This window comes from Streptomyces bluensis (genome assembly GCF_014650715.1).
GTDB classification, from domain to species: Bacteria; Actinomycetota; Actinomycetes; order Streptomycetales; family Streptomycetaceae; genus Streptomyces; species Streptomyces bluensis.
Genome location: NZ_BMVM01000012.1, coordinates 1 through 57671, shown reverse-complemented (window position 1 = coordinate 57671; position 57671 = coordinate 1). Strand labels below are relative to the sequence as shown.

Here is a 57671-nt window from a genome sequence, read left to right as displayed (position 1 = left end):
CTGTCGGTCCTGGTGGCCGCCTTCGTGGTGTTCGCCACGGTCATGGCCCAGCAGATCGCCACCAACACCACCGTCGACCGCTTCCGTGGCACCCCCGAGGCCGTCAGCCTGATCGCGACCGCCGACGACGAGTCCTCGACCACCATCAGCGACGCCACACTGGAGCGGATCCGCGCGTTGCCCGGTGTGGCCGAGGCCGTGGGCCGCGTGGACGCCGGCGCGCCGATCGCCGGGCCGTTCGAGCGCTATCTGCAGCTCTACGCCGACCCCGGCACCGGACCGCTGTCCCAGGTCGAGCTCGTCAAGGGAAGCTATCCCGACGGCGCAGGCCAGATCGCGGTCAACCGTCAGGCCGCCGAGGAACTCCAGCTCGCTCCCGGCACCCGCACGACCCTGCTCTTCCCCGACCCCGAGGACGAGGACGGGGTGAAGACCGTCAAGGTCACCGTCACCGTCACCGGCGTGGTGCGGAGCACCGCGACCGCCGTACAGCTGACCAGCGGTTACACCACCGACACGCACCTCGCTCGTCTCGCCGAGGTGCCGGGTTATCCGCGCGTGGACATCCGCGCCAGGAGCGGTGTCCCTCAGGACGAGCTGTCCCGGCAGGTGCGCGCCGTGCTCGACAAGGCGTCCTCCGGCGCGTCGCTCACCGCCGGCAGCGCCGTACGGGCCGAGGAAGCACGCGCGGCCGTGAACGGGGACCTCCGTGAGGTCTTCCAGCTCATCGCGGTGTTCCTGGCGGTGGCGGTGGGGGCCGCCGCCCTGGTCGCCACCTCGACGTTCCGTATCGTCTTCGCGCAACGGCTACGGCAGTTGGCACTCCTGCGCGCCATCGGAGCCCCGCAGCCCCGGCTGGTGACCGCACTCGCCGTCGAGGGCGCCCTGGTGGGCGTGGTCGCGGGTGTGACCGGGGTGCTGACGGCACTGGGCGCCGGGCACCTCGCCCCGCCGGCCGCCCGTCTTCTCGCGGGACAGGAGCTGTCCGCACCGGGCCTTCCCGTGCTCCAGGCCGTGCTGGTGGTCGTGGGAACCGTGCTGGTGACGGTCTGCGCGGTCCTCGCCCCCGCCCTGTCGGCGGCCGGCGTGTCCCCGCTCCAGGCACTGCGCACCGCCGGCACCGTCACGGGCGAACGCCGTGTCCGTCCCGCCCGCCTCGCCACCGGAATCCTCCTCGCCGCCGCGGCCACGGGACTTGCCGCTCTGATCCTCGGCGATCTTCCCGAGCCCGGCCAGGAGGACTACGACCGCGACTTCGCCATGATGGTCACGGTCGCCTCGGCGGGCTTCGCCTTCCTGGCGCTCATCACCCTGGGCCCGCTCCTGGTCCGCCCCGTGCTGGCCGTGGCCGGATGGCCGCTGCGCCGGCTGGGCACCACCGGCAGACTGGCCGTCAGCGGTGTCGGAGGCACCCCGCACCGTGCCGCGGCCGTCTCCGTCGTCGTCGCCCTCGGCGTCGCCCTGGTCTCCGGCGCCCTCGTCAGCGTCGCCTGTCTGAGCGGCTACATGGAACGCACCGCAGCCGTCGAAGCCCCCGCCGACTTCCGGGTCGCGGCCGGCGGCAAGGGCCTGGACGCCAGCCTGGTACGGCAGTTCGCCGCGTCACCCCAGCTCACCCATGTCACCGGCTACCGCACCCTCGTGACGACCGTCGGCAACAGGGAGATCGAGGTGTCGGACCTGGAACCGGACGCGCTGCCCACCGGCAAGTACGTCGACACCGCCACCGGTTCCCTCGACGACCTCGGCCCCGGCCACGCGGTCGTCGCCTCCGACACGGCGGACCTCCTCGGCGTGCGGGCGGGCGACACCTTCACCCTCCCGTCCGGCCGCGGCGGCATCCGGCTGACCGTCGCCGCCACGCTGCCCGGTCAGGGCCCGCTCCAGGCAGGCGTGCTCGTCGCACCCGCCGACCTCGACCGGATGGGCGCCTCCCGGAAGGTGAGCGGCATCCTCGCCGACGCCGCCGCCGAGGGCCTCGCCGCCCGTGGCGAAGCGCACCGGGCGCTGGAGACCACGATCCGCGCACACGTCCCGGACCCCGACGACATCAGCGTGAGTGTTCTGGCGGCCGGCCGTGACAGCAGTCAGGACACGCTCCGGACCATGGGCACCACCGCGCTCGGGCTCGTCGCCCTGACCGTCCTCATCGCGGTCGTCGGCGTCACCGCCACCACCAGCCTGACCGCGATCGAACGCACCCGTGAGTTCGGACTGCTGCGTGCCCTGGGACTGGGCGGCGGCGCACTGCGCCGGACCATCGCCACGGAAGCCGGTCTGTACGGCGTCCTCGGCGGCGTCCTCGGCCTGGCCCTCGGCGTCCCCTACGCCTGGCTGCTCATGCGCGTCGTCGTCACCAGCGCGCCTCTGCGTCTGCCCGCAGGTCACCTGCTGGTGGTCTTCACCGGCCTGGCAGCCCTCACCGCGCTCGCCGGCCTCCTGCCCGCCCGCCGCGCGACCCGCGTCACACCTATGACCGCTCTGGGTGGCACCGAATGAAACCGGATGAAACCGGGGCCGACCGGCCCTCGGGGTGAAGGAACCGAAACAGGACTCGACAGGGGATCAGCGCACCACCACGGTCAGCGTCTTCGTCACGGAGAACTTCTCGCTCTCGGGCGACGTGGGCTCGCTGTCGTGTCCGCAGCGGTAGCAGCCGAAGAGTTCGACCGTGGTCGTGCCCTTCTCCCGGGCGGTGAAGCCGTACCAGTCCTGCCGTTCCGCGGCCGGGTCGCCGGTGGTGTGCGGAGGGCCGGGCTCCAGCCCCGCCACCGCGCCGTCCGGCTCCCCGGTGACCTTCCAGGTGTAGCCCGGCTGGTTGGAGTAGCGGTTGGCGACGAGGAACCGCTCGCCGGGGCGCACGGTGACCGTGCCCGTGAAGTCCCCGTCGAGCCTGCGGAACTCGGACGACCCGTACGCCTCGCTGTACTGCCCTTCGGGGTCCTTGGTCACGACGGTGCCCTGGATGGTGTCCTTGACCTCGACCGGGTACGTCATGGTGCGCTCGCCGTCGCTCTCCTTCAGCACGATGCGCGCCGTGCCGGGCTTGAGCGCACGGAACGTGAAGTAGTGCGTGCCCTTGACGGTCTTCTCGCCCCGGGCGCGCACGACCTCATCCGACTCACCCGACTCGCCCACTTCGGCGACCTCCCAGTCCGCTGCGTCGCCACCCGGGCGGACGTGCAGCGAGAAGTCGTGCCCGGTCAGCACCGTGGTCCGGACGGACTGGGAGGCGACGTCGATCTCCCCGTCCGGGCCGCGCGGCACGCCGTGCAGCGGCTTCGGGACCCCGCAGCACGCCGTGTCGTCGGCGGACACGGCCTCGTATCCGACGAACCCGAGCCCGCCCAGGGCCAGCGCCGCGACACCACTGATGACGCCCCAGAAGGTCTTTCCTCCGCGCATCACCGGCTCACCTCGGCAGGTGGACGCCCGTGGCGTCCGGGAATCGTTCGTCCGACGCCCGGCTCATGTTGCCGTTGACGAAGTCGTCCTCACTGACCCAGGTGGTCTCGCCCCACGGGTTGTGCACCTGGAGCATGCCGTTCTCGGCGCCGATGACGACCAGGGCGTGGCCGCCGTCGCCGGTCGTCTTGATCGGGACGGGCTTGCCCTCCGCGACGGCCTGCTCGAGCTCGGGCAGGACGCCCCGGCGGTCGTCGGCGCTGTTCAGGTCCTGGCGTTCGTAGTCGGCGCCCGTGGGCGAGTTGAGCTCGTTGTCGGCGACCTCCGACCAGCCCTCGTCGTCCATGCCGGTGGGCGGGCCGTTGTTGAAGAAGCCGCTCCTGTCACCGTCGCCGTCGTCGTGGACGCGGTGCTGCTCGTCCACGAGCCGCTCGCGGAACGCCTCCGGATCGTCCTCGTCGCCGTCGGGACCGCCGGTCAGCTCCAGCGCGTAGACCGGGTCGACCATGGCGCGGGCGTTGACGGTGGAGGAGGCCACGCAACTGGCCTCCTGACCGTCGCCGCCCTGGATCCACTGCTGGCCGTTGAAGCTGTTCTGCGTGGTGTCGTGGACGGGGTTGCCGTTCGCGTCCACCTCGGTGACCACCGGGGTGAGATGCCGGGCCAGCCATGCCTCGTCCCTGCCCGCGATCTTCTGGCTGAAGTCGCCGAGGCTCTCCATGTCGTGCCCGGCGGCGAGCGCCTTCATCAGGTACGCCCGCTCCTCCGGTGAGGCGGACGCGTCCAGCATCCGCTGGAACTCGGCGCGGTCCTCCGGGCTCATGCTGTTGAGTCGCTCGCCGGCGCGCTCCAGGTCGTTCGTGGAGAGGATCTCGTTGTACTCGCGGGCCGCGCTCTCCTCGTCGACCATCGCCGTGTCGGCCAGCATCAGCTTGTCGACGGGGCTCACGCACGCGTCGAGATGACCCGAGCGGGCCTCGGAAGCCAGCTTGTTGAGGTCGCGGGCCGCCGCACGGGCCGCGTCGTCGGCGCACACCGCCGCCGCGTGCCGGGCCCTGGCACCCGCGAGGGCTGTCTCGCGGGCCCGCTCCTTCTCCTCTGTCTCGTCGCCCGTCTCCACCCAGTCGAAGACCCCGTCCGGGTCGCCGAGCATGGTCCGCGCCCGGCGCAGGTCGACCAGGCCCGGACCGTCCTCGCGCTGGGCGGCACGCACGCCGTCGGCCAGGCACTCCAGGGCCTTCTTGCCCTGCCGGAACGCCTCGGTCATCTGCTCGGCGGCACGCCCGGCCGCCGCGACGACCTGCTGGGCGGTCACACTCGCCATGCCCTCCCACGCCTGCGGGAGGTCCCTGCTCGCGACCTGCTCGACCGGCTCCTCGACCTCGAACTGGCATTGGTCGGCGGCCTTCTTGTAGGAGTCGGCCGCCGCCTCGATGGCGTCCGGGTGCCCCTTGGGCCCGGCGACGGCGAGCGCCTTCTCGATGGCCGCGATGAGATCGTTCTTCGAGCCCGCGTCCTCGATCGCGTTCACCGCGTCGGCGAGTTCGGCCCGCCGGGTGGTGGTGTCCTCGCCCGCCATCAGCCCCGTCCCCCCGTCGTGCCCGACACCATCCCGCGTACGGCCATGATCTCCGCGACGGCGGACAGCCAGCGCGCCAGCGTCTCGTCGTCCTCGACCGTGCGCCGCACGCTCGCCCCGGCCTCCAGCCACGCGCGGACCGTGCCGCCCGCGTCATCGCCAGGAACGGGCTCATCGAGGCCGGCCGCGTACGCGGCGCCGCCCGCGCGCACGATCTTCGCCAGGAAGGCCACGGCGCGCGGATACACCCCCGCCCGCCCCAGCACCACGGCCGCGCCCACGGCTCCGTCCCCGAAGAGAGCCGTGCGCAGACGGCCCCCCTCGCCCAGCCCGAACCGCAGCAGCGTCGCGATGTCGAGTTCCGCCAGCTCGTCGTCCGATTTCACGGCGTGCGCAGCACTCATGCTCTGTCCCCGTTGTCCCCGTTGTTCCCGGCAAGTCCCGGACGTTCTTGTGCCGTCCGTCAGTTGAAGTCGGACAGGCCCGCGTGGGAGGGCGCCGCGCGGCGCAGACTCTCCTCGGCGCCCTGCTCGGCGGCGCCGTAGGCGCGGTTCGTGGTGTTCAGCTTGCGGGAGATCTCCCGCAGCGCGTCCCGCAGCACCGTCGCCTCCCGCTGCCAGGCTCCTGCGAAGGCGTCGTAGGCGGGGGCGGCCTCCTCGCCGCCGAACGCGTCGGGGGACGAGCACTGTTCCTGCGGGATGGTCGACTTGATCGAGTCCAGCTCGTCCGCCGCCTTGTCCAGCTTGCCCGCGGAACCGCCGACCTCCTCGGTACGGACTCCGTACCCCGTCGGGCTGCTCATGCTGCCCATGTGTGTCTCCCCCGTGATGCGTACACCGAACGGCCCGTAAGGCTAGTTGATGGCCACGGCATCGGGAACACCCGCCTCCACGGCGCGCGGCACCTGCCCGTCGGCGACAGGTTTCAGCCGCTCCCGTCGTTTCCGCGCGGTCCCGGCAACGGTTGCGGTCACGAAAGAATTCCGTCTCGTCGCATCTGTCGAATCCGTCGAATTACCTGTTCCGGTCGGGTCGCTGACCGTGATGTTCCGACCGAAGGCGCAGCCCACCGCAGGGAGATCGGGCGTGGCGGCGGTCGGCCCTTTCCGTCCTCCGAACAGGCATTTCCCATTCCTGTGGCCGAATCCGTTCAGTAGCCAGTGCAAAGGGCAGGGAAAATAAATTCTAGATACATCCAACTGGCGGGAATGAGATCCACCCGGCGGGCCCGGCAGGAGCATTCTGGCCCTCGTTCGTCGACAGGTGCGTGCCCGAGGTGACCGCTCGGGCGCGCCGACCCGCGAGGGGAGTCCGAGGGCGTGGGACGTGGCAGGGCAAGGATGGAACGGGTCGCTTCGGACGCGGCCGAACGGCTGCTCGCGGCCGGACAGTTACTCCAGCGGGCGCCGACCACACCGGAGGGGCGGGCCGTCTTCCGGTCCGACCAGCAGGTCAACGACCAGCCGTACCGGGAGCGTTGGGCGCACGACAAGGTGGTGCGCTCCACCCACGGGGTGAACTGCACGGGGTCGTGTTCGTGGCAGGTGTACGTCAAGGACGGGCTGATCACCTGGGAGACGCAGGCGACGGACTACCCGTCGACCGGCCCTGACCGCCCCGACTACGAACCGCGGGGCTGCCCGCGCGGTGCGTCGTTCTCCTGGTACACGTACTCGCCGACGCGGGTGCGCTATCCCCATGCGCGGGGCGTGCTGGTGGAGATGTTCCGCGACGCGAAGCGGCGTGCGGGCGGTGATCCCGTCGCCGCGTGGGCCGAGATCACCGGAGATCCGGACCAGCGGCGCCGCTACCAGTCGGCCCGCGGCAAGGGCGGCCTGGTGCGGATCGACTGGGACGAGGCGCTGGAGATCGCGGCCGCCGCGCACGTACACACGCTGCGGGAGTACGGGCCCGACCGGATCGCCGGATTCTCGCCGATCCCGGCGATGTCGATGGCCTCGCACGCGGTCGGCGCCCGCTTCCACGCTCTGATCGGTGCGCCGATGCTGTCGTTCTACGACTGGTACGCGGACCTGCCGGTCGCCTCGCCGCAGGTGTTCGGCGACCAGACCGACGTTCCCGAGTCGGGCGACTGGTGGGACGCGGCGTATCTGATGCTGTGGGGCTCCAACGTCCCGGTCACCCGGACCCCGGACGCGCACTGGATGGCCGAGGCCCGCTACCGCGGCCAGAAGGTGGTGGTGGTCTCACCGGACTACGCGGACGCGACGAAGTTCGCCGACGAGTGGCTGCACCCCCATCCGGGCACCGACGGGGCGCTCGCCATGGCGATGGGGCACGTGATCCTGCGCGAGTGCTTCGTCGAGCGGCAGGTGCCGTACTTCACCGACTACGTCAGGCGGTTCACCGATCTGCCGTTCCTCGTCGGCCTGGACGAGCGGGACACGGACACGGGCACGGATACCGGCGCAGGCACCGGCACGAACACGGTCACGTACACGCCCGGGGCGTTCGTGACGGCCCGTGACCTGGATCTGGCCAGGGACGCCGAGGCGGCGGCGCGACGCTGGATGCCGGTGCTCTACGACACGGTGTCCGGCGGGCCGATGGTGCCGAGCGGCACCCTGGGCGACCGCTGGGGCAAGGCCAGCGAGGGCCGCTGGAACCTGGACCTCGGCGATGCCGAACCGCTGCTCAGCTTCCACGGCCGCCCCGGCGCGACGCGGGCGGAGGTGTCGCTGCCCCGCTTCGACGAGCAGGGAGCCTCGGTGCGGCGCACGGTGCCCGCGCTGCGGATCGGCGGGCGCCTGGTGACGACCGTCTTCGACCTGATGCTGGCCCAGTACGGCGTGGGCCGCGAGGGGCTCGACGGCTCGCTGCCGGTGTCGTACGAGGACGCGTCCACGCCCTGCACCCCCGCTTGGCAGGAGGCGATCACGTCGGTGCCCGCGCAGGCGGTGGTGCGTGCGGCACGGGAGTTCGCGCGGACCGCGGAACAGACCCGCGGCCGCTGCATGATCGTGATGGGCGCGGGCACCAACCACTGGTTCCACTCCGACACCATCTACCGCTCGTTCCTGTCGCTGCTGCTGCTCACGGGCTGTCAGGGCGTCAACGGCGGAGGCTGGGCGCACTACGTGGGGCAGGAGAAGGTGCGCCCGTACACCGGCTGGCAGCAGCTGGCCACGGCCTCCGACTGGGCCCGCCCGTCACGGCAGATGGCGGGCACACCGTACTGGTATCTGCACACGGACCAGTGGCGCTACGAGAAGTTCACCGCGGACGCCCTGACCGCGCCGACCGCGCCCGGTGCGCTCACCGGCCTGCACACGGCCGACCTCGTGGCCCGCTCCGCCCGGCAGGGATGGATGCCGTCGTATCCCACCTTCGGCGCCAACCCCCTGGAACTCGGGCGGCGCGTACGCGAGGAAGGCGCCGACCCGGCGCGGTGGGTGGCCCGCGAGCGGGACGCGGGCCGTCTCCCCTACGCCTGCGAGGACCCCGACGACCCGGCCAACTGGCCGCGCGTGCTCACCGTGTGGCGGGCCAACCTGATCGGCTCCTCGGCCAAGGGCAACGAGTTCTTCCTGCGGCACCTGCTGGGAGCGTCCGACAACGCGAGCGCCGAGCAGGCCCCGCCCGAGGCCCGGCCGAAGGACGTGGCCTGGCGGGACCAGGCGCCGCGCGGCAAGCTCGACCTGCTGCTCGCCCTGGACTTCCGGATGACGTCCACGACCCTGTTCGCCGATCTGGTGCTGCCCGCGGCCACCTGGTACGAGAAGCACGACCTGTCCAGCACGGACATGCACCCCTACGTGCACGCCTTCTCCCCGGCGATCAGCCCTCCCTGGCAGGCGCGCACGGACTTCGAGATCTTCCACGGACTCGCCGCCGAGGTCGCCAGGCTGGCCGAGGGGCGCCTGGACGTCGCCCACGACCTGGTGGCCACCGCGCTCCAGCACGACACCCCCGGCGAGGCGCCGCCCGACGGGCCCACCGGCCCGCAGTTCACCCTCGTCGAACGGGACTACACCGCGATCGGCGCTCAGATCGCCGCCCTGGGCCCGCTGGCCGAGGAGCAGGGGATGACCGTGAAGGGCGTGACCGTCCGGCCCGGACCGGAGGCCGGCTGGCTCGCCGCACGGTGCGGCACGGCGGCCCGCGGACCGGCGCGGGGACGGCCCCTGCTCGACACGGACGTCAAGCTGTGCGAGGCGATCCTGGCCCTGTCGGGCACGACCAACGGACGTCTCGCCGCCGAGGGCTTCGAGCGGCTCGCCGAGCGCTGCGGCACCGACACCGGCCTCGCGGAACTGGCGGCGTCGGTGGCCGAGCGGCGCGTGGAGTTCTCCGACACCCAGGCCCGTCCGGTGCAGGTCTCGGCGAGCTTCGAGTGGTCGGGCAAGGAGGCCCCGGACCGCCGCTACGCCCCGTTCACGATCAACACCGAGCACTTCAAGCCCTGGCACACCCTCACCGGACGGCAGCACTTCTACCTCGACCATCCCTGGATCGCCGAGTTCGGCGAACAACTCCCCGTCTACCGGCCTCCACTGGACCTGGACGTCCTCGGCGAGCAGCCCCAGCCCACCGCCGACAAGGACGGGCGTTCGGTGACCGTGCGGTATCTGACCCCGCACTCCAAATGGTCGATCCACTCCGAGTACCAGGAGAACCTGCTGATGCAGACCCTGGCCCGGGGCGGCCCCGTCATCTGGATCAGCGTGGACGACGCCGCCGCGATCGGCGTCGCGGACAACGACTGGATCGAGGCGGTCAACCGCAACGGCGTGGTCGTCGCCCGCGCGATCGTCTCCCACCGCATGCCGCCCGGCACCGTGTTCATGTACCACGTCCAGGAACGCCTGGTGAACGTCCCCAAGTCCGAGACCACCGGGCGGCGCGGCGGCGTCCACAACGCCCTCACCCGGCTCCTGATCAAGCCGACCCACCTGATCGGCGGCCACGCCCAGCTGTCCTTCGCCCCCAACTACTACGGCCCCACCGGCAACCAGCGCGACGCGGTCACCGTCATCCGCCGCCGCTCCCAGGAGGTTGAGTACTGATGAGGGTCATGGCCCAAGTGGCGATGGTGATGAATCTCGACAAGTGCATCGGCTGCCACACCTGTTCGGTCACCTGCAAACAGACCTGGACCAACCGGTCCGGCACCGAGTACGTGTGGTTCAACAACGTCGAGACCCGCCCCGGCCAGGGCTACCCCCGCACCTACGAGGACCAGGACAGGTGGCAGGGCGGCTGGAAGCTGAAGCACGGCCGCCTGGTGCCGCGCAGCGGCGGCCGGGCCCGCCGCCTGGCCCGCCTGTTCGCCAACCCCGAGCTGCCCTCGCTCGACGACTACTACGAGCCGTGGACGTACGACTACGAGAACCTGATCAGCGCTCCTCTCGGTGACGACGTCCCCACGGCCCCGCCCCGCTCCCTGATCGACGGCCGGCCCACGCAGGTGACCTGGGGCCCCAACTGGGACGACGACCTGGGCGGCGGGCCCGAACACCTCGCGGGCGACCCGGTGCTGAAGAAGATGAACGAGCAGGTGCGGCTGGAGTACGAGCAGGCGTTCATGTTCTACCTGCCGCGCATCTGCGAGCACTGCCTCAACCCGTCGTGCGTCGCGGTGTGCCCCTCCGGCGCGCTCTACAAGCGGATCGAGGACGGCATCGTCCTCGTCGACCAGGACCGCTGCCGCGGCTGGCGCATGTGCGTGACCGGATGCCCGTACAAGAAGGTGTACTTCAACCACGCCACCGGCAAGGCGGAGAAGTGCACGCTCTGCTACCCGCGCATCGAGGCCGGTCAGCCCACCGTGTGTTCCGAGACCTGCGTGGGGCGCCTGCGCTATCTCGGCGTCATCCTCTACGACGCCGACAAGGTGGGGGAGGCCGCCGCGACCACCGACGAAAAGGACCTGTACGAGGCGCAGTTGGGCTGCTTCCTCGATCCCGACGACCCCGAGGTGCGGCGCGCCGCCGAGGCCTCCGGCATCCCGCACGACTGGATCACCGCCGCCCGGCGCTCACCCGTGCACGCGCTCATCAGCCGCTACAAGGTGGCGCTGCCCCTGCATCCCGAGTACCGCACGATGCCGATGGTCTGGTACGTGCCGCCCCTGTCGCCGGTCGTGGAGTCCCTGACCGCCACCGGCCACGACGGGGAGGACCCCGCGAAACTGTTCGCGGCGATCGACTCCCTGCGCATCCCGCTGGAGTACCTCGCCGGGCTGTTCACCGCGGGCGACGTGGCCCCCGTGGAGGCGGCGCTGTGCCGTCTGGCGGCGATGCGCTCCCACATGCGGCGCGTCAACCTCGGCGAGGAGCAGGACCCGGCCATCGCCGACGCGGTCGGCATGGACGCGGACGGCATCGAGGCCATGTACCGGCTGCTCGCCCTCGCCAAGTACGACGAGCGCTATGTCATCCCCACCAGCTACACCGGCACCGTCCCCGAGGACCTCCCCGACTCCGGATGCAGTCTCGACGGCCACGGTGGACCGGGCATGTACGCGGCGGACACCTTCCACGCCCCGCCCGCTCCCGGCCCCGAGCCGGAGCACGCCGGGGTGTCGCTGCGCGGCCGCGTCAACCTCCTGAACTGGGACGGGCGCGGACGCCCCGACGGCCTCTTCCCGCGCGGTGAGGGGAACCAGGCATGACCACCGCACTGATCCACCAGGCGGCGTCGCTGCTCCTGCTCCACCCCGGCCGGGACTGGCCGCAGCGCCTGCACCTGGTCACCGACACCCTGGACGGCGTGAGCGGGGCGGGAGCGGAAACCGAGCCGCTGTCCCGGTTCTGCGCCGCCGTCGCCGGTGTCCCCGCCCTGGAACTGTCGGCCCGCTACATCACCACCTTCGACCGCAGCCGGCGCCGCACCCTCCACCTGACCTACTACACGGACGGGGACACCCGCCGCCGCGGCCAGTCCCTGCTGAACTGGCGGGAGCTGTACCGCACACACGGCTGGCAGCCACCCTCCGACGAGCTGCCCGACTTCCTGCCGCTGGCCCTGGAGTTCGCCGCCCGCTGCCCCGAACCCGGCCGCAGGGCCCTCCAGGACCACCGCGCGGCACTGGAACTCCTCCGCCTCGCGCTGCGCGAGCACCGCAGCCCCTACGCCGACGTCCTGGAAGCGGTCTGCCGCACCCTGCCCGGTGCCTCACCCGCCGACCGCGCCGCCGCCCTGCGCCTGGCCCGCTCCGGCCCGCCCACCGAGACCGTCGGCCTGCTGCCCTTCCCCGCGCGTCCGACCAGCCCGTACGTCGAGGAGGCCTCCCGGTGAACCATCTGCACATCGCCCTGTGGGGCGTACTGCCCTACCTCGTCCTCACCGTCCTGGTCGCGGGCACCGCCTGGCGCTACCGCTACGACCGGTTCGGCTTCACCACTCGCTCCAGCCAACTGCACGAACACCGCCTGCTGAGCGTCGGCGGCCCGCTGTTCCACTACGGGCTCCTCTTCGTGGTGGCCGGGCACGCCGTCGGCCTGCTCGTCCCGGAGTCGTTCACCGAACGCCTCCACGTGCAGGAGTGGCTGTACCGCGCCAACGCGCTGCTCGTCGGCGGCACCGCGGGCCTCGCCACCCTCACCGGCCTGGCGATCCTGCTCTACCGGCGGCTGCGCGTGCCCGCCGTCCGGGCCGCGACCAGCCGCAGCGACCGCGCCGTCTACCCGGTTCTCGTCTGCGTCCTCCTGGCGGGACTCACCGCCACCGCCACCACCCTGCAATCGGACCCCTACGACTACCGCCTCGGTGTCTCGGTGTGGTTCCGCTCCCTGTTCACCCTGGACCCGAACGTACCCGCCATGGCCCACGCGCCCCTCGTCTACCAGGTCCACGCCCTGCTCGGCATGGCCCTGTTCGCGCTGTGGCCCTTCAGCCGCCTCGTCCACGCCTTCACCGCACCGCTCGGCTACCTCGTCCGCCCCTATGTCGTCTACCGCTCCCGCGGCGCGCGACACAACCCCGCGCGGGCGCACACCGCCGCGCACGGGCCGGACCGGCGGCCGGCGCCGCACCCCGCCGTACGCCGGTGACCTGGCCCACGCTCCTGGACCGGTGCCGGCGGCTGCCACCGGCGTGCTTCGCGCCCGTGATGGCCACCGGCATCGTCTCCCGCGCCCTGGCGCAGACCGGGGCCCGGGCCGCCTCCGCCCTGCTGTTCGGCATCGCGGTGGCCGCCTACCTCACGCTTCTGACCGCCACCGTGCTCAAGGCCGTCCACCACCCGGGCGTCCTCAGGGCGGAACTCCGCGACCCTGCCCGCCTGTTCGGCCACTTCACGCTCGTCGCCGCCAGCGGTGTCCTCGCCACCCGCCTCGCCCACGGCCTCGGGCGGGTCGCGGCCTACGCCCTGCTCGTCGTCGCGGCGGCCGTGTGGGCGGTACTGGCCGTCGCGGCCGTCGGACTCGGGCGGTCGGGGGGACGCACCCTGCTGCGGCAGGCCGACGGCACCTGGTTCCTGGCCACCGTCGGCCTGCAAGCACTCGCCCTCACCCTCACCAGCCTGCACACCGGTCGCACCGTCCTCACCGTCGCCCTGGTGCTCTGGGCCACCGGCGTCCTCATGTACACCGCCACCCTCACCTCGGTTGTCCTGCGGCTGCTGCGCGACCCGCCCCGGGCCGCGCAACTGGCCCCCACCTACTGGGTCACCATGGGCGCCGCCGCCATCAGCACCCTCGCCGGCGCCCAGCTCGTCGCCCACGAACGGTCGCTGCCGCGCCCCAGCCAGGGCCCCCTCGACGGCACGGTCCTCGTCCTGTGGGCCTGGGCCACCGTCCTGATCCCCCCGCTGCTGGCCGCGGGCGTCTGGCGCCATCTGCACCACCGCGTGCCCCTCAGCTACGAGCTCGCCCTGTGGTGCATCGTCTTCCCCGTGGGCATGTACGCCACCGCCACCGCCCAGCTCGCCACCGCCGGGAGCATCAGCGCCCTGACGGTCACGGAGCGCCCGCTCGTGGGCGCCGCCGCGGTGGCGTGGCTGGCGGTCGGCGCCCGGTACGCCGCCGCCCGCCTGGGGTGAGCCTGCCACGCGTTGACGGCACGGGCTGGCATCGTGGTGCGTGCTGAGTGCTGAGCGATGCGTGGTGAGTGCTGCGTCGTGAGTGATGCGTAGTGATACGTGGGGGGAGCCGAACGAGACGAGGTGGGACTGGTGGAGTTGGTGGAGCCCCGGATTGCCGTCGCCGTCGTGACCATGGGGAACCGGCCCGCCGAGGTCGACGCCCTGCTCATGTCCGTGGCCAAACAGGACCTCGCGCCCGAGCGGATCGTCATCGTCGGCAACGGCTGCCCGCTGCCCGACTTCGCCGAGCGCCTCGGCCTGCCGGGTGAGGTCACCCTCATCGAGACGGAGGAGAACCTCGGCTGTCCGGGCGGCCGCAACGTCGCCCTGAGGCGGCTCGCCGAGTTCGGGGATGTCGACGTCGTCGTCGAACTGGACGACGACGGCCTGCTCGTCGACGCGGACGTGCTGCGCGGCGTACGGACCCTGTACGCCCGTGATCCGCGGCTCGGCATCGTCGGGTTCCGGATCGCCGACGAGACCGGCAAGACTCAGCGCCGCCACGTCCCGAGGGTCGGGGCGAAGGACCCGCTGCGGGGCGGCCCCGTCACCGGGTTCCTCGGCGGCGGGCACGCCCTCTCCCTGGCCATGCTCGCCGAAGTCGGGGACTGGCCCGCCGAGTTCTTCTTCGCGCACGAGGAGACCGACTTGGCCTGGCGGGCCGTCGACGCCGGATGGACCGTGCTGTACGCACCCGAACTGCTGCTCCAGCACCCCAGGACCTCGCCCGCCCGGCACGCCATCTACTACCGCGTGAACGCCCGCAACCGCGTCTGGCTCACCCGCCGCAGACTGCCGCTGCCCCTCATCCCCGTCCACCTCGGCGTGTGGGTGCTGCTCACACTCGTACGCGTCCGGTCGTGGGGCGCCCTGCGCGCGTGGTTCGGCGGTTTCGCGGAGGGCTGGCGGGAGTCCGGCGGTGAACGGCGGCCCATGCGGTGGCGCACGGTGTGGCGGCTCACCCGGCTGGGACGGCCACCGGTCATCTAGACGGCCACCGGTATCTGGACTTATTCGGCCACGGACCTGCACGAAGGCCCCGGTCGCTCCCCCTCGGCGACCGGGCCCCGCGTGATTCCGGTTCCGGCCGCTGCGGCGACACTCCCCCGAGTTACGCGTCGTACGCGTGCACCGTCGGGGCCAGAACCGATGTAGTGATCACATCAGGCGGCGCCAACGGATCGCTAACATGTGGCCAACGGGCGGCGCGAAGCCGCCGTGAGGCGCGGCGCGACCAGACCGTGCGGGAAGGCAGCGGGCGGTGCTATGCGGGACGGGCTGCGGTTCGGACCGCAGGCGAGGCCACGGTTCGGGCTGCTGGGGCCGCCGGTCCTGTATGACGCGGACGGCGGCGTACGGCCCGTCGGCAGCGGCAAGATGCGCGCCCTGTTCGTCGCCCTGCTGCTGGAACCCGGCCGGGTCGTGTCGGTCGAGGCGCTCAAGGACGCGCTGTGGGGCGGGGCGCCGCCGCCCTCCGCGCAGGCATCCCTGCAGAACCATGTGACCCGGCTGCGGCGGCTGCTGGACGACCCGGACCGGCTGCGGGCCGTTCCGCCGGGGTATCTGCTGAGGGTCGGCGAGGGCGAGCTGGACGTCCGAGTCTTCGAGCGGCACGTGGCGGCCGCCCGCTCCGCGCACGCCGAGCGGGACTGGGAGCGGACCCTGCGCGAGACCACGGCAGCGCTCGCCCTGTGGCGGGGTACCCCGCTCGGCGGCCCGGCGGAGGACTTCGGCGGACAGGCCCTCGTCCAGCGGCTGGAGGAGGCGCGGCTGCTGGTCCTTCAGTGGCGGTACGAGGCGGAGCTGGGCCGCGCGGGCCCGGGGCACGCCCGGCTCGCCGCGCTCGCCCCCGAGTTGGCCGCGCTCGTCGCCGAACATCCGCTGCGGGAGGCGTTCCACCGGCTGCTCATGCTCGTCCTGCACCGCACCGGCCGCCAGGCCGAGGCCCTGGCCGTCCACCGCGATCTGCGCCTGCGCCTGATCGAGGAACTCGGCGTGGAACCGGGCCCGGCGGTGCGCGACGCCCACCTGGAGATCCTCCAGGAGGAGATAGCCGAACCGCCGCCCCGCGGAACCCCCGGAAGCCCCGGCACCACCGCCGGAACCCCCGGACTGGCCGGCACATCGGGCACATCGGGCACATCGGGTGCCCCCGACGCCCCCGACGCACCCCGTCCCGCCCCGGCCGGCCCACCGCGCCCTGCCCAACTCCCGCCCGCACCGGCCCACTTCACCGGCCGCGCCGAGACACTCACGTCCCTGAGCCGCCTCCTGGACCCGGGCACGGCCCCCGAAGGACACCTGCCCACGGTCGCCGTCATCAGCGGCATGGCGGGCGTCGGCAAGAGCGCCGTCGCCCTGCACGTGGCCCATGAACTGGCGGAACGCTTCCCCGACGGCCAGCTCTACGTCCACCTGCACGGCGCCACGCCCGGCATGACCCCGCTCACCCCCGGCCAGGCCCTCGCCTCACTCCTGCGCGACCTCGGCACCGAGCCGCGCCGTATCCCCGACCACCCCGACGCGGCCGCCGCGCTCCTGCGCTCCACCCTCGCACCGACCCGCACCCTGATGGTCCTCGACGACGCCGCGCACGCCGCGCAGGTAAGGCCGCTGCTGCCCGCGGGCCCCGGCTGCGCGGTGATCGTGACGAGCCGTTCGCCGCTCACCGCCCTCGACGGCGCCCACCGCTTCCCGCTCGGGCCGCTGTCGGGCGAGGACAGCGCGGCACTGCTGCGCGTGGTCTCCGGCCGGGACGGCCTCGACGGCACCCACCCGCTCGTCGAACTCACCGGCCGCCTCCCGCTCGCCCTGCGCGTCGTCGCCGCCCGCCTCGCCGCGCGCCGCGCACTCACCCCGGACGCGCTCGCCGGCCAACTCACCGCCACGGCCGGGAGGTTGCGCCACCTGGAGTACGACGACCTCAGCGTCCGCCGTTCCCTCGCCGTCGCCCACGACGCCCTGCGCGCCTCCCACCGCGAGGTCGACCGCGACGCCGCGCTCGCCCTGCACCGCATCGGCGCGCTCGACCTCCCCTCGTACGGCGCACCCCTCCTCGCCCGCCTCACGGACACCGACGAATACCGGGCCGAGGCCGCCCTCGACCGTCTCGTGGACGTCGCCCTGCTGGAGGAGACGTCGTACGGCCGGTACGTCCCGCACGACCTGGTACGGGACTTCGCCCGCGAGCTGGCCCACGCGGACGGCGAGACCGCGGCCGCACGCCTCGTCGAAGCCGCCCTCCGCTGGTACGCCGACCGCGCCCGGCAGAGTCTCGTCGCACTGTTGCCGCCCGGCTACGAACGTCAGGAGCGGCTGCGGCCGACGGGCGGGGAGACGGACCCGGTGGACACCCGCCCCTTCCCCTCCGCCGAAGCGGCCTTCGCCTGGGGCGAGAGCGAACTGCCGGGCATCGTCGCGCTCGTGAAACGCCGCGCCCGCCCGGACGCGACGCGCACGACACCCTCGCCGCTCGTCCCCGCCCTCGTACGCCACCTCTTCCCCTACCTGCAACGCAGCGGCCACCTCGCCGAACTGGACACGCTGGGCCGGATCGCGCTGGACGTGGCGCGGTCGGTCGGGGACGACGCGGCGGAGGCGTTCGCGCTCACCGACCGGGCCGGGCTGCACTACCTGTCGGGCCGGCTCACGGAGGCGCTCGCGCTCAACGACCGGGGACTCACGCTCTGGCGCGGGCTCGACGCCACGTCCTGCATCCGGCGCTGCCTCAACAACCGCGGCCTGCTGCTGGAGAGCCTCGGCCGGTACGAGGAGAGCGAGGAGGCGCTGCGGCAGAGCCTGGAGCTGTCGCGGCAGCTGGACGATCCGTACGGCCAGGCCGTGACCTTCAGTCACCTCGGCAACCTGTACTGGCACACCGACGCACGGGCCGCGATCGTCCACCACCAGCGCAGCCTCGCCCTCGGCGACGTGGCCGACAGCGTCCTCCTGCGCAGCACCGCGCACTGCAACATCGGCTACGCCCGGCTCAGACTCGGCGAACCGGACCACGCCGTGCGCAGCTTCGAGCAGAGCCTGGAGATCCTCGGTGACGACGAGGACTGGGGCGGCGAGTCCCAGACCCGGCTCGGCCTCGTGCGCGCCCTGCACGCGCTGGACGACACCGAGCGCGCGTCCCGGGAGTGCGCCAGGCTGCTGGGGCTCGCGGAGCGGCGGGCGGACCAGTACATGACCGGCCTGGCCCGCCACCAGCGGGGCCTGCTCCTGGCACGGGAGGGCCGGACCGAGGAGGCGCGCGGGGAGTGGGAGTCGGCGCTGGAGGTACTGGACGGCACGGACTCGCCGGTGGTGGGGGAGCTGCGGACGCTGCTGGCGGGGGAGGAATGAACCGAGCGGTGTCCCGGCCGTCCACTTTGTGCGGCGTTCACTTGGCATCCGCATAGCACTCCACCACCGCCGTCGTGAACGGGAACCGCACCGGCGTCTGCCCGAACGTCAGCCGCCCAGCCAGCTCGGACGCCTCCCGGATCGCCGCGACCACGGCCTCCGCCTCCCCCTCCGGGCAGTGCACGATCACTTCGTCGTGCTGGAAGAAGACGAGCTCGGCAGCCATCCCGGCGAGGGTGCGGCGGAGCGCGGCGAGCAGGAGCAGCGCCCAGTCGGCGGCGCTGCCCTGGACGACGAAGTTGCGGGCGAAACGGCCGCGGGCACGGGAGTTGGCGGAGGCGTAGCCGGGAGTCCACCCCTGGTCGCCGACTGCGGCCTCGTTCGGCTCGTCCTGCGGGATGCCCGCCTCCTCCGCGGCCTCGGAGGCTCCGGCCGCCGGGGGACACGTACGCCCCAGCCAGGTCCGTACGAGCCGGCCCTCCTCGCCGGCGCGGGCCGCGTCGTCGACATACGCGACGGCCCTGGGGAAGCGGCGGCGGAGCGCGGCGAGGTTCTTCAGCCCGTCCCCGGAGGTCTGCCCGTACACGGCACCGAGCACGGCGAGCTTGGCCTGCGCGCGGTCACCGGAGAACGCCCGATCGGAAACGGCCTGATACAGATCGCTTTCCCTTCCGGCGACCTCCATCAGACCAGGATCACGCGAGATGGCGGCCAGCACCCGTGGCTCCATCTGGTCGGCGTCGGCGACGACGAGCCGCCAGCCGGGGTCGGCGACGCAGGCCCGCCGGACGACCTTGGGGATCTGGAGCGCGCCCCCGCCGTTGGTGACCCACCGCCCGGTGACGGTCCCGCCCGCCAGGAACTCGGGCCGGAACCGGCCGTCCCGTACCCAGTCCTGGAGCCAGGACCAGCCGTGGGCGACCCAGATGCGGTACAGCCGCTTGTACTCCAGCAGGGGCTTCACGGCCGGGTGGTCGACGGTCTCGATCTCCCACCGTCGCGTGGACCTGACCTTCACCCCGGCCCGGGCGAAGGCCTTCACGACGTCGGCGGGCAGATCGGGCCGCACCCGCCACCCGAACGCCCCGGACACCTCGTCGGCGAGCTCGGCCAGCCGTCTCGGCTCACCGCCGCCCGCGTACCGCTCACCCAGCAGCTCGTGCAGAACCTCGCGGTGCACGTCGCTGCTCCAGGGCAGGCCGGCCTGATTCATCTCGGCGGCGATGAGGGTGCCCGCCGACTCCGCGGCGGTGAGCAGGTGCATGCGTTCGGGGTGGGCGGTGGTGCCGTGACGGCGCCGCTGGTCCGCGTACACCTCGATGAGGTCGGCCAGGGGCACGTGGACGGGGCGGGGCTCGAAGAGCGGGGTCTGCGAGCCGGGTGCGGCGGCGCGCTGGGGCGGGTCCGCCGGGACCGGGGCGCCCCGCAGACGAGCGAGCGCGGCGGCCGCCGAACGGGGTTCGCCGTGCCGTCCCTCGTGACCGAGCAGCAGGTTCTCGGCGACCTCGATGTCGTAACACCGCTCCACCCGCACCCCCGCGGCGAGCAACTGCGGATACACCTCGGCGGTCGCCCGCCACACCCACCGCGTGACCTGCGGCCGGCTCCGCACGGCGCCCACCGGATCCGCCTCCCGCCGCACGGGCCCCGCGGGCAGCCCGTCCACCCCGAGGGGGGCGACCTCCACGCCACCGTCCTCGGCGACTCCGAGAGCCCACCGGTCGGTCATGGGTGCGAGTGTGACAGGGGGGTCTGACAGTGGGGCGGTGCGATGGCACCAGCTACTGAGCCTCGACGTCGCCGGCGCGCTCCTCGGGGCGTTCGGCGACGAAGGAGCCGAGGCCGACCTCGGCGCGGATGAGCCCCTCGGCCTTGAGGTGAGCCAGTGCCTTCTGTGCAGTCGACGTCGCGATGTCGAACTCGCTGGACAGTTCGACAACCGAAGGCACACGGGCACCCACCGGGTACTCGCCGTCGGCAATGCGGGTGGCGATGGCGGCGGCGACCTGGCGCCAGACGGGTCGGGTGCGGTCAAGCTCTGAGCTCATGCGGTTGACGCTAAAACTCTGCGGTAGACCGCGCGACCGCACTAGACTGCGGTAGACCGCGAATGCCGGGTAACATGAAGACCCCCGCGACGGGTGGAGCCGTCCGGGGGCACGGCCACCAGCTGAACCTGAGAGGAGCTGATGACGGTGACCGACTTTATCGGCCGCGTCATCGCCTGGGTGAGCATCCTGCTCACCGGACGCGATCCACACGCCAAACCCCCGAGCCGCCCCACACGCACCGCCCCTGCCTCCACGTGCGCAACACCTCTCCCCGCGCACCGCAGCCCGTACGGCCTGGACGACAGCGACCCGCTCGACGGCGCCGCCACCAGAGCCGTACGCCCGTACGTCATCGCGCTGGACATGCATGGGCTGGAGGTCGCCTGATGGGGGCGGAAGCCGATGGGCAGGAGCCGAAGTCCTCGCCTCACTCGCCGCCCGAAGTCCGCCTGTTGCCCTGGACCGGCGCCGAGGGAAAGCCCTGCTACCTGATCACCGACGAGCACGCCGGACCCGTGTCCCGTCTGGCCGACACCACGGAGTCCGTCCAACTCGGCATGGGAAGGGAGCTCCTCGCACACGCCGACGACATCCTGCCGGACGCTCCGCGTGGCGAACTCCGGTTCCTCGCGGAGTGTTTGACGGGAGCGCTTCGTGACGCTCTCAGGGTCGCGGACAGCCGGGGGCGGCGGCTGAAGCAGCTGAGCTGAGCACGACGGGAGCCGGGGTCCCTGGGGGCGGTGCAGCCCCCAGGGATGGGACGGGTAGGGGCGGCGGGGCGAGGAAACCCCGCTCAGGCGCCCTCGGTCTCGGTGAGTGCCCGCAGTGCCTCCGCCACGTTCTCCTCGACCGCGTCCTTCCGCACGCCGAGCCCGCTCAGCACCCCGTCCCCGTTCTCGAACTCCAGGAGCGCGAGCAGGATGTGTTCGGTGCCGATGTAGTTGTGGCCGAGGCGCAGGGCCTCGCGGAAGGTGAGTTCGAGGACCTTCTTGGCGTCGGGGTTGTAGGGCACGAGTTCCGGGGCCGTGTCGGAGGCCGGCGGCAGCGCGGCGGTCGCGGCGGAGCGTACGGCGTCCAGGGTGACCCCCTGCGCCGTGATCGCCTTCGCCCCGAGCCCCTCGGGCTCGCGGAGGAGGCCGAGGACGAGGTGCGCGGGTACCCCCTCCGCGTTGCCCGCCGCCTTGGCTTCCTCGTGCGCGGCCATGACCACGTGGCGGGCGCGCGGCGTGTAGCGGCTGAAGCCCTGGCTGAGGTCGAGGTCCGCCTCGGCCTTCGGTACGAAGCGCTTCTGGGCCGCCTGCCGGGTGACCCCCATGCTCTTGCCGATCTCGGTCCAGGACGCGCCCGAACGCCGGGCCTGGTCCACGAAGTGACCGATGAGGTGGTCCGCCACGTCCCCGAGGTGGTCCGCGGCGATCACGGCGTCCTGGAGTTGGTCGAGGGGCTCCGGGTGGACCTTCTTGATGGCCTCGATGAGGTCGTCGAGGCGTACGGATGCGTTGGTGGGAGAGTTCGATGCCATGTGTCAACCTTAGGTTGACACCCCGAAGGTGTCAACCGCGAGTTGACATCTACTTCGGTGATGTCACCGCCAACCGCACCGCGAGCCCGGCGAACACCGTCCCGGTGAAGACGTTCAGCGCGCGGGCCACCCGCCGGCTCCGCCGCAGCACCAGCGAGAGCCGCCCGGAGAGCAGACCCACCGCGCCGTCCCAGAGGAAGCCCATCACCACCAGCGTCGCCCCGAGCAGCAGGAACTGGCCGGACACATGACCGAGGGACGGGTCCACGAACTGCGGCAGGAACGCCACGTTGAAGAGGATCACTTTCGGGTTCAGCAGGTTGGTGACGGCGCCCTGCCAGAACGCCCGCCGCATGCCCGAGCCGGTGCGGGCGTCCCCGTCCTCCTCACCGATCACCGAGCGGTCCCGGAACGCCTTCACCGCGAGGTAGAGCAGATACGCGGCACCGAGCCACCGCAGGACGTAGTAGAGGACGGGCAACGCCGTGAACAGGGCGGAGAGGCCCAGCGCCGCGGCGACCGTGTGCACGAACATCGCGCTCGCCACGCCCGCCGCGGCCATCACCCCAGCCGCCGGGCCGCCGCGCCCGCCCACAGCCACGATGAACATCATGTCGGGGCCGGGAGTGACGCAGAGCGCGAAGGCGGCGACCAGGAACGCCAAGTAGAGAGATGTGTCGACCATGCGGCCCATGCTTGGCGCCGCGAGAACGGGGCGTCGACCGGGTTTCGATGTGTGAGACGGCGCAGGTGGTGGGCGGGCGGATGCCCTCGGCCAGGTTCACCGCCGTGACGGCCGGCCCGTGGTCATGCCCCCAGCGAACGCCCCCCGTCCCGCACACACGACCACTGGAGGGCGTCTCGAAGGCAGGGCCAGGCCTACCTGGCCGGGCGGCACCGCCCCCGTGGCACGATCGACCGGTGAGTACGACCAGCAGCACGGTGGACCGCGCCTTCGAGGCCGCCCTCTACGCCGACAGCGACGCGGCCCTCGACACGGGCGCCTCGCTGCTCGCCACCGACCCCTCGGCGGACGCCGAACTCGCCCGCCGAGGCCGGGAGTTCGTCGCCATGGCCTGGCGGCGCGGCTGGCAGCCCGCCGACGTCGTACGGATCGTTCGGCGCGAGCTGGACGACGCGCACGTACGCCTCGTCTCCCGCCTGATCCTCGACGAGAACCAGCAGTCCCCGAACCCGCCCCCGAACCCCCGCTGGGCCGCCCAGCTCGACGAGCTGGGGGCCGGGGCAGCAGAACCCGGGCCGCCCCCGCGCACCGACCGGTTCTCGTACGCGACGGCCGTACTGGAGCTGTACCGCCTGCTCCTGCGCCTGCCCGCACTGGAGCCGCTCGACGCACCGGGAAAGCCCCAGGTCCGGCCGCGCGGAGACGCCCGCATGCTGTCCCGTATCCGTGGCCTCCTGGCCAAGGCCGAGGCCACCGGATTCCCGGAGGAGGCGGAGGCGCTGAGCGCGAAGGCGCAGGAACTGATGGCGCGGCACAGCATCGACGAGGCGCTGCTCGCGGCCAAGGAGCACGACCGGAACACCCCGGGCGCCTGCCGGATCGGTGTCGATCCGCCGTACGAGACGGCCAAGGCGGTACTCCTCGACGCGGTCGCCGCGGCGAACCGCTGCCAGGCCGTGTGGAACGAGGCCCTGGGCTTCTCCACGGTCGTCGGCTTCGAGTCCGACCTGGACGCGGTCGAACTGCTCTACACCTCGCTCCTCGTGCAGGCCACGACCGCGATGACGAAGGCGGAGGCGGCGCAGCGCGCGGGCGGACGCAAGCGTACGAAGACGTTCCGGCAGTCGTTCCTCGCCGCGTACGCCCACCGGACGGGTGACCGGCTGGCGGCGGTCGCCGAGGAGCAAAGGGATCAGGCGGCCGGGGCGGGGGAGCGGGAGCGGCAGGATCTGCTGCCCGTCCTCGCCGCCCGTGACGTGGCCGTCCGCGAGCAGGTCACACGCCTGTTCCCGGAGACGGTCACCACCCGCGTGCGCGGGGTGAGCGACGCCGCGGGGTGGCAGGAGGGAACCGCGGCGGCGGACCGCGCCCAGGTCAGGGCACGGCCCCCGGTGAACCCCTGAACGCGGCCCCCGCCGCCTGCCTCAGTCGCCCGCAGGCAGGAACGGCCCCACCGTGATGTCCAGCTCGTCCCCGGACTTCACGGCCACCTCCGCGTCGGGCCACTTGTAGCTCTGCGGAGCGGTGTCGCCGGGCAGCGTGAACGTCACCTTGTCCACGTCGGCGGCCTTCTTCGTATCGCCGGCGACCCCGCGCACGTACGTGATCGTGAAGGTCACCGCTTGGTCCTTGGCCAGGGTCAGCTTCGTCGCCGTCGCGGCCTGGTCCGGGCTGACGGCCCAGGAGGTGTCGCCGGCGTACACGTCGGCGCCGGGCATGCCCTCCAGGGTGCAGGAGGCGCCGCGGTTGGTCAGGGTGACCGGGATGGTGCCCGTGTCACCGGCGGCCGGGGCGGCACTGCTGGGCCCGAAATCGATGCCGAACTGGTCGGCCTTGCACGCGGTGGACTTGCCGTTCGCGGAGTCCGCGGAGCTCGTGGAGTCGGTGGAGCTCTTCGCGGTGTCGTCGCCGCTCCCGCTGCTGCAGGCGGCCAGCGTGAGGGCCGCGACGAGGGCGGCGGTGACGGCTACGGGCGTGGTGCGCATGGGGTTCCCCCGGGGTTCGTGACGGTGGTGCGGTAGTGCCGTAGTGCGGTGTTGTGGCGGTGCAGTGGAGCAGTAGTGCAGTGGTGCAGTCGCGCAGTAGTGCAGGGGCGCAGTGGTGCCCGGCCCGGCTCAGGAGTCCAGGCCGGCCGTCGACAGCTCCGTCGGGAGCCGACCACCCGGTGCCTTCTGGAACGTCTCCTTGCCGACGCCGCTCTCCCACGTGACGGTGACGGACTCGGCGCTCACGGAGTCGACCATGCCCACGGTGCGGTCGCTGTCGCCGCCCTTGCATGTGAGGCGGATCATCCGCATGCCCGACTCCTCCTTGGCCGAGCCGCTGCAGACGGACCCGCCGGTCTCGAAGACCGCGGCCTTCTCGCCCGTCACGATCAGCGCGACGGCCTTGCCCTCCGTCGTCGCCAGCCAACTGCCCGCCAGCTCGGGCTGCGCCCCGGAGGCCCCGGAGCCGCCACCCGTGTCCGACGTCTCGGTGGCGCTGGGCGCCGCCGACGACTCCTTGTCCGCGGAGCCGCCGCCATCGCGGCCGTCGCCGCCGTTGTCACCGTCGGAGCCGTTGCCGCCGCACGCGGTCAGGACGAGCGCGGCTGCCAGCCCGGCCGCCGCGGCGGCGATACGCATCCGTCGCCGCGGAAGGGCCACCGTGGTCGCAGAAGTCGCCGTAGTCACTGGAGTCTCCCAACGGATGTGGGCCTGAGGCGTCGCCGCAACGACAGCCGCAAGCTACCAGGCGCCTCCAGTCCGTTCCCCCGGCGCCCAGGGGCAGAACACCGTCCGCCCGTGAACCTGTCCGAGGAGGGAACACGATTGCCCTGCCGTGCGTCACACCTACTGCGGCGACAACATTTTCAGATCGCTGAAGCTGTAACCGCAGGACCACCGCGCGTGCACGTGCATCTGCCCGTGCATTCGCTCATGCATCAGCATGTGAACGAAGCTATGATCCGGAGCAGTTGACCACTGCAACAGGGGTCACATCAGCCCATGCACCACCCGGGGAGCGACCTGTGGACCGCGACGTGTACGGCGTGGATGACGTGTACAACGGCATGGCAGCGAAGGAGCTGCACGGGGTGGCCTGGCAAAAGAGCCGGCACAGCAACTCGCAGGGCTCCTGCGTGGAGTTCGCCCGCCTGCCCGGCGGTGACGTGGCCGTGCGGAACTCGCGGTTCCCCGACGGGCCCGCGCTCGTCTACACACGCGCCGAGATCGAGGCGATGCTTCTCGGCGTCAAGGACGGCGAGTTCGACCATCTGGTCGGCGGCTGAGAGGTAACCAGGGGTTACAGCCTGGTCGCGCATCGTGACGCGCGTAGAACCGCGGCGTAGAAGAACGCCGCGGTTCGTCAGTCGGCCAGGGCCGCCAGTGGGTCCCGTGGCTCCATGCGCAGCCGGAACAGCGCCCAGACCACCTTGCCGCCGAAGGCGCTCCCGTGGGGAGCCCCGTTGGAAGCTCCGTTGGAGCCCGCCCTGCTCGCACCCGGTTGAGGGGTCGGGGAAGGGTGCCAGCCCCAGCTGTCGGCGAAGGAGTCGACAAGGAACAGGCCGCGCCCCGACTCCGCGGCGAAGTCCTCTGTCTCCCGGGCGACCGGTGTCTCGTGGCTCGGGTCCCGCACCGCGCACACCAGCCGCTCGGTCCACCGCATCAAGTGCAGCCGCACGGGCGCTTCCTGGCCCACGGTGCGCGGGGTGTTCGCGGGAAGTCCGTGCCGCAGCGCGTTGGTGACGAGTTCGGAGACCACCAGGCAGACATCGTCGAAGCGGTCGCCCACATCCCACTGGTTCAGTGTGCCGCGGGTGAACTGTCGTGCCTCGCGCACCGCTTCGTAGCGGGCGGGCAGGGCGCAGGACGCGGCGTTGGACACGGTCGAGGGGTCGAGCGGAGGAAGTCCCTGCCGTAAGGGTTCGAGCATGGTTGATCCATTCATCCCCATGCGAGGCACTCCCGGGTGTCCGCGGTCGTTGCGATGCAGCGGTGGCGCGGCACCATGGTTTCTGATGCGCACAGCAGATGCAAGGGCAGATGCACGTGCACGCGCCGGAAATGGACCTGGAAGTACCGCTTCCTGCTTGTTTCTCCCGCCGTTCTTCCGTCGCCTTCTTCCCTCGCGGCGGGCTCTGGCCGATCCTTTTCCGTGGTCCGGGGTCTGAGACTTTCCCTTTCTGTAACCGCACGAGTGCGGATCGAAGTGGTTTAGTGGCAGACTTCGGCCCCTGGACACCTTGGGGAGGCTGGACGAACGTGGGCGCCGGTGAATCAAGTGGGTCGGTGGTGAGACGCATGCTGCTGGGCTCGCATCTCAGGCGGTTGCGCGAGGCGCAGGGGATCACCCGCGAGAAGGCCGGGTACTCCATCAGGGCGTCGGAGTCGAAAATCAGCCGTATGGAGCTGGGGCGAGTGAGCTTCAAGGCGCGTGACGTCGAGGACCTGCTGACGCTGTACGGCGTCACGGACGAGCAGGAGCGCGAATCCCTCCTCTCCCTCGCCAAGGAAGCCAACGTCGCGGGCTGGTGGCACAGCTACTCGGACGTCCTCCCCAGCTGGTTCCCCACCTACGTCGGCCTGGAGGGCGCGGCCCACCTCATCCGGTCCTACGAAGTCCAGTTCGTCCACGGCCTGTTGCAGACCGAGGCCTACGCGTACGCGGTCGTCGCCCGCGGCATGAAGGACGGCAGCGTCGCCGAGATCGAAAAGCGTGTGGCCCTGCGCATGGAGCGCCAGAAGTACCTGGTCGCGGAGAACGCCCCCGAGTTCCACTGCGTCCTCGACGAGGCCGCGCTGCGCCGGCCGTACGGCGACCGCGAGGTGATGCGCGGTCAGCTCCAGCACCTCATCGACATCTCGGAGCGGCCGAACGTACGGCTCCAGGTCATGCCGTTCAGTTTCGGCGGGCACTCCGGCGAGAGCGGCGCCTTCACGGTGCTCAGTTTCCCCGAGTCCGACCTCTCCGACGTCGTCTACCTGGAGCAGCTCACCAGCGCGCTGTACCTGGACAAGGGCGAGGACGTCGCCCAGTACGAGACGGCGCTGCGGCGGCTCCAGCACGACAGTCCGTCGCCGGAGGAGAGCCGCGATCTGCTCCGTGGACTGCTCCAGCTGTCCTGAAACCGTCCTGAAGCTGTCCCGCAGTCTTCAGATGCGGCCGAGAGCCTTCACAATCCCTCTCGAATTGTTCTCCAATTCCCCTGAAACACAAGTACGATGACGTGTGATCACTTCGTGACGCAAGGGATTGAGGGATCACATGTCCTCCTACTTCACCGATCTTGCTCAGCAGTACATCGGTGGTGAGTGGCGCCAGGGCACGGGGTCCTGGGACATCATCGACTTCAATCCCTACGACGGCGAGAAGCTCGCGTCGATCACGATAGCCACGGCCGACGAGGTGGACGAGGCCTACAAGGCGGCCGCCGCCGCCCAGAAGGCCTGGGCCGACACCAACGCCTACACGCGCCGCGCCGTCTTCGAGAAGGCCCTCCGCCTGATCGAGGAGCGTGAGCAGGAGATCACCGAGGTGATCATCGCCGAGCTCGGCGGTACGCATCTGAAGGCGGGCTTCGAACTCCACCTTGCCAAGGAGTTCCTGCGCGAGTCGATCCAGCTGGCGCTGCGTCCCGAGGGCCGCATCATCCCCTCGCCGACCGACGGCAAGGAGAACCGCCTCTACCGTGTGCCGGTGGGCGTCGTGGGCGTGATCAGCCCCTTCAACTTCCCGTTCCTGCTGTCGCTGAAGTCCGTGGCCCCCGCCCTCGCCCTCGGCAACGCGGTCGTCCTCAAGCCGCACCAGAACACGCCGATCACGGGCGGCACACTGATCGCGAAGATCTTTCAGGACGCGGGCCTTCCGGCCGGCCTGCTGAACATCGTCATCACCGACATCGCGGAGATCGGTGACGCCTTCATCGAGCACCCGATCCCGAAGGTCATCTCCTTCACCGGCTCCGACAAGGTCGGCCGCCACGTCGCCACCGTCTGCGCCTCGCACTTCAAGCGCTCGGTCCTCGAACTCGGCGGCAACAGCGCGCTGGTGGTCCTCGACGACGCGGACATCGACTACGCGGTCGACGCGGCGGTCTTCAGCCGGTACGTCCACCAGGGCCAGGTGTGCATGGCCGCCAACCGCGTGCTCGTGGACCGCTCCATCGAGGACGAGTTCACCGAGAAGTTCGTCGCCAAGGTCAGGACCCTGAAGGCAGGCGACCCGCGCGACCCGCGGACGGTCATCGGCCCGGTCATCAACTCCTCACAGGCGGACGCCGTTTCGGGCACCGTCGAGCAGGCCATCGCCGAGGGCGCCACGGCGCTGGTGCACGGCACGACCACCGACAACCTGGTCGAGCCCTCCGTCCTCAAGGGCGTCCCCATGGACTCGCCGCTCCTCCGGCAGGAGGTCTTCGGCCCGGTCGCGTTCCTCATCCCGTTCGACGGCGAGGAGGACGCCGTACGCATCGTCAACGACACCCCGTACGGCCTCAGCGGCGCCGTCCACACGGGCGACATCGAGCGGGGCGTCTCCTTCGCCAAGCGGATCGACACCGGCATGTTCCACGTGAACGACGGCACCGTCCACGACGAGCCGCTCGTCCCCTTCGGCGGCGAGAAGTCCTCCGGCCTCGGCCGCCTCAACGGTGACACGACCATCGACGCGTTCACCACCCAGAAGTGGATCTCGGTGCAGCACGGTCGGAGCACCTTCCCGTTCTGACCGTCGCACGCCCCATGGTGCTTCGCGCACGTGCGGGTCAGGCATGCGATCCACCAGGGAGCCATGACGGCGTTCGAGCTGGTGGCCGAGGAACAGCAGCTGGTGGCCGCGCCCTAACCTGGACCGCATGTCAGCGATCCGTCTCCTCGTGCTCGGCGCAGTCCGCATGCACAGGCGGGCCCACGGCTACCAGGTGCGGGGCGACCTGGAGTACTGGGGCGCGCACGAGTGGTCCAACGCCAAGCCCGGCTCGATCTACCACGCCCTGAAGCAGATGGCGAAGCAGGGGCTGCTGCACGCGCACGAGATCGCCCCGTCCACCGCGGGCGGCCCGCCGCGTATCGAGTACGAGATCACGGCGAAGGGCACCGAGGAGTACTTCCGGCTGCTGCGCGAGGCGCTGACCACGTATGACCAGAAGGGCGACATGAAGACGGCCGCCGTCGGTTTCGTCGTCGACCTGCCGCGGGCCGAGGCGGTGGCGCTGCTGAAGGAGCGGACCCGGCGCATCGAGGAGTGGCGGGGCTCGGTCCTGGAGCACTACGTGCCCGAGGAGGGCCCCGAACAGCTCGGCCACATCGGCGAGATCATGAACATGTGGGTCCACACGGCCGACTCCGAGGCCGAGTGGACCCGGGGCCTGATCGAGCGCATCGAGGGCGGCGCCTACACCTTCGCCGACGAGGGCGATCCGTTCGTCGGCGTGCTGGCCGAGGGGCAGGAGAACCCGTACGCGACGGGGGAGCGGCACCCCGAGGACGACCGCTAATCAAGTTTGACCAACCCGCCGGCGCGGGACTATCGTCCCCAAGTGGTCAAGTTTGACTAATAAGGGGGTCTCAGTGGCCGACGCGGCGATCACCGTCGAAGGGGCACGCAAGAACTACGGCGGCAGGGGCGGTAAGAGCGGGACAAGCGGCAAGGGAGGCAAGGGAGACAAGGGCAGCAAGGGTGGTAAACAGGCCCTCGACGGGCTCGACCTGACGGTTGCACGCGGCACCGTGCACGGAATGCTCGGCCCGAACGGCGCGGGCAAGACGACCCTGGTCCGGGTCCTGTCCACTCTGCTGCGGCCCGACGCGGGCCGGATCGAGGTGGCCGGGCACGACGTGGTGCGGGAGCCGTACGCCGTGCGCCTGCGCATCGGTCTGCTCGGCCAGCACGCGGCGCTCGACGAGGAACTCGGCGGCCGGCAGAACCTGGAGCTGTTCGGCCGCCTGTACCACCTGGGCGCACGGCGGGCACGCGCGCGTGCGGACGAACTGCTCGAACGCTTCGACCTCACCGACACCGGCCGCCGGCCGGTCCGCGCCTACAGCGGCGGCATGCGGCGCCGCCTGGACCTCGCCGCCTCCCTGATCACGGAGCCGGAGGTGCTCTTCCTGGACGAACCGACCACCGGCCTCGACCCCCGCGGCCGCGCCGAGGTGTGGGCCTCGGTCCGCTCCCTGGTCGGCGGCGGTACGACGGTCCTGCTCACCACCCAGTACCTGGAGGAGGCCGACCAGCTCGCCGACCGCATCTCGGTCGTCGACGCCGGCCGGGTCATCGCCGAGGGGACGGCCGGCGACCTCAAGGCCCGCATCGGCGGCGACCGCATCGACGTCGTCCTGCGCGACGCCGGCCAACTGGCCGCGGCCGGCGCCCTGTTGCCCCTGAACGGGGTCTCCGTCGACACCGACCGCCGCCTGCTCAGCGCCCCGGTCACCGACCGCATGACGGCGCTGGCCGGGGTCGTACGGGCCCTTGAGGAGTCCGGGATCGAGGCCGAGGACATCGCGCTGCGGCGGCCGACGCTGGACGAGGTGTTCCTGCATCTGACGGAACGCGACGACCGCGACGACCGTGGGGACCGCGACGACCGCGACGACCGCGACGACCGTACGGAGGAGGCCGCATGAGCATGAGCATGGCCACCAACACCCACGCCCTGACCGACTCCTGGACCATGACCCGCCGTGAACTCGCCCGCTGGGGACGGCAGCCGGTCCAGGTGGTCGTCAACCTGGTCTTCCCGGTGATGCTGCTGCTGATGTTCGGCTATCTGATGGGCGGCGGGCGGGGAGTGAGCGGCGAGTACCGCGACTATCTGGTCCCCGGCATGCTCGCGCTCACCATGGCCTTCGGCCTGGAGGGCACGATGATCGCCGTCACGCAGGACCTCGACAAGGGCGTCATCGACCGCTTCCGCTCGATGCCGATGGCGAGCGGGGCGGTGCTGGTGGGCCGTGCGGCCGCCGACATGCTCCAGTCGGTGCTGGTCGTGGCCGTTCTCGTCGGCGTCGGGTCCGCGCTGGGCTGGCGCGCGCACGGCGGCTTCCCGGCCTTCCTGGGAGCCGTGGGCCTGCTCCTGCTCTTCCGCTTCGCGATGCTGTGGATCGGCATCCACCTGGCCCTGGTGGCCGGGAAACCGGAGATGGTGCAGGCCGTGCAGATCCTGGTCTGGCCGGTCGGCTTCCTGTCCAACGCCCTCGCGGCACCGGAGTCCATGCCCGGCTGGCTGGGCACGCTCGTCGAGTGGAACCCGATGTCCCACACGGCGACGGCGGTACGGGACCTGTTCGGCAGCCCGGGGGCCGAGCCCGGACACGTGTGGGCGGCGGTCCTCTGGCCCGTGGCGTTGCTCGCGGTGTTCTTCCCGCTGGCGGTACGGAGGTTCGCGAAGCTCAGCCGTTGACGAAGCAAGCGAAGCGGGCGGAGCAAGCCAAGCAGGCCCAGGCAGCCAAGCCACCGTCAGTGATGGAAGCCCGTGGCCGCCTTCTTGTCCTGGGTCAGCGGACGCTGCTGGCGGCGCAGTTCGGGCAGCAGGCGGCCCAGGTCCTCCAGGAGCAACTCGGCCAGGTCGGAGGAGAAGCCGTTGCGGCAGACCACCCGCAGCACGGACAGGTCCTCACGGTTCGCCGGGAAGGTGTACGCGGGCACCAGCCAGCCGTGCTCGCGCAGCCGCCGGGACACGTCGAAGACGTCGTACCCGGTCACGTCCGGCGCGGTGGTGAAGGCGAACACGGGCAACTCGTCGCCCCGGGTGAGGAGCCGGAAGTCACCCAACGAGCCGATACGGTCCGCGAGGCCCCGCGCCACGTCCCGAGTGGTCTGCTGCACCGCACGGAAGCCCTCGCGGCCGAGCCGCAGGAACGTGTAGTACTGCGCGACCACCTGGGCGCCCGGACGCGAGAAGTTGAGCGCGAACGTCGGCATCTCGCCGCCCAGGTAGTTGACCCGGAAGACGAGCTCCTCGGGCAGCTCGGCGGCCGAGCGCCACAGCGCCCACCCCACGCCCGGATAGACGAGCCCGTACTTGTGCCCCGACGTGTTGATGGACGCCACCCGCGGCAGCCGGAAGTCCCACTCCAGGTCCTCGTCGAGGAAGGGCGCGATCATGGCTCCCGAGGCACCGTCGACATGGACGGGCACGTCCAGTCCCGTACGGTCCTGGAGCCGGTCCAGCGCCGCGCACAGCTCGGCGACCGGCTCGTACGACCCGTCGAAGGTCGACCCCATGACGGCGACGACCCCGATCGTGTTCTCGTCGCACAGCTCGGCCGCGGCCTGCGGGTCGAGGTGGAAACGGTCGCCCTCCATGGGCACCTGACGGGGCTCCACCTCCCAGAAGGTGCAGAACTTGTCCCAGCACACCTGCACGTTGACGCCCATCACGAGATTCGGGCGCACGTCCTTCGCGGGATACCGGTCGGCGTTCCGGCGCGCCCACCTCCGCTTGAGCGCCATCCCGGCGAGCATGCACGCCTCGCTGGACCCGGTCGTCGAACAGCCCACGACCGCCCCCGGATCGGGCGCGTGCCACAGGTCGGCGAGCATCGCCACGCACCGCCGCTCCAGCTCGGCCGTCTGCGGGTACTCGTCCTTGTCGATCATGTTCTTGTCCCGGCACTCGGCCAGCAGGACGTCGGCCTGCGGCTCCATCCAGGTGGTGACGAAGGTGGCCAGGTTCAGCCGCGCGTTGCCGTCGAGCATGAGTTCGTCGTGGACCAGCTGGTACGCCGTCGACGGGGCCAGCGGCGCGTCCGGGAGCCGGTGTGTGGGCGGCGCCTCGGTCATGCCGCCGACGGGGTTGGCCTCCCCGTAGAAGGGGTTCACGCGCAGCGTGCGCCGGTCGCTCGGGCCTTCCTTGGCGGCGTCACCTCGGTGCAGGGGCATGCATCCGACGGTAAGTCCAGGGCGGGGGACTTGCACCTCACGCGACGTGAGGGCCCAGGCTGAGGTGCGTACCGAAAAGAAGGGAGCGGACGGCGATGAGCTACTCCGTGGGACAGGTCGCCGGTTTCGCCGGAGTCACGGTGCGCACCCTGCACCACTACGACGACATCGGCCTGCTCGTGCCGAGCGAGCGCAGCCACGCGGGCCACCGGCGTTACGGCGACGCCGACCTCGACCGGCTGCAGCAGATCCTGTTCTACCGGGAGCTCGGCTTTCCGCTCGACGAGGTCGCCGCCCTGCTCGACGACCCGGACACGGACCCCCGCGCGCACCTGCGCCGCCAGCACGAGCTGCTGACCGCCCGGATCGAGAAGCTGCAGAAGATGGCCGCGGCCGTGGAACAGGCCATGGAGGCACGCAAGATGGGGATCAACCTCACGCCCGAGGAGAGGTTCGAGGTCTTCGGGGACAAGGACCCGGAACAGTACGCCGAGGAGGCGGAGCAGCGCTGGGGCGGCACCGAGGCCTACGCCGAGACGCAGCGCCGGGCCGCCTCGTACACCAAGGACGACTGGAAACGCATGCAGGCCGAGGTGGCCGACTGGGGCGAACGCTACGACGCCCTGATGGCCGCCGGTGAGCCGGCGACCGGCGAGGCGGCCATGGACCTGGCCGAGGAGCACCGGCAGCACATCTGCGGGTGGTTCTACGACTGCCCGTACGACATGCATGTCGGTCTCGCCGAGATGTACGTCTCCGACGAGCGTTTCAAGGCGTTCTACGACTCCATGCGGCCGGGCCTCGCCGAGCACCTCAAGGAGGCCATCACGGCGAACGCGGCCCGGCACGGGGCCTGACCCGCCGGTAAGGGGCGCCCGCAATGGAGGGCGCCCCTTACCTGAGACACGGCCTACTCCGGTGCGATCACGCACGCCGTCCCGTACGCGCACACCTCGGTGCCCACGTCGGCCGCCTCCGTGACGTCGAAGCGGAACATCAGCACGGCGTTGGCCCCACGCGCGCGTGCCTGCTCCACGAGGCGTTCCATGGCCTGGTTGCGGGTCTCCACGAGCGTCTTGGTGAGCCCTTTGAGTTCGCCGCCGACCAACGACTTCAGACCCGCGCCGATCTGGCTCCCCACATGCCGGGAGCGGACCGTCAGTCCGAAGACCTCGCCGATGACCTGCTGGACCCGGTGTCCGGGTACGTCGTTCGTCGTCACGACCAGGACGTCCGACTGGGGACGCTGGCCGCCGCCGTAATCCTCGATGCCCATGGGCCACAGCTTTGTCCAGGCGAGGGCACAGTGCATCCTGAAGGGGACGGTGGAACCTGGCGAGGACGCCTTGCGTTGATAGCTTTGGTCAGCTGTACGCCGTACCACGCCTCGTACTACGCCTCATCCCACAGGAGCCCGGAACGTGACGACGCTCGCTCTCGGACCAAGTTGGTTGGATCCGAACTACCTGCTCGACACGTTCGGCATCTGGGGCCTGCTCCTGATCGTGTTCGCCGAGTCGGGCCTGCTCATCGGCTTCTTCCTGCCCGGCGACTCGCTGCTGTTCACGGCGGGCATGCTGATCACGTCCAAGACGCTGGACTTCCCGCTGTGGCTGGCCGTCGTGCTGATCTGCGTCGCCGCGATCATCGGTGACCAGGTGGGTTACATGTTCGGCAAGAAGGTGGGCCCCGCGCTCTTCAAGCGCCCGGACTCACGCCTGTTCAAGCAGGAGAACGTAACCAAGGCCCACGAGTTCTTCGAGAAGCACGGCCCGAAGTCCCTGGTCCTGGCCCGCTTCGTGCCCATCGTGCGCACGTTCACGCCGATCATCGCCGGCGTCAGCGGCATGCGGTACCGCACGTTCCTGATCTACAACATCGTCGGCGGCATCCTCTGGGGCGCCGGCGTCACGCTGCTCGGCTCCTGGCTCGGCAGCATCGAGTTCGTCCGCACGAACATCGAGGCGATCCTCATCCTGATCGTCTTCCTCTCGATCGTCCCGATCATCATCGAGTTCCTGAAGGCCCGTAAGGCCAAGAAGAACCAGCCGCCCACCCAGCACCCGGCCCCGGTCCCGCCGATGATGGACGACGCGACGACCCAGCTGCGCCGAGTGCAGCCGGCACAGCAGCCCCAGGACGCGTACGGCAACCAGGGCCAGCCTTACCCGCAACAGCAGCCGTACGGCTCCCAGCAGGGCTACGGCTACCCGCAGGACCAGCCGTACGCCCAGCAGCAATACCCGTATGGCCAGAACCACCCACAGAACTGAGCCGCGCCCCAAAGGGGCGCGGGGAACTGCGCGATCAACCACGAACAAGCCGCAGTCGCCGTCTGCCAGCACGAACCGAGCTGGTAGGCGGCCCAGCGGACGCGAGGTTCAAAACCCTCGCGTCCGCTTGGCCGCCCGCCGCCCCTCGGCGGAGCCGATCCGCAGGAACAACCGCGAGATCTCCGACCCCAGGTTCACCCCGATCGCGATGGCCATGGCCAGCGCCGCGGCCTTGGTCAGCCCCACCAGCCCCCGGTCCACGTCGTTCTGGGCGAACGCGAGCAGCCCGAAGTACGTCGCGGAACCCGGCAACAGGGGCCCGATCGCCGCTGTCGTGTACGGCAGCGCGGAAGCGAACCGGTACCGGGACAGCAACTGCCCGAACAGCCCCACAAGCCCCGCCGCGACGGCCGTGGAGGCCACCGGCGAGAACTCGCCCGCGTAGTGCATCGCGCCGTACACCACCCACGCCACGCCCCCGTTGAGCGTCACCAGCAGCACGGTGGATCGTTCCTGCTGGAGCAGTACCGCGAACGTGAGCGCGAGGAGCATGGCGGCGCCGGTCTGCCAGTAGGGCCGCTCGCCGGCCCCCGCCATCGCCGCGTCCGGGCTCAGCTCGGCGCCCAGCTGTACGCCGAAATAGAGCACGAGCAGTACGCCGACGACTATGCCGACGTACAGGTACATGACCTCCAGGAGCCGCGCGGCCGCGGTGATGTAGAAGCCGGTCAGCCCGTCCTGCACACCCGCCACCAGGGCGCGTCCCGGCAGCAGCGCGAACAGCCCACCGGTGATCACCGCGGACGCCTTCACGTCCACACCGGCGAGGGTGAGCGCGATCCCGATCGCGGCGGGCGGCATAGCGGCCACCGTGAACTGGTAGAACTCCGGCAGCCCGCGCCCCGCGCACAGCCACGCCAGCCGGTCGCCGAGCATCGCGCCCAGCGCGGCCGCGACGAACACGACCACGTCACCACCGACGAGGACCGAGGCCGCGCCCGCGAGCAGCCCGGCGGCGCCGGTCAGTACCCAGCCGGAGTACGGGTGCCGGTTGCGCCGGATCTCCGCGAGCCGCCCGTACGCCTCCTCCAGGGAGACCGCGGTCTCCGGGTCGCTCAGATCGTCGACCAGCCGGAAGACGGCCGCGAGCCGTGTGTAGTCGGTGGCCCGGCGGCGCACGGTCCGTGACGCGGTCACGGGGTCGTCCACCAGGGACGGCTGGTACGAGATCGACAGCAGTGTGAACGTGACGTTCGGCTCGCACCGGTCGAGCCCGTACGACCGGCAGACGGCGAACATCGCCGCCTCCACGTCCTCGGCGCCCTCACCGCCCGCGAGCAGCAGTTCCCCGATACGGAGGGTGAGGTCGAGCACGCGGGGGATGGCGGGCCCCGGCTCGTCCTCCTCCTTGTGCACGGGTTCGGGCGCCGGCCGGTCGGCCACCGGCATGCGCAGCATCGTGCGCATCCGGTCCTGCCAGGGCAGCTCTTTGGCCAGCCTGACCACGGGTATCCCCGAGGGCGGGGTGAAGGCGGGCGGGGCGTGCCGGGAACTGTAGGTGCTCGGCGGGCTGAACGCCGACCCCTCCGGCTCGGCGGCGCCGGGCTGCGGCGGCGCCAGCCCGTCCGGGACGGCGAACTCCGAGGTCGTGTGCGCCTCGGGCTCGGCCACGGGCGCCACATCCAGCCCCACGGGGATCGCGAACTCGGACGTGGTCTCCCCGTCGGCAGCCACGCCTCCCGCCGGGCGCGCATAGCCACTGCGCGCCGCATCCGACCGCGGCTTACGGTCCTCCGCGTACGTCACCGTCGCGCCCCTTCTCACGACTACTCCGGCGCCGCTCTCGCGAACGCCCTCCCTTCTCCGGCCCCAGTATGCGTACCCGCCCTCGGCTGACATACGAACGGGCCGCCCGTTCCCCGTCGGGGACCGGGCGGCCCGTGTCGCAGAGCCCGGGGGTCAGTGCCCGCCCTGCTCCTTGAAGCGCTTGTACGACCGCTCGATCTCCGCCTCGGCGTCCGTGCGGCCCACCCAGTTGGCGCCCTCGACGGACTTGCCGGGCTCCAGGTCCTTGTAGACCTCGAAGAAGTGCTGGATCTCCAGGCGGTCGAACTCGGAGACGTGGTGGATGTCCCGCAGGTGCTCCACACGCGGGTCCGTCGCCGGGACGCACAGCAGCTTGTCGTCGCCGCCGGCCTCGTCCGTCATACGGAACATGCCGATCGCACGGCACTTGATGAGGCAGCCCGGGAAGGTCGGCTCGTCCAGGATGACCAGCGCGTCCAGCGGGTCCCCGTCCTCGCCGAGGGTGTTCTCGACGAACCCGTAGTCGGTCGGGTAGGCGGTCGAGGTGAAGAGGCGCCGGTCCAGGCGGATCCGACCGGTCTCGTGGTCCACCTCGTACTTGTTGCGCGAACCCTTCGGGATCTCGATCGTGACGTCGAACTCCACCGGTGGCTCCTCCATGATCAACACATAGTTCTGGTGGTTAAGTGTCCCTCACGCAGGTGTGTGGTCGCGAAAGGGGCTGGTGGTCGTGCCGGAGCCGAGGGTCTGGCGAGCCGCGAGGCCGTATGCGGTGCGGATGGCACGCGCCGCGAAACCGCGCGCCGTCAGCGCCGCGCGAGCCGTCGTACAGGGCACACGAGCCGTCGCGACGCGTTCCATGAAGCTCACGACCCTCCAGCTCACCGCCGGTGCGGCCACGTTCGGCCTGGCTCTGTCGGCCGGGGCGGTGGCCGCGGCCGGTCCCTGGGACTCCTCGGGTCAGCGTACGGCCGAGCGGGACTGGGCGGCCTCGCGCGATCACGAGGGTGGCGCAGATCACGGACGTGATTCCGGTAACGCCCCGGGGGCGCCCGAGGCGGCCCCGAGCGCGCCCCCGGTACTCACGGGCCTCGGCAACTCGATGCCCGCGCCCACCAAGCAGGCGCTCGCCGACGTCCTCACTCCCCTCCTGCGCGCCCCCGCGCTGGGCTCCCGCAGTACGGCCGCCGTCGTCGACGTCACGACCGGGGAGACGCTCTACGGCTCCGGCGCGGACGAGGCACTCATCCCCGCCTCCACCACGAAGATCGCCACCGCCGCCGCCGCGCTCTCGGCGGCCGGCCCCGGCCACCGCATCGCAACGCGGACCGTCCTGCACCCCGGCTCCAAGGAGGTGGTCCTGGTCGGCGGCGGCGACCCCACCCTGACGGCCCATGAGGACGCGAACGGTTACGCCTCCCTGCACACCCTCGCCGCCGACACGGCCGCCGCCCTGAAGAAGCGCGGCGTGGACGAGGTGACGCTCTCGTACGACACCTCGCTCTACAGCGGACCCGCCCTGCACCCCATCGGGGTGAACCCCAACCTCGCGCCCGTCAGCGCCCTGATGGTCGACGAGGCCCGCCGCGACGGCTCCTCCAGCGGCCCGGCAGACCGCGGTACGGACCCGGCGGGAGACGCGGCGGACACGTTCGCGAAGCTGCTGGCGGACCAGGGCGTCAAGACGAAACCTTCCGCCCCGGTGAAGGCCGCCGGGACCGCGGAACCCCTCGCCACCGTCCAGTCCCCGCCCCTGTCCACCCTGGTCGAACGCATGCTGACCAACAGTGACAACGACATCGCCGAGGCCCTCGCCCGCCAGACGGCACTCGCCGCGGGCGAGCCGGCCAGCTTCGAGGGCGCCGAGAAGGCGATCCGCGCCGAACTGGACAGGCTCGGCCTCCCGCTGGACGGCGCCCACTTCGCCGACGGCAGCGGCCTGAACCGCGACGACCGCCTGTCGGCCGGCCTCCTCACCACCCTCCTCGCCAAGGCGGCCTCCCCGTCCCACCCCGGACTCCGCCCGCTCCTCACCGGCCTCCCCGTGGCCGGCTTCACGGGCACCCTGCGCACCCGCTACGCCGACGACGTCCCCGGCACCGGCGTCGTACGCGCCAAGACCGGCACCCTGACCGGCGTGAACACCCTCGCCGGCACAGTCGTCGACGCAGACGGCCGCCTCCTGGCCTTCGCCTTCATGGCAACAGAAACAGCAGACCCCACAGCAGCCCAAAAGGCCCTGGACAACACAGCCTCGACCCTGGCGACGTGCGGCTGCCGCTAAGGGGCGCGGGGCTGTGACCCATGCGGCTCCGCCGCGTGGGCGCGACAAGCCACATACGACCCGCAGCTTCCACGGACAAGCACCCCCCACTCACCCAAGGGGCACCCAAGGGGCACCCAAGGGGCGTGGGGGCACCCCCGCACCTCACAGCCTGCCCCCAGCGGCAGCGCTCCCGTACGGTTGATTCATGACGCGCATCGGTGGTGCCGAGATGGTCGACTGGAATCTCGCGGTGGCGACCGCGACCCGGCTCGTGCGGCCGGGCCCCGAGGTGAGCCGCGACGAGGCCAGGGCCGTCGTCGCCGAGCTGCGCCGACACGCCAGGGCCTCGCAGGAACACGTCCGGGGCTTCACCCGAATGGGCACCGAGACGGCCCACGACACCCCCATCCTCGTCGTCGACCGCCCGGGCTGGGTCCGGGCGAACGTCGCCGGTTTCCGGGAACTCCTCAAACCGCTGCTCGACAAGATGCAGGAACGCCGCAGCGGCACCCCCGGCGGCGCGGTCCTCGGCGCCGTCGGCGGCAAGGTCACCGGCGTGGAGCTCGGCATGCTGCTGTCGTTCCTCGCCTCCCGCGTCCTCGGCCAGTACGAGACCTTCGCCCCCGCGACCCGCGAGCTCCCGGCGGGAGAGAACGGCGGCGGACGGCTGCTGCTCGTCGCGCCGAACATCGTCCACGTGGAGCGGGAACTCGACGTCGAGCCCCACGACTTCCGTCTCTGGGTGTGCCTGCACGAGGAGACGCACCGCACCCAGTTCACCGCGGTGCCCTGGCTGCGTGACCACCTGGAGGGCGAGATCCAGTCGTTCCTGGGGGAGACCGAGATGGACCCCATGACCGTCCTGGAGCGCATCCGGGAGGCCGCCCAGTCGCTCGCCGGAGGACGCCCCGAGGGCGAGGAGGGCGACGAGTCCCGGTCCATCGTGGAACTCGTCCAGACACCCGCGCAGCGCGAGATCCTCGGCCGCCTCACCGCGGTCATGTCCCTGCTGGAGGGCCACGCGGACTTCGTGATGGACGGCGTGGGCCCCGATGTCGTGCCCTCCGTGAGCGAGATCCGCGAGAAGTTCCAGCAACGACGCGCCCGCGGCGCCTCGCGCCTGGACCTCGCCCTGCGCAAGCTGCTGGGGCTGGACGCCAAACTCAGGCAGTACAAGGACGGCGAACGGTTCGTACGATCCGTCGTCGAACAGGTCGGCGTGGACGGCTTCAACCGCGTGTGGACCTCCCCGAACACCCTGCCGACCAAGGCGGAGATCGCCAAACCGGCGGACTGGGTCGCGCGGGTGCACCGGAAGTCGGAAGCGTGAGGCTCACGGGGAAGACGTGACACGAATACGGCTGACGGCAGGCAAACGCCCCCGCAATCACCCGTCCGAGGGAGCGTGAGCGAAGGGCAGGCGTGCAATGCTCGGGGAACGGCCCGTTTCTGTCACCATCTACACACTGTGAGTGACCGACTTCGGGCTCACCCCCGGAAACTTCATGAAGGGCACCGGACATGGGTCCCCATCCTGCGGTCGCGGCGATACGCCTGGCGGTCCGCCGCGTCCTCCACGACCTCCTCAACGAACACGACACCGACGCCGTCCGCGCCGTACCCGCCCTCCGCACCGGCGGGCCCGCCGACGGCCCCGACGCACCGGCACGCCCGGCACGCTCCCGCGCCGTGCGTCCCGACGCTGTGACTCCCGACACCGCCGACGCCGGCTCGCGACCGCGCTCGGGCCGGGACACCCTCGTATCCCCGCCGCTCGTACTCGTGGCCTGCTCGGGTGGCGCCGACTCCATGGCGCTCGCGTCCGCCCTCGCCTTCGAAGCCCCCAGACTCGGCGTCCGCGCCGGCGGCGTCACCGTCGACCACGCCCTGCAGCCCGGCTCCGACCTGCGCGCCGCCGAGGTCGTCCTGCGGCTGCGCGAGCTCGGCCTGGACCCCGTGGAGTCCGTCACCGTGGCGGTCGGCCGCGACGGCGGCCCCGAGGCCGCCGCACGAGACGCCCGCTACGCCGCCCTGGACGCCGCCGCCGAACGCCACGGCGCCGCAGCCGTCCTCCTCGGCCACACCCGCGACGACCAGGCCGAGACCGTGCTGCTGGGCCTCGCCCGCGGCTCCGGCATCCGCTCGCTGTCCGGCATGGCCGCGGTCTCGGGGGCCGGCGGCCGCTACCGCCGCCCCTTCCTCCACATCGACCGGCAGACTGCCCGCAAGGCCTGCATGGTCCAGTCCCTCCCCGTCTGGGACGATCCCCACAACACCGACCCCGCCTACACCCGCTCCCGGCTGCGCCACGAGGGCCTGCCCGCCCTGGAGAAGGCGCTCGGCAAGGGCGTCGTGGAAGCCCTGGCCCGCACGGCCCAGCTGTCGCGTGACGACGCCGACGCCCTCGACACCTGGGCCCACCAGGCCGAGCCCTCCGTACGCGACGCGGCAGGCGTCCTGGAGTGCGCCAAGCTGTACGCCCTGCCCGCCGCCGTCCGCCGCCGCATCCTGCGCCGCGCCGCGATCGAGGCCGGGGCACCGGCCGGCTCGCTGTTCGCCCGCCACATCGAGGAGATCGACCGGCTGATCACCGGCTGGCGCGGACAGGGAGCCATCAACCTGCCGGGCAAGGTCGTCGCCCGGAGGCAGGGTGGCAGACTGTTGATTCGGCAAGGCTGAGAAAGCACCCTCCCCTCAGGAGGAGTCGGGTCCTCCTTCGGGGAGAGGCCGTTCAGCCGGTGGGACGACCGAAAGTGATGCGGGTGGACGCGAACGACATGGGTGCCGACCTCAAGCAGGTACTCATCACCAAGGAAGAGATCGACGCGAAGCTGGCCGAGCTGGCCGCGAAGATCGACGCGGAGTACACGGGCAAGGACCTGCTGATCGTCGGCGTCCTCAAGGGCGCCGTGATGGTCATGGCGGACCTCGCCCGGGCGCTGTCCACCCCCCTCACCATGGACTGGATGGCCGTGTCCTCGTACGGCGCGGGCACCCAGTCCTCCGGCGTGGTGCGGATCCTCAAGGACCTCGACACCGACATCAAGGGCAGGCACGTCCTCATCGTCGAGGACATCATCGACTCCGGCCTGACCCTCTCCTGGCTGATCACCAACCTCGGCTCCCGCGAGCCCGCCTCCCTGAAGGTGTGCACCCTGCTGCGCAAGCCGGACGCGGCCAAGGTCGCCATCGACGTCGAGTGGGTCGGATTCGACATTCCCAACGAGTTTGTCGTGGGATACGGCCTCGACTACGCGGAGAAGTACCGCAATCTCCCGTTCGTGGGTACGCTCGCGCCTCACGTTTACGGCGGCTGAAAAGTCCTCGTCACGAGGGCCGCAGGCCTCCGTGAGAGGCTCGGGAACCCCAGCGGGTCTCGCGCCGTTGGAGCATGCAGAGACGGGATTGTCAGCCGTCCCGCGCGACTTCGGGTGACAATGCTGGGGTACCGTCCGAAGAACAGCCTTTATCAAACTCACTATGGCAGGAGGGACGGGGCGGCACCGCTCCGTATGGATGGACGTGAAGCGATACTTCCGTGGGCCGGTCATGTGGATCGTGCTGGCCGTCCTTGCCGTGGTCGTGTTGATGCAGGTCGTCGGCTCGTCCGGCGGCTACAAGACGGTGGACACCGGCCAGGTCGTCCAGGCGATCAACCAGGACAAGGTCAAGTCGGCCAAGCTCACCACCGGCGACGAGCAGATCATCAAGGTCGAGCTCAAGAACGGTCAGAAGGTCGACGGCAGCTCGAAGATCCAGGCGAGCTACATCGGCGACCAGGGCGTGAGCCTTGCCACCACGCTGCAGGACAAGTACCAGACCAAGCGCATCCCGGACGGCTACACCGTTTCGCCGTCCAAGCAGAACCCGTTCGTCGGGATCCTGCTCTCGCTGCTCCCCTTCGTCCTCATCGTGGTCGTCTTCCTGTTCCTGATGAACCAGATGCAGGGCGGCGGCTCCCGAGTGATGAACTTCGGGAAGTCCAAGGCGAAGCTCATCACCAAGGACACCCCCAAAACGACGTTCACGGACGTCGCGGGCTCGGACGAGGCGGTCGAGGAACTCCAGGAGATCAAGGAGTTCCTCCAGGAGCCCGCCAAGTTCCAGGCGGTCGGGGCGAAGATCCCCAAGGGCGTGCTGCTCTACGGCCCGCCCGGTACCGGTAAGACGCTGCTCGCGCGCGCCGTCGCGGGCGAGGCCGGCGTCCCCTTCTACTCGATCTCCGGTTCCGACTTCGTCGAGATGTTCGTCGGTGTCGGCGCCTCCCGCGTCCGTGACCTGTTCGAGCAGGCCAAGGCGAACGCCCCGGCGATCGTCTTCGTCGACGAGATCGACGCGGTCGGCCGCCACCGCGGCGCCGGCCTCGGCGGCGGTCACGACGAGCGCGAGCAGACCCTGAACCAGCTGCTCGTCGAGATGGACGGCTTCGACGTGAAGGGCGGCGTCATCCTGATCGCCGCCACGAACCGCCCGGACATCCTCGACCCGGCCCTCCTGCGCCCCGGCCGCTTCGACCGCCAGATCGCGGTCGACCGCCCGGACATGCAGGGCCGTCTGGAGATCCTCAAGGTCCACCAGAAGGGCAAGCCGGTCGCCCCGGACGTCGACCTGTCCGCGGTCGCCCGCCGCACGCCCGGCTTCACGGGTGCCGATCTGTCCAACGTCCTGAACGAGGCCGCGCTCCTCACGGCCCGCAGCGACAAGAAGCTGATCGACAACCAGATGCTGGACGAGGCCATCGACCGCGTCGTGGCGGGTCCGCAGAAGCGGACCCGGATCATGTCGGACAAGGAGAAGAAGATCACCGCGTACCACGAGGGCGGTCACGCCCTGGTCGCGGCGGCCTCACCGAACTCCGACCCGGTCCACAAGATCACGATCCTCTCCCGCGGCCGCGCCCTCGGCTACACGATGGTGCTCCCGGACGAGGACAAGTACTCGACCACGCGCAACGAGATGCTGGACCAGCTGGCCTACATGCTGGGCGGCCGCGCGGCCGAGGAACTGGTCTTCCACGACCCGACGACGGGCGCCGCGAACGACATCGAGAAGGCCACGACCACGGCCCGCGCGATGGTCACGCAGTACGGCATGACCGAGCGTCTCGGCGCGATCAAGTTCGGCGGCGACAACACCGAGCCGTTCCTCGGACGTGAGATGGCTCACCAGCGCGACTACTCGGAAGAGGTCGCCGCGCTCGTCGACGAAGAGGTCAAGAAGCTCATCGAGACCGCGCACAACGAGGCCTGGGAGATCCTGGTCGAGAACCGCGACGTCCTCGACAACCTGGTGCTCGCGCTGCTGGAGAAGGAGACGCTGGGCAAGGAGGAGATCGCCGAGATCTTCGCCCCCATCGTCAAGCGCCCGCCGCGCCCGGCGTGGACCGGCTCCTCCCGCCGGACCCCGTCCACCCGCCCGCCGGTGCTCTCCCCGAAGGAGCTCGCGCTGACGAACGGGGTGAACGGCGCGACGCCGGCGATCACCGGCGCCGCGGAGTCCGTCCCCGCGAAGGAGACGGCCCCGGAGGACCGCACGGAGAGCTGATCCACCCGCCGACGGTTTTCGGCCGTCCGGCCCGGAATGATGGCCGCGCCCCCCAGGTTCTAGCCTGGGGGGCGCGGCACTTTCATATGCCCGTATATGCGACGCGTGATCCGTACGCGTCGAAGGCACAGGAACGAGGCACCAGATGACCGACCCCGTGACGCTGGACGGCGAGGGCACGATCGGCGAGTTCGACGAGAAACGCGCCGAGAACGCCGTGCGGGAGTTGCTGATCGCGGTCGGGGAGGACCCGGACCGGGAGGGGCTGAGGGAGACGCCGGGGCGGGTGGCTCGGGCGTATCGGGAGCTTTTGGCGGGGCTGAGGCAGGAGCCTGAAGAGGTTCTGACGACGACGTTCGACCTGGGACACGATGAGATGGTCCTGGTGAAGGACATCGAAATCGTGTCTTTGTGCGAACATCATCTGTTGCCGTTCCATGGTGTGGCGCACGTGGGCTACATCCCGGCCGAGACCGGGAAGATCACTGGCCTGTCGAAGCTGGCCCGTCTCGTCGATGTGTTCGCTCGGCGCCCCCAGGTGCAGGAACGACTCACCACGCAGATCGCCGACTCGCTCATGCGCATCCTTGAGGCTCGTGGCGCGATCGTCGTCATTGAGGCGGAGCACATGTGCATGTCGGTGCGCGGTATCCGCAAGCCGGGGGCGAAGACCACGACGTCGGCCGTACGCGGCCAGCTTCGGGACGCCACGACCCGCGCCGAGGCGATGAGCCTGATACTGGCGCGCTGACCCGGCCCCTACACCGCCCGGGTCGCGGCACCACCGCCCCCGCTCGTGTCGTCGTCCTCCGGGAGCTTGCACACGCGTTCCAGGAAGAAGGCGGCCGCTATCACCGCGATGCCCGCGAGGACGGAGAAGCCCGCGTAGATGGCCTGATCGCGACGGGCGGGGATCTCCAGGGACTCCAGGAGGAACACGCCCGTGCCGCCGTACATACCGGCGACCAGGGCCGCGACCAGGGCGCTCGCGTGGCCGAAGACGACCGCGCGGGCCGCCACCAGCGGGTCCACGCCCCGAGCACCCGGGCGGCGTTCGCGCTGGGCCTTGAGCCGGGCGCGCAGCGACAGCGCCGTGGCGAGAAGGACGGCGGCGATCAGGGCGAGCACGATGGGCGCGGCCAGCGGGACGCGGGGCAGCGAGCCCACCGCGTTCCACAGGCGGGCCCCCGCCCAGGACAGCACTCCGGCCACCACGAACACCGCGGCCAGCGTCCTGATGCGCAGCTCTTTCACGATGCCCCTTCGACAAGCCGGGTGGTCTGTAAGCCAGGTGGTCTGTGCGGGCCGGCGGACGATCCCGGTCCGTCCGACCCGGTAGACCTTAACGACTACTCGGGCAGCTGAAGTTCCAGGTCCGCGCGAGGGGCGACGCCCTCCCGGGTGATGTCCGCGAGGAGTTGGGCGACCGGGCCCCGGCCCGGCAGCTGGGCCTCGGGCTCCACGTCGTGCCAGGGCGCCAGGACGAACGCCCGCTCGTGCGCGCGCGGGTGGGGCAGCGTCAGCACCGGGTCGTCGGAGACCTCGTCGGCGTACGAGACGATGTCCACGTCGATCGTGCGCGGGCCCCACCGCTCGTCGCGGACGCGGTGGAAGGCCTCCTCGACCGCGTGCGCCCGCTCCAGGAGCGAGGACGGGGGCAGTGTCGTCTTCAGCACCACGACCGCGTTGAAGTACGTGGGCTGCGAGCCCGGCGCGACGCCCCACGGCTCCGTCTCGTACACCGGGGAGACCGCCTTGACGCGTACGCCCGGGGTGTCCTCCAGGGCGTCTATGGCGCCCTGGAGGGTCTCCAGGCGGTTGCCCAGGTTCGAGCCGAGGGAGAGCACGGCGCGCCTGGGGTTCTGCAGGGTCGTGTCGGCGGCGTCCACCTTCTCGACGACCGAGGCGGGCACCGGCTGGACGGTCGGGTCGCTCTGACCCTCGGTGAAGAAGGCGGTCATACTCGGCTCCGGGTGATGGTGACGGTCACGTCGTCGAAGGGGACCGTGATCGGCGCCTGCGGTTTGTGGACACAGACCTCGACCTCCTGGACGCCCTCGTGCTTCAGACACACCTGGGCGATGCGCTCGGCCAGCGTCTCGATGAGGTCGACGGGCTCTCCCTCGACGACCGCCACGACCTCCTCCGCCACGATGCCGTAGTGCACGGTCTTCGCCAGGTCGTCGTCGGCCGCCGCCGGTCGGGTGTCCAGGCCCAGCGTCAGGTCCACGACGAAGGTCTGGCCCTCCTCGCGCTCCTTCTGGAACACCCCGTGGTGCCCGCGGGCCCTCAGGCCGCGCAGCGCGACACGATCCACGCGAATCACTCCTGCAGTCGTCGGTCTCGGCGGTGCGTACCGCACGCGGTCGCACACCAGCCACCCTCGAATCTACCTGCGGGCACTGACAGCGTTCGGCCGCGGTAGGCCCGGGCCCGCACCCGACGGGCACAGTTCACCGGGCGTTTCCCTGGGAGGACACGGCGGCTCGCAGGCCGGAAGCCCCGCATACCCCGCATCCCGCTGCTCGAACCACTCAGCGGCCCCTAGGGCGTGTTTCGAAAGTCCCGCCTGCCCCGCGACGCCTGGCACGCACGCTCGCGGCGTTGCCGAAACGCCCGAATAGCTCCGCTATTAGGGCGCTCCGGCGCCTTGCGATCGCACGCACCAGACGCCGCGGGGCCCGCCCTTCGGGCGGACGACGGGACTTTCGAAACACGCCCTGGACCGGCGCCTACCCACTCAGGCGGACGTGTCCTCGCCCTCGTCGCCGTCGGATTCGGTCAGTACGGGCGAGGCGTGGTGCGACCACAGCTTCCAGCCGTCGGCGGTGCGCCGGAACACGTTCGTGGCGACGACCAGCTGGCCCACGAGCGGGCCCAGCTCACCGCCTTCCTCCGGCGCGGGGCCACCGCTGAGGATGTTCTCCGTGCAGGTCACCAGGGCCGTGTCGCCGGTGACGGACACATGGACGTCGGTCAGGAAGAACTGGATGTACTCGGTGTTCGCCATGATGAGCGCATAGGACCTCAGCACCTCGCCGCGGCCGGTGAGGACCGGCCAGCCGGGATGGACGCAGGAGATCACGCCGGTGTCCGCCGGGTCGTGGTACGACTCGTCGACGCCCAGGTCCGCGGGGGTCAGCCAGAGCGAGGAGACCGTCTCGAAGTCGCCGCGCTCCATTGCCTCGTAGAAGGCCGTGTTGGCGAGTTCGACCTGCTCGACGTCCGTGTGGGGCGCGCTCACAGCTCCCGGGCTCCTTCTACGGCCCTGGCCACGCGGACGGCGTCGGCGGTGGCCCGCACCTCGTGGACGCGGACGGCCCAGGCGCCCTGGTGCGCGGCCAGGGCGGAGACGGCGGCGGTGGCGGCGTCGCGCTCCCGGGCCGGCGGCGGGGCGCCCTCGGGGCCGGCGAGAACGCGGCCGAGAAACCTCTTGCGGGAGGCGGCGACCAGCAGGGGGTGGCCGAGACGGAGCAGACGGTCGAGTCCGGCGAGGAGCGCGAGGTCGTGCTCGGCGTCCTTGGAGAACCCGAGACCGGGGTCGACAACGATCCGGTCGGGGGCGACACCACCGTCCAGAACGGCCTCCACGCGCGCGTGCAGCTCGTCGACGACTTCACGGACCACGTCCTCGTACACGCCCGTGACGTTGCCGCCCTCCAGGAAGCCGCGCCAGTGCATGACCACGAAGGGGGCGCCCGCGTCGGCGACGACCGGGATCATCGCGGGGTCGGCGAGGCCGCCGCTGACGTCGTTGACAAGTGCGGCGCCCGCCGCGAGGGACTGCTCGGCGACGGAGGAGCGCATCGTGTCGACGGAGACGACGACGCCTTCGGACGCCAGGCCCCGCACGACCGGGATGACGCGCCTGAGCTCCTCCGCCTCGTCGACTCGGGTGGCACCCGGGCGGGTGGACTCGCCGCCGACGTCGACGAGGTCGGCGCCCTCGTCGACGAGGTGAAGACCGTGCTTCACCGCGGCGGTGGTGTCGAACCAGCGGCCGCCGTCGGAGAACGAGTCCGGGGTGACGTTCACGACGCCCATGACCGCACACCGGTCCCATACGGGCAGTCCCGCCACGTCGCTGCGCTGGTTCTGCTTGCTCATGCGTCCAGGTTAGGGCTCTTTCGGGGGGTCGCATGCGTGGGCTGGTCAGGCTGCCCGTATCCCCTGGTGCTCCGCCACGTGGTGGGCACAGGGACGTGCGGTGGTCGACCTGCGGCGCAGGAACCGGGGCAGGGGCAGGGCCAGGTTGACGAAGCCCTCGGCCTGCAGGGCCGCGAGACCGATACGGGGCAGATCGCGCGAAGCGGCGTAGACGACGAACCGGGGCTCCCAGCGCGGGCGGAACTTGGCGTTGAACTTGTACAGCGACTCGATCTGGAACCAGCGGGAGAGAAAGACCAGCAGGCCGCGCCAGGCGCGCAGCACCGGCCCGGCGCCGATCTTCTCGCCGCGGGCCAGAGCCGAGCGGAACATCGCGAAGTTCAGGGAGACGCGCTGGATGCCGTAGCGGGGGGCCGCCTGAAGGGCCGCGACGATCAGCAGCTCGTTCATGCCGGGGTCGGCCGAGCGGTCGCGGCGCATCAGGTCCAGTGACGCCCCGTCAGGGCCCCAGGGGACGAAGTGGAGCACGGCCTTGAGGTCGCCGTACGGGCCGGGTTCCCCCTCGGCCTTGTGCGCGGTGGCGATCAGGCAGTCGCCATCGGCCGCGTCCCCGATGCGGCCCAGGGCCATGGAGAAGCCGCGTTCGGTGTCGGTGCCGCGCCAGGAGTCAGCGGCGCGGCGTACCCGCTCCAGTTCGCCCTCGCCGAGGTCATGGACGCGCCGTACCCGGGTCTCGTAGCCGGCACGCTCGATGCGCTTCACCATCTGGCGTACGTTGCGCATCGCGCGTCCGGCGAGGGAGAAATCCGCGACGTCCACCACCGCTTCGTCGCCCAGTTCGAGGGCGTCGAGTCCGGTCTCGCGGGTCCACACCTCGGCGCCCGTCTCGGAGCAGCCCATGACGGCGGGTGTCCAGGAGTGCGTCCTCGCCTCGTCCATGAAGCGCTCGATCGCGCCGGGCCAGGCCTCCACGTCGCCGATCGGGTCACCGCTGGCGAGCATCACGCCGTGCACGACCCGGTAGGTCACCGCCGCCTTGCCGCTGGGGGAGAAGACGACCGCCTTGTCGCGGCGGAGCGCGAAGTGGCCGAGTGAGTCACGGCCCCCGTGTTTGTCCAGCAGGGCGCGCAGCCGTGCCTCGTCGTCCTCTGTCAGGCGTGCCGCCGGGTGCTCGGGGCGGAGGGCCAGGTAGATGGTGGTGATGGCTGTCAACAGGCCGAGCGCGCCGAGGGAGAACCCCACCGTCCACGAGGTGGTGCCCGTGTAGTCGACCGGCCCCTCGAAGCCGAACAGGCCGTACAGCACGTGCTCCAGACGGTCGGACAGGCTCGGGTCGCCCACGATGTGCCGGGTGTGGACGCTGACGATGACCAGGCCCAGCAGGAGGGAACCGGCACCCATCAGGACGAAGTTGCCGAGCGCGTACCAGCGGCTGCGCGGGTCGGGCAGGGCCGAGAACTCGTCGCGGTGGCGCACCAGCGGTGCGAGCAGGAGCAGCGAGATGAGGACGCCGACGAGTGAGTGGCGATAGGTGAACTGGGCGATCGCGCCCGCCGGCAGGAGCACCACGGCGGCCCGCCACGCCCGGCGTTTGCGGCGGCGCAGCCCGTGCGCGAGGAGCAGCAGCAGGACGCCCGCGCTGAGCGACAGGGCGGCCGCGAACGGGCCGAGCGCTCCGGGCAGCACCTCGGCGAGCGCGTGCATGCGGCTGCGCCGGAAGCGCGGGAACACGCCCGCCGCGATGTCCAGGAGTCCCACGAGCGTGCAGGCTCTGGCCACCAGGGCGGGGACGGCCTCGGGGCACGGCCCGTTCAGCACACGCCGCAACCGGGTTGATTGACGGGGAACCTCGCCCGACATTTCCGCCTCTATCCTGACAGACATCGCATCCCGAAGTTCTTGATCCAGAGTTCTTGAAGAAGGCCTTGAATCCGGTGCTATTCCGGCATCCGGCGACATTACGCCCTCTAGGACGATGTCTCGACAGGAGAGGTTCACCCCCCTTCAGTAAAACGGCGCAAAGGCCGGGGAAAGACCGCGGCATTGAGCCATGAAGGGAGCGGAGGCGGGCAGGTCCGGCCCCGTACGCGATCCGCCGTACGGACGCTGTGGCCGACCCCCCACAGGAAAGCGCGGGCAGGATGAATCCCATGGGTCTGACGAGCGACAAGGTGCTGGCTTTGGCGGTGCTGTCCGCCGTGCTGCTGTTCGTCGGCACGGTGTTGTGGTGGCCGCGGCTGGCGCGCCGCGGCTGGCGTGCCGTCAGCGGGCGCGTCGCGATTCTGCTGGCCACCCAGGTGGCGGTCTTCGCCTCCGTCGGGTTCGCCGTGAACCAGACGTTCGGGTTCTACTCCAGTTGGGCGGACCTGCTCGGCCAGGAGAACGGACAGGGTGTGGTCGTCGACCACGGCGGCGCCGGCCTGGGCGGGCCCCTCCAAGTGCTCGACACCCAGCAGGTGGACGTCCCGGGGAGCGGCCGTCCCCGGATCGCCGGCCAGATCCAGAAGGTCGGGATCATGGGCCGTACGACACAGATCGCGTCCCCGGCGTACGTGTATCTGCCCCCGGAGTACTTCCAGCCGCAGTACCGCACACGCACCTTCCCCACGGTCGTCGTCCTCACCGGCTACCCGGGCACCGCCGAGGCGCTCATCGACGGCCTGCAGTATCCGCAGACGGCCCACCGGCTGGCCAAGAAGGGCGAGACCCAGCCGATGATCCTGGTGATGATGCGGCCGACCGTGGCGCCGCCACGTGACACCGAGTGCGTGGACGTACCGGGCGGCCCGCAGACCGAGTCGTTCTTCGCCAAGGACCTTCCGGAGGCCGTGGGACGTCACTACCGGGTGGCCCGGAAACCCGGCAGCTGGGGCGTCGTCGGCGACTCCACCGGCGGGTACTGCGCGCTGAAACTCGCCGTCCACCACCCGAACGTGTACGCCGCCGGCGCGGGCCTGTCGCCGTCCTACCAGGCCCCGCTCGACCCGACGACGGGCGACCTCTTCCAGGGGAACAAGCGGTTGCGGAACGAGGCCGACCTGATGTGGTACCTGAAACACCGGCCCGCCCCCGACACCTCACTGCTCGTCAGCACCAGCAGACACGGCGAGGCCACCTACAAGGCCACCCTCGACTTCATCAACCTCGTGAAGTCGAAGCGGCCGACGCGGATCGCGTCGATCATCCTCGACAGCGGCGGGCACAACTTCAACACATGGCGGCGGGAGATCCCGGCGACGTTGCAGTGGCTCAGCGGGCGGCTCAGCGACCGGTGAGCCGAGGGAGTTCCGGAACGAGCCACGGGTGGCTGTCTTTTTACCTCCGGGGGCACCATGGCTCCCCTACGCGCGGTAAGTTTCTGGCCATGCCACGTGGACGTCACCGCCATTCACCGCCCCTGCACAGGCTGCTGCCTCCGTCGGCGATCGCAGGCGTCTCGCTCGTCTGCGCCCTCGGGCCCTGGGTGTTCACGGACGCGGCCGTGCTACGGGTGTCGGCCGCGTTCGCCGCGGCGACCGCCGCCGTGGGCGCGGCCGTCATGCGCCGCTGGGACGTGGAGGCGGGCAAACGCGTCGCGGACCTCACGCGCGCGCGGGCGGGCGACGAGTGGCGGCACGAGGAGCAGGTCGCCGAGCTGGAGGCCGACCTTGAGGAGTCGCGCGAGCTGCGCCAGAAGCTGGAGCACAAGCTTCGCGCCAAGCGGTCGGAGCTGGCCGGCCTGCGCAACGAGCACGCGGCGCTGCTGCGGCGGTACGCCACCGCGGAGACGGAGCGGGCCACCGCCCTGGAGGGCCGTCGCAGGCTCGCCATAGAGGCGTCATCGGCCCCGGCGAAGGAGCTGACGGCGGCGGACGAGGGTGCGGTCGAGGCGGGCGAGGGCAGCGGCGGTGCTGCCGCGGGCGCCGTCGACGAGCAGGCCGCGAAGAGGAAGCCGTCGGAGCTGTCGGAGTCGTCGGAGTCGTCGGCTTCCGGGGTCTTCTCCCCGGCCGGTTCCGCGCTCTTCCTGCGCGCCAACTCGGCGCTGGAGCGGATGGTCCAGAGCGGTTCCCCGAAGAGCGGCTCCGACAGGGGTGGCTCCGACAAGGGTGGCTCCGGCAATGCCGCCGCGGGGAACGGTGGCTCTCCTGACGGCGGTTCGCCCCAGGCAGGCTCCGCGGCGGCGGAATCGGCTCCGGCCGCCGACGCCGCCGAGGAGGACGACCACCCGGCGACACAGCCTGAGACTGCCGAGGCCAGGGGCCACGAACTCCTGGTCACCGAGCCTGCGGCCGCTGAGCCCGAGGCCGTCGAGTCCGAAGCCGTCGAGTCCGAGGCCGTCGACTCCGAAGCCGTCGACTCCGACGTCACTGAGGCGGCGGCCGCCGAGCCCGCTGCCTCGGCCGCCGATCCCGCGCTGCCCGCCCAGCCCTCCGGTCACTTCACGGTCCCGACCGCCGTGGCCGTCGTACCGGCGGCCCCTCGCCGGCGCCCGGCGGCCGAGGGCCGCTTCGACTTCTTCGGTACGCAGAAGGACGGGGAGGCCATCGAGGACGTACAGAACGAGGACCTCGCGGACGTGGTCGGCCAGGAGGCGCTCGCGCTGCACAAGGCCGAGTCCGAGGCCCGGTTCAAGCCCGTGGACGAGGACGCGCGCGGCATCGGCCAGGTCATCGACCTGACGGCTCACGACGAGACGGAGCACATCGACATGGAGGGGCTGCGGACCGCGGTGTCCTGAAACCCTGACAGAAACCCGTCGAGGGCCTTCGCCCGATGGAGGGGCGGTCGCACCGGACGGTGCGGTCGCCCCTCACGCGCACACCTTCCATGTGTTCAGGCCGTCGAAATCAAGCCAAGTACAGGCCGCCCTCGCGGCACCCTCCCACCACCTGGATCCCCGTGGCCCGTCTGGAACGGACCGCATCACGCCATCCACCGGTCCGGCAGCGCCTCCTTGCGCCCCGTACGGGACCGGTCCGCCTGGGCCGCCAGCAGGCGGGACGCCTCGTCCGCGTCCCGGAGCCGGGCGGTCACCGTCTTGTTGGCCCCCGTGTCCACGTGCACGTCCGCCAGGCCCTTGTGGCGCTCCCACGGCCCCTGCGCCAGCCGTACGCTCTGCACCTTCGCGTGCGGGACGAGCGCCAGGCTGCGCCGCAGCACGCCGTGCCGGGCCGCGAAGACGCTGTCGGTGACGGCGAGCCCGTACCCGCGCCACCAGAACGGCACGCACCACCCCGCGCGCCGGGGCGGACGGGCCGGCGACCGCGGCACGGTCACCCCCGGCAGTACCCGCTCGATCACGCCCTCGGCCACGGCGCGCGGAGCGACCGGCACCAGGACCGAGTTCGACGAGCCCGCCACGTCCAGCTCCACCCGCACCCAGCCTCGCCTCCGCCACAGCAGCGGTTCCACGATCCGTACGGTCTGTACCCGGCCGGGTGGCACGGTCTCGTGCGCGCGGTCCAGAAGGCCGTGGTCGATCCGCAGCCCGTCCGGCGACTCGCCCACCGTCCAGTCGTACTCCCCGACGAACCGGCCCACACTGCTCGCGCCCGCCGCGCCGAGAAGCGGCAGCGCGGTCGCGACGACCGTCCACACACTGTGCGTGGCGAACCACAGCACCGGCGGAACGACGACCGCGGCGAGAAGAGTCCCCCAGGTGGCGCCGCTGAGGACGACCGACACCGCGAGTACGCCCGCCGGGACGTGCAGCAGTTGCCGCACTGGGGCCTCGCCGACCTCGTGCGCGGTCTCGGGCTCGAATCCGGCCGCGCGGGCGAGGAGTTCGGCCCGCAGGGCGCGGGCGTGGGCCTCGCCCAGATAGGCGAGTTCGTCCTTCTTGTCCGTGCCGATGACGTCGAGTCTGAGCTTGGCGACGCCCGCGACCCGGGCCAGCAGCGGCTGGGTGACGTCCACGGCCTGGATGCGTTCCAGCCGGATGTGCGCGGTGCGGCGGAACACCAGGCCGGTACGGATGCGCAGTTCCGCGCCGGTCACTGCGAAATGGGTGAACCACCAGGTCAGGAACCCGTACAGGGCGGCGGCCGGGATGATCACGGCGAGCCCGATCAGCAGCGTGGTCGTGGTCAGCCGCGAGAGCTGCCGCTGCGCCCCGTCCGGGTCGTGCATGGCCCACCCGAAGATCACGGCGACCGGCGCCCAGGCCCGCCGCAGCGGGGTCACGGGGTGCAGCCGGTGCTCGATCACCGGGTTCTGCCGGCTTTCGGGGTTCTCAAGGTTCCCCAGGTTCCCCGGGTTCTTCCGGTTCTCGTCGGGCACCTCGGGCACCTCGTGCGCCTCCTGCCCGGTGCCGGGCGTGCTCACAGCCCCGCCGATCGTGCCTGGCCGAGCTCCGTCAGCCGGTCGCGCAGCCGCTCGGCCTCCGCCGGGTCCAGCCCGGGGATACGCGCGTCCGTGGCGGCCGCGGCCGTGTGGAGCTGCACGCTCGCCAGCCCGAAGTGCCGCTCGACCGGCCCGGACGTGACCTCGACCAGCTGCATGCGCCCGTACGGCACGACGGTCTCCTCACGCCACAGCACGCCCCGGCTGATCAGCAGGTCGTCGGCGCGCTCGGCGTACCGCCAGGAGCGCCAGTTGCGGCCCAGCATGGGCCAGCCCCACAGCAGCACGGCCAGCGGCAGCAGCGCGAAGGCCGCCCAGACCGGCCCGGCGAGCAGGCCCAGCAGCAGGGCAAGGCCGATGGTCAACGGGCCCAGCCACACCACCAGCAACAGCCGCCGCATCCGCAGCAGACCGGGCGGCAGCCCGGTCCACACCGGCTCGGCCTCCGGTGCCACCGCCCGGGTGCCGCCGCGCGGCTCGTGCTCCCCGCCCTGTCCTGCCTCGTCCAACGTCCCCGTCTCCATCCCGTCAGCGTACGTACGAGAGACTGTTCCCATGAGTCCTACGACGGAGACCACGGTCGGCATCGGCGGCGCCGCCGAGAGCACCGACATGGTGCTCAACATCGGACCGCAGCACCCGTCCACGCACGGTGTGCTGCGTCTCCGTCTCGTGCTCGACGGTGAGCGCATCACGCACGCCGAACCGGTGATCGGCTATATGCACCGAGGCGCGGAGAAGCTCTTCGAGGCGCGGGACTACCGCCAGATCATCATGCTCGCCAACCGCCATGACTGGCTCTCCGCGTTCTCGAACGAGCTGGGCGTGGTCCTCGCCGTGGAGCGCATGCTCGGCATGGAGGTGCCGGAGCGCGCGGTGTGGATGCGCACCCTGCTCGCGGAACTGAACCGGGTCCTGAACCACCTGATGTTCCTCGGTTCGTACCCGCTGGAGCTCGGTGGCATCACCCCGGTCTTCTACGCGTTCCGGGAGCGCGAGGAGCTCCAGAACATCATGGAGGAGATCTCCGGCGGCCGCATGCACTACATGTTCAACCGCGTCGGAGGCCTCAAGGAGGACCTCCCGGCCGGCTGGACCTCCCGCGCGCGTGAGGTGGTCGCCGACGTGCGTTCGCGCATGGACGTGTTCGACGACCTGGTGCTCGGCAACGAGATCTTCCGGGGCCGTACGCGCGACGTGGGCGTCCTGACGCCTCAGACGGTGCACGCGTACGGGGTGAGCGGGCCGATCGCCCGCGCCTCAGGGGTGGACTTCGACCTGCGGCGGGACGAGCCGTACCTGGCGTACGGGGAACTGCGGGACACGCTCCGGGTCGTCACGCGCGAGGAGGGCGACTGCCTGGCCCGCTTCGAGTGCCTCCTCGGGCAGGCGCACAACTCGCTGGACCTCGCGGACGCCTGCCTGGACCGGCTCGCCGAGCTGCCGCCCGGCCCGGTCAACCAGCGCCTCCCGAAGGTTCTCAAGGCCCCCGAGGGCCACACCTACGCCTGGACCGAGAACCCACTCGGCATCAACGGCTACTACCTCGTCAGCAAGGGCGAGAAGACCCCGTACCGGCTGAAGCTGCGCTCGGCCTCGTACAACAACATCCAGGCGCTGGTGGAGCTGTTGCCGGGGACGCTGGTCGCGGACATGGTGGCGATCCTGGGGTCCCTGTTCTTCGTGGTGGGGGACGTCGACAAGTAGGGCGCCGCTAGGGCCTGTTGCGAAAGTCCCGTCGTCCGCCCGAAGGGCGTGCCGGGCGTCGCCGGGCAGGCGGGACTTTCGCAACAGGCCCTAGGTGTATTGCCCTGTGAGGTTGGGGACGCGGCTGGCGGGTGGTTGGCCCTTCAG

At 71.3% G+C, this 57671-nt stretch carries 51 protein-coding genes (1 of these 51 running past the window's edge); 28 read left to right on the top strand and 23 right to left on the bottom strand.

The features are described 5' to 3' along the window. Window positions 1-2499, top strand: the 3' portion of a protein-coding gene (locus IE262_RS26645; RefSeq protein ID WP_134034915.1) for an FtsX-like permease family protein. 126 nt of this gene lie to the left of the window's left edge; only the last 2499 of its 2625 coding nucleotides appear in the window; its start codon lies off the left edge, out of view; it ends in the stop codon at window positions 2497-2499. Window positions 2500-2565: 66 nt separating this feature from the next. Here IE262_RS26645 and IE262_RS26640 read toward each other — a convergent pair whose 3' ends face one another. Genes IE262_RS26640 through IE262_RS26625 form a run of 4 tightly spaced genes read right to left on the bottom strand, consistent with a single transcriptional unit; the run spans window position 2566 to window position 5795 of the window. Further along, complete coding sequence (locus tag IE262_RS26640; RefSeq protein WP_134034918.1) at window positions 2566-3405, bottom strand: hypothetical protein; 840 nt, start codon at window positions 3403-3405, stop codon at window positions 2566-2568. Window positions 3406-3412: 7 nt separating this feature from the next. Then, complete coding sequence (locus IE262_RS26635) at window positions 3413-4984, bottom strand: cysteine peptidase family C39 domain-containing protein (RefSeq protein ID WP_189877226.1); 1572 nt, start codon at window positions 4982-4984, stop codon at window positions 3413-3415. Continuing rightward, window positions 4984-5388, bottom strand: a complete 405-nt coding sequence (locus IE262_RS26630; protein ID WP_189877224.1) for a hypothetical protein — start codon at window positions 5386-5388, stop codon at window positions 4984-4986. The genes IE262_RS26635 and IE262_RS26630 overlap by 1 nt, the downstream gene beginning before the upstream one ends. 59 nt (window positions 5389-5447) lie before the next feature. Then, entirely contained in the window at window positions 5448-5795 is a 348-nt protein-coding gene (locus IE262_RS26625) for a WXG100 family type VII secretion target (RefSeq protein ID WP_134034927.1), read from the bottom strand. 528 nt (window positions 5796-6323) lie between these two features. Between IE262_RS26625 and IE262_RS26620 the strand changes: the two genes are divergently transcribed. The 7 genes from IE262_RS26620 (at window position 6324) to IE262_RS26590 (ending at window position 18376) form a co-directional block, all read left to right on the top strand. Beyond that, window positions 6324-10010: a nitrate reductase subunit alpha gene (locus tag IE262_RS26620; RefSeq protein ID WP_189877223.1), complete on the top strand. Its 3687-nt coding sequence runs from the start codon at window positions 6324-6326 to the stop codon at window positions 10008-10010. Next, entirely contained in the window at window positions 10010-11617 is a 1608-nt protein-coding gene (gene narH / locus IE262_RS26615) for a nitrate reductase subunit beta (protein WP_189877221.1), read from the top strand. The genes IE262_RS26620 and narH overlap by 1 nt, the downstream gene beginning before the upstream one ends. Next, the gene (gene narJ / locus IE262_RS26610) at window positions 11614-12243 is read left to right on the top strand and encodes a nitrate reductase molybdenum cofactor assembly chaperone (RefSeq protein WP_134034930.1); all 630 of its coding nucleotides are present in this window, start codon (window positions 11614-11616) and stop codon (window positions 12241-12243) included. The genes narH and narJ overlap by 4 nt, the downstream gene beginning before the upstream one ends. Next, window positions 12240-12998 carry a respiratory nitrate reductase subunit gamma gene (gene narI, locus IE262_RS26605; RefSeq protein ID WP_134034933.1) on the top strand — a complete coding sequence of 253 codons (759 nt, stop codon included), beginning with the start codon at window positions 12240-12242 and terminating at the stop codon, window positions 12996-12998. The genes narJ and narI overlap by 4 nt, the downstream gene beginning before the upstream one ends. Continuing rightward, window positions 12995-13987, top strand: a complete 993-nt coding sequence (locus IE262_RS26600) for a tellurite resistance/C4-dicarboxylate transporter family protein (protein ID WP_134034936.1) — start codon at window positions 12995-12997, stop codon at window positions 13985-13987. The genes narI and IE262_RS26600 overlap by 4 nt, the downstream gene beginning before the upstream one ends. Window positions 13988-14125: 138 nt before the next feature. Next, on the top strand, window positions 14126-15019 hold the full coding sequence (locus IE262_RS26595) for a glycosyltransferase family 2 protein (RefSeq protein ID WP_189877442.1): 894 nt from the start codon (window positions 14126-14128) through the stop codon (window positions 15017-15019). A 276-nt stretch (window positions 15020-15295) separates the two neighbouring features. Continuing rightward, the gene (locus tag IE262_RS26590; protein WP_189877219.1) at window positions 15296-18376 is read left to right on the top strand and encodes an AfsR/SARP family transcriptional regulator; all 3081 of its coding nucleotides are present in this window, start codon (window positions 15296-15298) and stop codon (window positions 18374-18376) included. 37 nt (window positions 18377-18413) lie between these two features. On the opposite strand, the gene IE262_RS26585 is transcribed toward IE262_RS26590, so the two are convergent. After that, a complete protein-coding gene (locus tag IE262_RS26585) occupies window positions 18414-20105 on the bottom strand; it encodes a bifunctional 3'-5' exonuclease/DNA polymerase (protein WP_189877216.1) in 1692 nt (563 codons plus the stop codon). Window positions 20106-20157: 52 nt separating this feature from the next. Continuing rightward, a complete protein-coding gene (locus IE262_RS26580; RefSeq protein ID WP_189877214.1) occupies window positions 20158-20424 on the bottom strand; it encodes a GntR family transcriptional regulator in 267 nt (88 codons plus the stop codon). A gap of 147 nt (window positions 20425-20571) precedes the next feature. Here IE262_RS26580 and IE262_RS26575 point away from each other — a divergent pair, with 147 nt between their 5' ends. Together IE262_RS26575 and IE262_RS26570 are read left to right on the top strand one after the other, a co-directional pair. Continuing rightward, window positions 20572-20814 carry a hypothetical protein gene (locus IE262_RS26575; RefSeq protein ID WP_134034945.1) on the top strand — a complete coding sequence of 81 codons (243 nt, stop codon included), beginning with the start codon at window positions 20572-20574 and terminating at the stop codon, window positions 20812-20814. Beyond that, a complete protein-coding gene (locus tag IE262_RS26570; RefSeq protein ID WP_134034948.1) occupies window positions 20814-21137 on the top strand; it encodes a hypothetical protein in 324 nt (107 codons plus the stop codon). The genes IE262_RS26575 and IE262_RS26570 overlap by 1 nt, the downstream gene beginning before the upstream one ends. An 83-nt stretch (window positions 21138-21220) precedes the next feature. On the opposite strand, the gene IE262_RS26565 is transcribed toward IE262_RS26570, so the two are convergent. Both IE262_RS26565 and IE262_RS26560 read right to left on the bottom strand, forming a co-directional pair. Continuing rightward, window positions 21221-21949 (bottom strand): Clp protease N-terminal domain-containing protein, encoded by a 729-nt coding sequence (locus IE262_RS26565; protein ID WP_189877213.1) that lies wholly within the window; start codon window positions 21947-21949, stop codon window positions 21221-21223. Window positions 21950-21998: 49 nt separating this feature from the next. After that, window positions 21999-22634, bottom strand: coding sequence for a LysE family translocator (locus IE262_RS26560; RefSeq protein WP_134034952.1), 636 nt, complete (start codon window positions 22632-22634; stop codon window positions 21999-22001). Window positions 22635-22870: 236 nt separating this feature from the next. Here IE262_RS26560 and IE262_RS26555 point away from each other — a divergent pair, with 236 nt between their 5' ends. Further along, entirely contained in the window at window positions 22871-24037 is a 1167-nt protein-coding gene (locus IE262_RS26555) for a DUF2786 domain-containing protein (protein WP_229877501.1), read from the top strand. Window positions 24038-24058: 21 nt separating this feature from the next. On the opposite strand, the gene IE262_RS26550 is transcribed toward IE262_RS26555, so the two are convergent. After that, window positions 24059-24619 (bottom strand): DUF4232 domain-containing protein, encoded by a 561-nt coding sequence (locus IE262_RS26550; protein WP_189877209.1) that lies wholly within the window; start codon window positions 24617-24619, stop codon window positions 24059-24061. 129 nt (window positions 24620-24748) lie between these two features. After that, window positions 24749-25306 carry a hypothetical protein gene (locus IE262_RS26545; protein ID WP_229877500.1) on the bottom strand — a complete coding sequence of 186 codons (558 nt, stop codon included), beginning with the start codon at window positions 25304-25306 and terminating at the stop codon, window positions 24749-24751. Between the two features lie 338 nt (window positions 25307-25644). On the opposite strand from IE262_RS26545, the gene IE262_RS26540 reads away from it, so the two are divergent. After that, the gene (locus IE262_RS26540; RefSeq protein WP_131565054.1) at window positions 25645-25905 is read left to right on the top strand and encodes a DUF397 domain-containing protein; all 261 of its coding nucleotides are present in this window, start codon (window positions 25645-25647) and stop codon (window positions 25903-25905) included. Window positions 25906-25982: 77 nt separating this feature from the next. Here the strand turns inward: IE262_RS26540 and IE262_RS26535 are convergent, their stop codons facing one another. Continuing rightward, window positions 25983-26570, bottom strand: coding sequence for an ATP-binding protein (locus tag IE262_RS26535; protein ID WP_189877207.1), 588 nt, complete (start codon window positions 26568-26570; stop codon window positions 25983-25985). A gap of 335 nt (window positions 26571-26905) precedes the next feature. Between IE262_RS26535 and IE262_RS26530 the strand changes: the two genes are divergently transcribed. From IE262_RS26530 to IE262_RS26510, 5 genes are all read left to right on the top strand, one after another. Next, complete coding sequence (locus IE262_RS26530) at window positions 26906-27742, top strand: Sco1979 family transcriptional regulator (RefSeq protein ID WP_491590990.1); 837 nt, start codon at window positions 26906-26908, stop codon at window positions 27740-27742. A gap of 139 nt (window positions 27743-27881) precedes the next feature. Beyond that, window positions 27882-29342: an aldehyde dehydrogenase family protein gene (locus IE262_RS26525; RefSeq protein ID WP_189877205.1), complete on the top strand. Its 1461-nt coding sequence runs from the start codon at window positions 27882-27884 to the stop codon at window positions 29340-29342. A 127-nt stretch (window positions 29343-29469) separates the two neighbouring features. After that, entirely contained in the window at window positions 29470-30111 is a 642-nt protein-coding gene (locus IE262_RS26520) for a PadR family transcriptional regulator (RefSeq protein ID WP_134034962.1), read from the top strand. A 73-nt stretch (window positions 30112-30184) separates the two neighbouring features. Then, the gene (locus IE262_RS26515) at window positions 30185-31243 is read left to right on the top strand and encodes an ATP-binding cassette domain-containing protein (protein ID WP_189877203.1); all 1059 of its coding nucleotides are present in this window, start codon (window positions 30185-30187) and stop codon (window positions 31241-31243) included. Next, window positions 31240-32019, top strand: a complete 780-nt coding sequence (locus IE262_RS26510) for an ABC transporter permease (RefSeq protein ID WP_229877498.1) — start codon at window positions 31240-31242, stop codon at window positions 32017-32019. The genes IE262_RS26515 and IE262_RS26510 overlap by 4 nt, the downstream gene beginning before the upstream one ends. A 56-nt stretch (window positions 32020-32075) precedes the next feature. On the opposite strand, the gene gad is transcribed toward IE262_RS26510, so the two are convergent. After that, window positions 32076-33500, bottom strand: coding sequence for a glutamate decarboxylase (gad, locus tag IE262_RS26505; protein ID WP_189877201.1), 1425 nt, complete (start codon window positions 33498-33500; stop codon window positions 32076-32078). A gap of 95 nt (window positions 33501-33595) precedes the next feature. On the opposite strand from gad, the gene IE262_RS26500 reads away from it, so the two are divergent. Then, complete coding sequence (locus IE262_RS26500) at window positions 33596-34357, top strand: MerR family transcriptional regulator (protein ID WP_189877198.1); 762 nt, start codon at window positions 33596-33598, stop codon at window positions 34355-34357. 53 nt (window positions 34358-34410) lie between these two features. Here the strand turns inward: IE262_RS26500 and IE262_RS26495 are convergent, their stop codons facing one another. Then, entirely contained in the window at window positions 34411-34776 is a 366-nt protein-coding gene (locus IE262_RS26495; protein ID WP_134034976.1) for a YbjQ family protein, read from the bottom strand. Between the two features lie 145 nt (window positions 34777-34921). Here IE262_RS26495 and IE262_RS26490 point away from each other — a divergent pair, with 145 nt between their 5' ends. Continuing rightward, window positions 34922-35773, top strand: coding sequence for a DedA family protein (locus IE262_RS26490; protein WP_189877196.1), 852 nt, complete (start codon window positions 34922-34924; stop codon window positions 35771-35773). Window positions 35774-35881: 108 nt separating this feature from the next. Here IE262_RS26490 and IE262_RS26485 read toward each other — a convergent pair whose 3' ends face one another. Continuing rightward, window positions 35882-37579 (bottom strand): threonine/serine exporter family protein, encoded by a 1698-nt coding sequence (locus IE262_RS26485; protein WP_229877497.1) that lies wholly within the window; start codon window positions 37577-37579, stop codon window positions 35882-35884. 153 nt (window positions 37580-37732) lie between these two features. Then, window positions 37733-38224 carry an inorganic diphosphatase gene (locus tag IE262_RS26480; protein WP_031115900.1) on the bottom strand — a complete coding sequence of 164 codons (492 nt, stop codon included), beginning with the start codon at window positions 38222-38224 and terminating at the stop codon, window positions 37733-37735. A 133-nt stretch (window positions 38225-38357) separates the two neighbouring features. On the opposite strand from IE262_RS26480, the gene dacB reads away from it, so the two are divergent. The 6 genes from dacB (at window position 38358) to folE (ending at window position 46140) form a co-directional block, all read left to right on the top strand. Then, window positions 38358-39863 carry a D-alanyl-D-alanine carboxypeptidase/D-alanyl-D-alanine endopeptidase gene (gene dacB / locus IE262_RS26475; RefSeq protein ID WP_229877496.1) on the top strand — a complete coding sequence of 502 codons (1506 nt, stop codon included), beginning with the start codon at window positions 38358-38360 and terminating at the stop codon, window positions 39861-39863. Window positions 39864-40050: 187 nt separating this feature from the next. Beyond that, a complete protein-coding gene (locus IE262_RS26470; RefSeq protein ID WP_189877192.1) occupies window positions 40051-41175 on the top strand; it encodes an Rv3626c family coenzyme F420 biosynthesis-associated protein in 1125 nt (374 codons plus the stop codon). A gap of 191 nt (window positions 41176-41366) precedes the next feature. Beyond that, complete coding sequence (tilS, locus tag IE262_RS26465) at window positions 41367-42524, top strand: tRNA lysidine(34) synthetase TilS (RefSeq protein ID WP_134034992.1); 1158 nt, start codon at window positions 41367-41369, stop codon at window positions 42522-42524. A 77-nt stretch (window positions 42525-42601) separates the two neighbouring features. Continuing rightward, window positions 42602-43162 (top strand): hypoxanthine phosphoribosyltransferase, encoded by a 561-nt coding sequence (hpt, locus tag IE262_RS26460; RefSeq protein WP_134035143.1) that lies wholly within the window; start codon window positions 42602-42604, stop codon window positions 43160-43162. 199 nt (window positions 43163-43361) lie between these two features. Beyond that, window positions 43362-45389, top strand: a complete 2028-nt coding sequence (gene ftsH / locus IE262_RS26455; protein ID WP_134035146.1) for an ATP-dependent zinc metalloprotease FtsH — start codon at window positions 43362-43364, stop codon at window positions 45387-45389. 145 nt (window positions 45390-45534) lie between these two features. Next, complete coding sequence (gene folE, locus IE262_RS26450) at window positions 45535-46140, top strand: GTP cyclohydrolase I FolE (protein ID WP_134034995.1); 606 nt, start codon at window positions 45535-45537, stop codon at window positions 46138-46140. An 8-nt stretch (window positions 46141-46148) separates the two neighbouring features. On the opposite strand, the gene IE262_RS26445 is transcribed toward folE, so the two are convergent. The 6 genes from IE262_RS26445 to IE262_RS26420 form a co-directional block, all read right to left on the bottom strand. After that, window positions 46149-46643, bottom strand: a complete 495-nt coding sequence (locus IE262_RS26445) for a DUF3180 domain-containing protein (RefSeq protein WP_189877190.1) — start codon at window positions 46641-46643, stop codon at window positions 46149-46151. Between the two features lie 95 nt (window positions 46644-46738). Continuing rightward, the gene (folK, locus tag IE262_RS26440; RefSeq protein WP_134035001.1) at window positions 46739-47350 is read right to left on the bottom strand and encodes a 2-amino-4-hydroxy-6-hydroxymethyldihydropteridine diphosphokinase; all 612 of its coding nucleotides are present in this window, start codon (window positions 47348-47350) and stop codon (window positions 46739-46741) included. Next, window positions 47347-47706: a dihydroneopterin aldolase gene (gene folB / locus IE262_RS26435; RefSeq protein ID WP_131564154.1), complete on the bottom strand. Its 360-nt coding sequence runs from the start codon at window positions 47704-47706 to the stop codon at window positions 47347-47349. Before folB ends, folK begins: the two co-directional genes overlap by 4 nt. A 423-nt stretch (window positions 47707-48129) precedes the next feature. Continuing rightward, window positions 48130-48633 carry a nuclear transport factor 2 family protein gene (locus IE262_RS26430; protein ID WP_134035004.1) on the bottom strand — a complete coding sequence of 168 codons (504 nt, stop codon included), beginning with the start codon at window positions 48631-48633 and terminating at the stop codon, window positions 48130-48132. Further along, on the bottom strand, window positions 48630-49496 hold the full coding sequence (folP, locus tag IE262_RS26425) for a dihydropteroate synthase (RefSeq protein ID WP_189877188.1): 867 nt from the start codon (window positions 49494-49496) through the stop codon (window positions 48630-48632). Before folP ends, IE262_RS26430 begins: the two co-directional genes overlap by 4 nt. 45 nt (window positions 49497-49541) lie before the next feature. Next, entirely contained in the window at window positions 49542-51356 is a 1815-nt protein-coding gene (locus IE262_RS26420) for a phosphatidylglycerol lysyltransferase domain-containing protein (protein WP_189877436.1), read from the bottom strand. Between the two features lie 290 nt (window positions 51357-51646). On the opposite strand from IE262_RS26420, the gene IE262_RS26415 reads away from it, so the two are divergent. Then, complete coding sequence (locus IE262_RS26415; RefSeq protein ID WP_189877186.1) at window positions 51647-52771, top strand: alpha/beta hydrolase; 1125 nt, start codon at window positions 51647-51649, stop codon at window positions 52769-52771. A gap of 89 nt (window positions 52772-52860) precedes the next feature. Then, complete coding sequence (locus IE262_RS26410; protein ID WP_189877183.1) at window positions 52861-54213, top strand: coiled-coil domain-containing protein; 1353 nt, start codon at window positions 52861-52863, stop codon at window positions 54211-54213. A 185-nt stretch (window positions 54214-54398) separates the two neighbouring features. On the opposite strand, the gene IE262_RS26405 is transcribed toward IE262_RS26410, so the two are convergent. Together IE262_RS26405 and IE262_RS26400 are read right to left on the bottom strand one after the other, a co-directional pair. Next, window positions 54399-55721: a PH domain-containing protein gene (locus tag IE262_RS26405; protein WP_229877522.1), complete on the bottom strand. Its 1323-nt coding sequence runs from the start codon at window positions 55719-55721 to the stop codon at window positions 54399-54401. Window positions 55722-55795: 74 nt separating this feature from the next. After that, window positions 55796-56341, bottom strand: a complete 546-nt coding sequence (locus tag IE262_RS26400) for a PH domain-containing protein (RefSeq protein WP_373305146.1) — start codon at window positions 56339-56341, stop codon at window positions 55796-55798. A gap of 31 nt (window positions 56342-56372) precedes the next feature. Between IE262_RS26400 and IE262_RS26395 the strand changes: the two genes are divergently transcribed. Beyond that, window positions 56373-57524 (top strand): NADH-quinone oxidoreductase subunit D, encoded by a 1152-nt coding sequence (locus tag IE262_RS26395; protein WP_134035016.1) that lies wholly within the window; start codon window positions 56373-56375, stop codon window positions 57522-57524. Window positions 57525-57671: the final 147 nt, after the last annotated feature.

Coding starts and splice junctions, on each gene's coding strand:
- IE262_RS26640 (WP_134034918.1), bottom strand. CDS start 3,405: ATGCGCGGAGGAAAGACCTTCTGGGGCGTCATCAGTGGTGTCGCGGCG.
- IE262_RS26635 (WP_189877226.1), bottom strand. CDS start 4,984: ATGGCGGGCGAGGACACCACCACCCGGCGGGCCGAACTCGCCGACGCG.
- IE262_RS26630 (WP_189877224.1), bottom strand. CDS start 5,388: ATGAGTGCTGCGCACGCCGTGAAATCGGACGACGAGCTGGCGGAACTC.
- IE262_RS26625 (WP_134034927.1), bottom strand. CDS start 5,795: ATGGGCAGCATGAGCAGCCCGACGGGGTACGGAGTCCGTACCGAGGAG.
- IE262_RS26620 (WP_189877223.1), top strand. CDS start 6,324: ATGGAACGGGTCGCTTCGGACGCGGCCGAACGGCTGCTCGCGGCCGGA.
- narH (WP_189877221.1), top strand. CDS start 10,010: ATGAGGGTCATGGCCCAAGTGGCGATGGTGATGAATCTCGACAAGTGC.
- narJ (WP_134034930.1), top strand. CDS start 11,614: ATGACCACCGCACTGATCCACCAGGCGGCGTCGCTGCTCCTGCTCCAC.
- IE262_RS26590 (WP_189877219.1), top strand. CDS start 15,296: ATGCGGGACGGGCTGCGGTTCGGACCGCAGGCGAGGCCACGGTTCGGG.
- IE262_RS26585 (WP_189877216.1), bottom strand. CDS start 20,105: ATGACCGACCGGTGGGCTCTCGGAGTCGCCGAGGACGGTGGCGTGGAG.
- IE262_RS26580 (WP_189877214.1), bottom strand. CDS start 20,424: ATGAGCTCAGAGCTTGACCGCACCCGACCCGTCTGGCGCCAGGTCGCC.
- IE262_RS26570 (WP_134034948.1), top strand. CDS start 20,814: ATGGGGGCGGAAGCCGATGGGCAGGAGCCGAAGTCCTCGCCTCACTCG.
- IE262_RS26565 (WP_189877213.1), bottom strand. CDS start 21,949: ATGGCATCGAACTCTCCCACCAACGCATCCGTACGCCTCGACGACCTC.
- IE262_RS26560 (WP_134034952.1), bottom strand. CDS start 22,634: ATGGTCGACACATCTCTCTACTTGGCGTTCCTGGTCGCCGCCTTCGCG.
- IE262_RS26550 (WP_189877209.1), bottom strand. CDS start 24,619: ATGCGCACCACGCCCGTAGCCGTCACCGCCGCCCTCGTCGCGGCCCTC.
- IE262_RS26535 (WP_189877207.1), bottom strand. CDS start 26,570: ATGGGGATGAATGGATCAACCATGCTCGAACCCTTACGGCAGGGACTT.
- IE262_RS26525 (WP_189877205.1), top strand. CDS start 27,882: ATGTCCTCCTACTTCACCGATCTTGCTCAGCAGTACATCGGTGGTGAG.
- IE262_RS26520 (WP_134034962.1), top strand. CDS start 29,470: ATGTCAGCGATCCGTCTCCTCGTGCTCGGCGCAGTCCGCATGCACAGG.
- IE262_RS26510 (WP_229877498.1), top strand. CDS start 31,240: ATGAGCATGAGCATGGCCACCAACACCCACGCCCTGACCGACTCCTGG.
- gad (WP_189877201.1), bottom strand. CDS start 33,500: ATGCCCCTGCACCGAGGTGACGCCGCCAAGGAAGGCCCGAGCGACCGG.
- IE262_RS26500 (WP_189877198.1), top strand. CDS start 33,596: ATGAGCTACTCCGTGGGACAGGTCGCCGGTTTCGCCGGAGTCACGGTG.
- IE262_RS26495 (WP_134034976.1), bottom strand. CDS start 34,776: ATGGGCATCGAGGATTACGGCGGCGGCCAGCGTCCCCAGTCGGACGTC.
- dacB (WP_229877496.1), top strand. CDS start 38,358: ATGGCACGCGCCGCGAAACCGCGCGCCGTCAGCGCCGCGCGAGCCGTC.
- IE262_RS26470 (WP_189877192.1), top strand. CDS start 40,051: ATGACGCGCATCGGTGGTGCCGAGATGGTCGACTGGAATCTCGCGGTG.
- tilS (WP_134034992.1), top strand. CDS start 41,367: ATGGGTCCCCATCCTGCGGTCGCGGCGATACGCCTGGCGGTCCGCCGC.
- hpt (WP_134035143.1), top strand. CDS start 42,602: ATGCGGGTGGACGCGAACGACATGGGTGCCGACCTCAAGCAGGTACTC.
- ftsH (WP_134035146.1), top strand. CDS start 43,362: ATGGACGTGAAGCGATACTTCCGTGGGCCGGTCATGTGGATCGTGCTG.
- folE (WP_134034995.1), top strand. CDS start 45,535: ATGACCGACCCCGTGACGCTGGACGGCGAGGGCACGATCGGCGAGTTC.
- folK (WP_134035001.1), bottom strand. CDS start 47,350: ATGACCGCCTTCTTCACCGAGGGTCAGAGCGACCCGACCGTCCAGCCG.
- folP (WP_189877188.1), bottom strand. CDS start 49,496: ATGAGCAAGCAGAACCAGCGCAGCGACGTGGCGGGACTGCCCGTATGG.
- IE262_RS26420 (WP_189877436.1), bottom strand. CDS start 51,356: ATGTCGGGCGAGGTTCCCCGTCAATCAACCCGGTTGCGGCGTGTGCTG.
- IE262_RS26415 (WP_189877186.1), top strand. CDS start 51,647: ATGGGTCTGACGAGCGACAAGGTGCTGGCTTTGGCGGTGCTGTCCGCC.
- IE262_RS26410 (WP_189877183.1), top strand. CDS start 52,861: ATGCCACGTGGACGTCACCGCCATTCACCGCCCCTGCACAGGCTGCTG.
- IE262_RS26400 (WP_373305146.1), bottom strand. CDS start 56,341: ATGGAGACGGGGACGTTGGACGAGGCAGGACAGGGCGGGGAGCACGAG.
- IE262_RS26395 (WP_134035016.1), top strand. CDS start 56,373: ATGAGTCCTACGACGGAGACCACGGTCGGCATCGGCGGCGCCGCCGAG.